54 protein-coding genes and 3 tRNA genes (2 of these 57 only partly in view) are annotated in these 55,796 nt (G+C 70.9%); 18 read left to right on the top strand and 39 right to left on the bottom strand.

Annotated elements, in window-relative coordinates:
• Positions 1-1,058: the 3' portion of a translational GTPase TypA gene (gene typA, locus E1295_RS02990; protein ID WP_132628081.1), read on the top strand. 793 nt of this gene lie to the left of the window's left edge; only the last 1,058 of its 1,851 coding nucleotides appear in the window; its start codon lies beyond the left edge, outside the window; the stop codon is at positions 1,056-1,058.
• A gap of 50 nt (positions 1,059-1,108) precedes the next feature.
• On the opposite strand, the gene E1295_RS02985 is transcribed toward typA, so the two are convergent.
• The 4 genes from E1295_RS02985 to E1295_RS02970 all read right to left on the bottom strand — a co-directional run bounded on the left by E1295_RS02985 (position 1,109) and on the right by E1295_RS02970 (position 3,572).
• Entirely contained in the window at positions 1,109-1,759 is a 651-nt protein-coding gene (locus E1295_RS02985) for a DUF2461 domain-containing protein (protein WP_132628080.1), read from the bottom strand.
• 36 nt (positions 1,760-1,795) lie between these two features.
• Entirely contained in the window at positions 1,796-2,578 is a 783-nt protein-coding gene (locus E1295_RS02980) for a polysaccharide deacetylase family protein (protein WP_132628079.1), read from the bottom strand.
• A gap of 30 nt (positions 2,579-2,608) precedes the next feature.
• A complete protein-coding gene (locus tag E1295_RS02975; protein ID WP_132628078.1) occupies positions 2,609-2,914 on the bottom strand; it encodes a hypothetical protein in 306 nt (101 codons plus the stop codon).
• Positions 2,915-2,996: 82 nt separating this feature from the next.
• Entirely contained in the window at positions 2,997-3,572 is a 576-nt protein-coding gene (locus tag E1295_RS02970) for a helix-turn-helix domain-containing protein (protein WP_132628077.1), read from the bottom strand.
• 90 nt (positions 3,573-3,662) lie between these two features.
• Here E1295_RS02970 and E1295_RS02965 point away from each other — a divergent pair, with 90 nt between their 5' ends.
• From E1295_RS02965 to E1295_RS02955, 3 genes are all read left to right on the top strand, one after another.
• Positions 3,663-4,502, top strand: a complete 840-nt coding sequence (locus E1295_RS02965; protein ID WP_132628076.1) for a DMT family transporter — start codon at positions 3,663-3,665, stop codon at positions 4,500-4,502.
• Positions 4,503-4,520: 18 nt separating this feature from the next.
• Entirely contained in the window at positions 4,521-5,465 is a 945-nt protein-coding gene (locus E1295_RS02960; RefSeq protein ID WP_132628075.1) for a sensor histidine kinase, read from the top strand.
• A 184-nt stretch (positions 5,466-5,649) separates the two neighbouring features.
• Entirely contained in the window at positions 5,650-6,837 is a 1,188-nt protein-coding gene (locus E1295_RS02955) for a serine hydrolase domain-containing protein (protein WP_132628074.1), read from the top strand.
• 27 nt (positions 6,838-6,864) lie between these two features.
• Here the strand turns inward: E1295_RS02955 and E1295_RS02950 are convergent, their stop codons facing one another.
• A complete protein-coding gene (locus tag E1295_RS02950) occupies positions 6,865-7,449 on the bottom strand; it encodes a sigma-70 family RNA polymerase sigma factor (RefSeq protein ID WP_132628073.1) in 585 nt (194 codons plus the stop codon).
• Positions 7,450-8,002: 553 nt separating this feature from the next.
• Positions 8,003-8,965 carry an ABC transporter substrate-binding protein gene (locus tag E1295_RS02940; RefSeq protein ID WP_132628072.1) on the bottom strand — a complete coding sequence of 321 codons (963 nt, stop codon included), beginning with the start codon at positions 8,963-8,965 and terminating at the stop codon, positions 8,003-8,005.
• A 100-nt stretch (positions 8,966-9,065) separates the two neighbouring features.
• Here E1295_RS02940 and E1295_RS02935 point away from each other — a divergent pair, with 100 nt between their 5' ends.
• The 3 genes from E1295_RS02935 to E1295_RS02925 are packed head-to-tail and all read left to right on the top strand — an operon-like array spanning position 9,066 to position 11,940.
• Positions 9,066-10,100, top strand: a complete 1,035-nt coding sequence (locus E1295_RS02935) for a FecCD family ABC transporter permease (RefSeq protein WP_132628071.1) — start codon at positions 9,066-9,068, stop codon at positions 10,098-10,100.
• Positions 10,097-11,140 carry a FecCD family ABC transporter permease gene (locus E1295_RS02930; RefSeq protein WP_246079798.1) on the top strand — a complete coding sequence of 348 codons (1,044 nt, stop codon included), beginning with the start codon at positions 10,097-10,099 and terminating at the stop codon, positions 11,138-11,140. Before E1295_RS02935 ends, E1295_RS02930 begins: the two co-directional genes overlap by 4 nt.
• Positions 11,137-11,940 (top strand): ABC transporter ATP-binding protein, encoded by an 804-nt coding sequence (locus tag E1295_RS02925; RefSeq protein WP_181957946.1) that lies wholly within the window; start codon positions 11,137-11,139, stop codon positions 11,938-11,940. The genes E1295_RS02930 and E1295_RS02925 overlap by 4 nt, the downstream gene beginning before the upstream one ends.
• Here E1295_RS02925 and E1295_RS02920 read toward each other — a convergent pair.
• The 7 genes from E1295_RS02920 to E1295_RS02890 form a co-directional block, all read right to left on the bottom strand.
• Positions 11,861-13,129, bottom strand: coding sequence for an MFS transporter (locus E1295_RS02920; protein WP_132628070.1), 1,269 nt, complete (start codon positions 13,127-13,129; stop codon positions 11,861-11,863). The two genes, E1295_RS02925 and E1295_RS02920, sit on opposite strands and share 80 nt — an antisense overlap.
• Before the next feature lie 4 nt (positions 13,130-13,133).
• Entirely contained in the window at positions 13,134-14,798 is a 1,665-nt protein-coding gene (locus E1295_RS02915) for a tetratricopeptide repeat protein (RefSeq protein WP_246079797.1), read from the bottom strand.
• A 288-nt stretch (positions 14,799-15,086) separates the two neighbouring features.
• Positions 15,087-16,259, bottom strand: coding sequence for a signal recognition particle-docking protein FtsY (gene ftsY, locus E1295_RS02910; RefSeq protein WP_132628068.1), 1,173 nt, complete (start codon positions 16,257-16,259; stop codon positions 15,087-15,089).
• Between the two features lie 53 nt (positions 16,260-16,312).
• Positions 16,313-19,993 (bottom strand): chromosome segregation protein SMC, encoded by a 3,681-nt coding sequence (gene smc / locus E1295_RS02905; RefSeq protein WP_132628067.1) that lies wholly within the window; start codon positions 19,991-19,993, stop codon positions 16,313-16,315.
• Between the two features lie 174 nt (positions 19,994-20,167).
• On the bottom strand, positions 20,168-20,362 hold the full coding sequence (locus E1295_RS02900) for a hypothetical protein (protein ID WP_090938435.1): 195 nt from the start codon (positions 20,360-20,362) through the stop codon (positions 20,168-20,170).
• Positions 20,363-20,552: 190 nt separating this feature from the next.
• On the bottom strand, positions 20,553-20,858 hold the full coding sequence (locus E1295_RS02895) for an acylphosphatase (protein ID WP_132628066.1): 306 nt from the start codon (positions 20,856-20,858) through the stop codon (positions 20,553-20,555).
• 17 nt (positions 20,859-20,875) lie between these two features.
• On the bottom strand, positions 20,876-21,778 hold the full coding sequence (locus tag E1295_RS02890; protein WP_132628065.1) for a LysR family transcriptional regulator: 903 nt from the start codon (positions 21,776-21,778) through the stop codon (positions 20,876-20,878).
• 90 nt (positions 21,779-21,868) lie between these two features.
• Here E1295_RS02890 and E1295_RS02885 point away from each other — a divergent pair, with 90 nt between their 5' ends.
• The gene (locus E1295_RS02885) at positions 21,869-23,149 is read left to right on the top strand and encodes an MFS transporter (protein WP_132628064.1); all 1,281 of its coding nucleotides are present in this window, start codon (positions 21,869-21,871) and stop codon (positions 23,147-23,149) included.
• Here E1295_RS02885 and mutM read toward each other — a convergent pair.
• The 8 genes from mutM to E1295_RS02845 all read right to left on the bottom strand — a co-directional run bounded on the left by mutM (position 23,058) and on the right by E1295_RS02845 (position 31,008).
• Positions 23,058-23,942: a bifunctional DNA-formamidopyrimidine glycosylase/DNA-(apurinic or apyrimidinic site) lyase gene (mutM, locus tag E1295_RS02880; protein ID WP_132628063.1), complete on the bottom strand. Its 885-nt coding sequence runs from the start codon at positions 23,940-23,942 to the stop codon at positions 23,058-23,060. The two genes, E1295_RS02885 and mutM, sit on opposite strands and share 92 nt — an antisense overlap.
• 60 nt (positions 23,943-24,002) lie before the next feature.
• The gene (rnc, locus tag E1295_RS02875) at positions 24,003-24,722 is read right to left on the bottom strand and encodes a ribonuclease III (RefSeq protein ID WP_132628102.1); all 720 of its coding nucleotides are present in this window, start codon (positions 24,720-24,722) and stop codon (positions 24,003-24,005) included.
• A gap of 204 nt (positions 24,723-24,926) precedes the next feature.
• Positions 24,927-25,106: a 50S ribosomal protein L32 gene (rpmF, locus tag E1295_RS02870; RefSeq protein WP_132628062.1), complete on the bottom strand. Its 180-nt coding sequence runs from the start codon at positions 25,104-25,106 to the stop codon at positions 24,927-24,929.
• A 1-nt stretch (position 25,107) separates the two neighbouring features.
• Complete coding sequence (locus E1295_RS02865; RefSeq protein WP_166427046.1) at positions 25,108-25,659, bottom strand: YceD family protein; 552 nt, start codon at positions 25,657-25,659, stop codon at positions 25,108-25,110.
• 121 nt (positions 25,660-25,780) lie between these two features.
• Positions 25,781-26,257 (bottom strand): pantetheine-phosphate adenylyltransferase, encoded by a 477-nt coding sequence (gene coaD, locus E1295_RS02860; protein ID WP_132628060.1) that lies wholly within the window; start codon positions 26,255-26,257, stop codon positions 25,781-25,783.
• A 14-nt stretch (positions 26,258-26,271) separates the two neighbouring features.
• Positions 26,272-26,838 carry a 16S rRNA (guanine(966)-N(2))-methyltransferase RsmD gene (gene rsmD / locus E1295_RS02855; RefSeq protein ID WP_132628059.1) on the bottom strand — a complete coding sequence of 189 codons (567 nt, stop codon included), beginning with the start codon at positions 26,836-26,838 and terminating at the stop codon, positions 26,272-26,274.
• A gap of 295 nt (positions 26,839-27,133) precedes the next feature.
• Positions 27,134-29,308 carry an ATP-dependent DNA helicase RecG gene (recG, locus tag E1295_RS02850; protein WP_132628058.1) on the bottom strand — a complete coding sequence of 725 codons (2,175 nt, stop codon included), beginning with the start codon at positions 29,306-29,308 and terminating at the stop codon, positions 27,134-27,136.
• 140 nt (positions 29,309-29,448) lie between these two features.
• The gene (locus E1295_RS02845; RefSeq protein ID WP_132628057.1) at positions 29,449-31,008 is read right to left on the bottom strand and encodes a DAK2 domain-containing protein; all 1,560 of its coding nucleotides are present in this window, start codon (positions 31,006-31,008) and stop codon (positions 29,449-29,451) included.
• 198 nt (positions 31,009-31,206) lie between these two features.
• On the opposite strand from E1295_RS02845, the gene rpmB reads away from it, so the two are divergent.
• Complete coding sequence (gene rpmB, locus E1295_RS02840) at positions 31,207-31,392, top strand: 50S ribosomal protein L28 (RefSeq protein WP_043618345.1); 186 nt, start codon at positions 31,207-31,209, stop codon at positions 31,390-31,392.
• Between the two features lie 405 nt (positions 31,393-31,797).
• On the opposite strand, the gene thiD is transcribed toward rpmB, so the two are convergent.
• The 3 genes from thiD to E1295_RS02825 form a co-directional block, all read right to left on the bottom strand.
• On the bottom strand, positions 31,798-32,625 hold the full coding sequence (thiD, locus tag E1295_RS02835) for a bifunctional hydroxymethylpyrimidine kinase/phosphomethylpyrimidine kinase (protein ID WP_132628056.1): 828 nt from the start codon (positions 32,623-32,625) through the stop codon (positions 31,798-31,800).
• A 17-nt stretch (positions 32,626-32,642) separates the two neighbouring features.
• The gene (locus E1295_RS02830) at positions 32,643-34,340 is read right to left on the bottom strand and encodes a hypothetical protein (RefSeq protein WP_132628055.1); all 1,698 of its coding nucleotides are present in this window, start codon (positions 34,338-34,340) and stop codon (positions 32,643-32,645) included.
• Positions 34,341-34,609: 269 nt separating this feature from the next.
• On the bottom strand, positions 34,610-35,557 hold the full coding sequence (locus E1295_RS02825; protein ID WP_132628101.1) for a thiamine-phosphate kinase: 948 nt from the start codon (positions 35,555-35,557) through the stop codon (positions 34,610-34,612).
• 68 nt (positions 35,558-35,625) lie between these two features.
• On the opposite strand from E1295_RS02825, the gene E1295_RS02820 reads away from it, so the two are divergent.
• Together E1295_RS02820 and E1295_RS02815 are read left to right on the top strand one after the other, a co-directional pair.
• A complete protein-coding gene (locus E1295_RS02820; protein WP_132334507.1) occupies positions 35,626-35,859 on the top strand; it encodes an Lrp/AsnC family transcriptional regulator in 234 nt (77 codons plus the stop codon).
• 13 nt (positions 35,860-35,872) lie between these two features.
• Positions 35,873-36,295 carry a DUF3515 family protein gene (locus tag E1295_RS02815; protein ID WP_132628054.1) on the top strand — a complete coding sequence of 141 codons (423 nt, stop codon included), beginning with the start codon at positions 35,873-35,875 and terminating at the stop codon, positions 36,293-36,295.
• A gap of 12 nt (positions 36,296-36,307) precedes the next feature.
• On the opposite strand, the gene E1295_RS02810 is transcribed toward E1295_RS02815, so the two are convergent.
• From E1295_RS02810 to E1295_RS02800, 3 genes are all read right to left on the bottom strand, one after another.
• On the bottom strand, positions 36,308-37,402 hold the full coding sequence (locus E1295_RS02810; RefSeq protein ID WP_132628053.1) for a D-alanine--D-alanine ligase family protein: 1,095 nt from the start codon (positions 37,400-37,402) through the stop codon (positions 36,308-36,310).
• Between the two features lie 66 nt (positions 37,403-37,468).
• Positions 37,469-38,479 (bottom strand): NAD(P)H-dependent glycerol-3-phosphate dehydrogenase, encoded by a 1,011-nt coding sequence (locus E1295_RS02805; protein ID WP_132628052.1) that lies wholly within the window; start codon positions 38,477-38,479, stop codon positions 37,469-37,471.
• A gap of 4 nt (positions 38,480-38,483) precedes the next feature.
• Complete coding sequence (locus E1295_RS02800; RefSeq protein WP_132628051.1) at positions 38,484-39,194, bottom strand: lysophospholipid acyltransferase family protein; 711 nt, start codon at positions 39,192-39,194, stop codon at positions 38,484-38,486.
• A gap of 291 nt (positions 39,195-39,485) precedes the next feature.
• On the opposite strand from E1295_RS02800, the gene cofC reads away from it, so the two are divergent.
• Positions 39,486-40,121, top strand: a complete 636-nt coding sequence (gene cofC, locus E1295_RS02795; protein WP_132628050.1) for a 2-phospho-L-lactate guanylyltransferase — start codon at positions 39,486-39,488, stop codon at positions 40,119-40,121.
• Between the two features lie 62 nt (positions 40,122-40,183).
• Entirely contained in the window at positions 40,184-40,390 is a 207-nt protein-coding gene (locus tag E1295_RS02790; RefSeq protein ID WP_132628049.1) for a hypothetical protein, read from the top strand.
• 45 nt (positions 40,391-40,435) lie between these two features.
• Here E1295_RS02790 and E1295_RS02785 read toward each other — a convergent pair whose 3' ends face one another.
• The 4 genes from E1295_RS02785 to leuC all read right to left on the bottom strand — a co-directional run bounded on the left by E1295_RS02785 (position 40,436) and on the right by leuC (position 43,076).
• Positions 40,436-40,735, bottom strand: a complete 300-nt coding sequence (locus tag E1295_RS02785) for an HU family DNA-binding protein (RefSeq protein WP_132334500.1) — start codon at positions 40,733-40,735, stop codon at positions 40,436-40,438.
• Positions 40,736-40,834: 99 nt separating this feature from the next.
• Positions 40,835-41,074: an SCO5555 family protein gene (locus E1295_RS02780; protein WP_132628048.1), complete on the bottom strand. Its 240-nt coding sequence runs from the start codon at positions 41,072-41,074 to the stop codon at positions 40,835-40,837.
• The gene (leuD, locus tag E1295_RS02775) at positions 41,053-41,640 is read right to left on the bottom strand and encodes a 3-isopropylmalate dehydratase small subunit (RefSeq protein ID WP_132628047.1); all 588 of its coding nucleotides are present in this window, start codon (positions 41,638-41,640) and stop codon (positions 41,053-41,055) included. Before leuD ends, E1295_RS02780 begins: the two co-directional genes overlap by 22 nt.
• Positions 41,641-41,690: 50 nt before the next feature.
• The gene (leuC, locus tag E1295_RS02770) at positions 41,691-43,076 is read right to left on the bottom strand and encodes a 3-isopropylmalate dehydratase large subunit (RefSeq protein ID WP_132628046.1); all 1,386 of its coding nucleotides are present in this window, start codon (positions 43,074-43,076) and stop codon (positions 41,691-41,693) included.
• A gap of 180 nt (positions 43,077-43,256) precedes the next feature.
• Here leuC and E1295_RS02765 point away from each other — a divergent pair, with 180 nt between their 5' ends.
• Both E1295_RS02765 and E1295_RS02760 read left to right on the top strand, forming a co-directional pair.
• Entirely contained in the window at positions 43,257-43,973 is a 717-nt protein-coding gene (locus E1295_RS02765) for an IclR family transcriptional regulator (protein WP_020543978.1), read from the top strand.
• Between the two features lie 58 nt (positions 43,974-44,031).
• Entirely contained in the window at positions 44,032-45,732 is a 1,701-nt protein-coding gene (locus E1295_RS02760; RefSeq protein ID WP_132628045.1) for a hypothetical protein, read from the top strand.
• A gap of 321 nt (positions 45,733-46,053) precedes the next feature.
• Here the strand turns inward: E1295_RS02760 and E1295_RS02755 are convergent.
• A tRNA-Glu gene (locus E1295_RS02755) sits at positions 46,054-46,126 on the bottom strand.
• 18 nt (positions 46,127-46,144) lie between these two features.
• Positions 46,145-46,220: transfer RNA gene (locus E1295_RS02750), tRNA-Glu, on the bottom strand.
• A 272-nt stretch (positions 46,221-46,492) separates the two neighbouring features.
• On the opposite strand from E1295_RS02750, the gene E1295_RS02745 reads away from it, so the two are divergent.
• Positions 46,493-47,677, top strand: coding sequence for an RNA-guided endonuclease InsQ/TnpB family protein (locus tag E1295_RS02745; RefSeq protein ID WP_132628044.1), 1,185 nt, complete (start codon positions 46,493-46,495; stop codon positions 47,675-47,677).
• 16 nt (positions 47,678-47,693) lie between these two features.
• On the opposite strand, the gene E1295_RS02740 is transcribed toward E1295_RS02745, so the two are convergent.
• From E1295_RS02740 to E1295_RS02730, 3 genes are all read right to left on the bottom strand, one after another.
• Positions 47,694-48,284, bottom strand: coding sequence for a hypothetical protein (locus tag E1295_RS02740; protein ID WP_132628043.1), 591 nt, complete (start codon positions 48,282-48,284; stop codon positions 47,694-47,696).
• A 164-nt stretch (positions 48,285-48,448) separates the two neighbouring features.
• Entirely contained in the window at positions 48,449-49,063 is a 615-nt protein-coding gene (locus E1295_RS02735) for a response regulator (RefSeq protein ID WP_132628042.1), read from the bottom strand.
• A 32-nt stretch (positions 49,064-49,095) separates the two neighbouring features.
• Positions 49,096-50,286: a sensor histidine kinase gene (locus E1295_RS02730; protein WP_132628041.1), complete on the bottom strand. Its 1,191-nt coding sequence runs from the start codon at positions 50,284-50,286 to the stop codon at positions 49,096-49,098.
• A gap of 109 nt (positions 50,287-50,395) precedes the next feature.
• Between E1295_RS02730 and E1295_RS02725 the strand changes: the two genes are divergently transcribed.
• Positions 50,396-51,334 carry an alpha/beta fold hydrolase gene (locus tag E1295_RS02725; RefSeq protein WP_246079795.1) on the top strand — a complete coding sequence of 313 codons (939 nt, stop codon included), beginning with the start codon at positions 50,396-50,398 and terminating at the stop codon, positions 51,332-51,334.
• A 33-nt stretch (positions 51,335-51,367) separates the two neighbouring features.
• Here E1295_RS02725 and E1295_RS02720 read toward each other — a convergent pair.
• Positions 51,368-51,439: transfer RNA gene (locus E1295_RS02720), tRNA-Gln, on the bottom strand.
• A 163-nt stretch (positions 51,440-51,602) separates the two neighbouring features.
• Here E1295_RS02720 and E1295_RS02715 point away from each other — a divergent pair.
• Positions 51,603-53,573, top strand: coding sequence for a M3 family metallopeptidase (locus E1295_RS02715; protein ID WP_132628040.1), 1,971 nt, complete (start codon positions 51,603-51,605; stop codon positions 53,571-53,573).
• A gap of 141 nt (positions 53,574-53,714) precedes the next feature.
• Here the strand turns inward: E1295_RS02715 and gltX are convergent, their stop codons facing one another.
• Together gltX and E1295_RS02705 are read right to left on the bottom strand one after the other, a co-directional pair.
• Positions 53,715-55,046, bottom strand: a complete 1,332-nt coding sequence (gltX, locus tag E1295_RS02710) for a glutamate--tRNA ligase (RefSeq protein ID WP_246079801.1) — start codon at positions 55,044-55,046, stop codon at positions 53,715-53,717.
• 34 nt (positions 55,047-55,080) lie between these two features.
• Positions 55,081-55,796, bottom strand: the 3' portion of a protein-coding gene (locus tag E1295_RS02705) for a fumarylacetoacetate hydrolase family protein (protein WP_132628038.1). The gene runs 61 nt beyond the window's last position; only the last 716 of its 777 coding nucleotides appear in the window; the start codon falls outside the window, past its right edge; the stop codon is at positions 55,081-55,083.

Raw genomic sequence — 55,796 nt, 5'->3', positions numbered from 1 at the left:
TGACCGAGGCCCTGGAGCGCAAGCCCGCCGAGGAGGCGGGCCCCGGCGACATCATCGCCATCGCCGGCATCCCCGAGATCATGATCGGCGAGACCCTGGCCGACCCCGACGACCCGCGCCCGCTGCCGCTCATCACGGTCGACGAGCCGGCCATCTCGATGACCATCGGCACCAACACCTCGCCCCTCGTGGGCAAGGTCAAAGGCTCCAAGGTCACCGCGCGCATGGTGAAGGACCGCCTCGACAAAGAGCTGGTCGGCAACGTGTCGCTGCGCGTGCTGCCCACCGAGCGGCCCGACGCCTGGGAGGTGCAGGGCCGCGGCGAGCTGGCGCTGGCCATCCTGGTCGAGCAGATGCGCCGCGAGGGCTACGAGCTCACCGTGGGCAAGCCGCAGGTGGTCACCAAGACGATCGACGGCAAGGTGCACGAGCCCGTCGAGCGCCTCACGGTCGACTGCCCGGAAGAATACCTCGGCGCGGTGACCCAGCTCCTGGCGGTGCGCAAGGGCCGCATGGAGCACATGACCAACCACGGCACCGGCTGGATCCGCATGGAGTTCGTGGTGCCGGCGCGCGGCCTGATCGGCTTCCGCACGGAGTTCCTCACCGAGACCCGCGGCACGGGCCTGGTCCACCACGTCTTCGACTCCTACGAGCCCTGGTTCGGCGAGCTGCGCACCCGCAACAACGGCTCGCTGGTGGCCGACAGGTCCGGGCCGGTGACCGCGTTCGCGATGCTCAACCTGCAGGAGCGCGGCACGCTGTTCGTCTCGCCGACGACGGAGGTCTACGAAGGCATGATCATCGGCGAGAACTCCCGGTCGGACGACATGGACGTGAACATCACCAAGGAGAAGAAGCTCACCAACATGCGCTCCTCCACCAGCGAGGAGACGGAGAAGCTGATCCCGCCGCGCGTGCTCTCCCTGGAGCAGGCGCTGGAGTTCATCCGCGAGGACGAGTGCGTGGAGATCACTCCCGACGCCGTGCGCATCCGCAAGGTCGTGCTCGACGGCGCCACCCGCGGCCGCGCGGCGGCCCGTGCCAAGCGCGCCTGACCCGCCGCACCTGACCCGCCGCGCTCCACCCGGCGGTCGGCGGGCCGGGATCAGCGGGGCGGCAGCTCGCTGCCTCTCACGTGGGTGCAGAGCCACTCGACCAGGGGCCCGAAGTCGCGCCACGTGCGGGCCACCCGCTCGCGCACCTGCGGCGTGTGCACCCACGGCTCCGGCTCGAAGCGCATCCCCGCGTGCAGCGACCTGTGCCGCAGCAGCTCGATGCGGGGATGGCCGGCGTCGAACCCGCGCGGCCTGGTCTTGAGCCGCTCGCCGTGCAGCGTGTAACCGGCCGCCTCCAGCGAGGCGGTGATCGCCTCCAGCGGCTTGCCCGACAGGTCTTCGTCGACGGCCGCGCGGTAGCGGGCGACCTGGTCGGGGGCCTTGGTGTAGACGCCGCCCGCGGTGAACAGCCCGGCCGCGCTCAGCTCCACGTAGAGCCCGATGCCCGGCATCAGGTCCACGAACGCGCCCTGATGCGTCTTGTACGGCGACTTGTCCTTGGCGAAGCGCACGTCACGGTGGGGCCGGAAGAGCTGCGCCGGCCCGAACTCCGCGGCCAGCTCGTCGGCGAGCGCGAGCATCGGCTCTCGTACGGCCTCCTCGTAGAGCTGTTTGTGCCGGCCGAAGTAGGTCTTCGAGTTGTCCGCCTCCAGCCCCTCGTAGAACAGGAACGCCTCGTCGGGAAAGCCGCTGAACCCCATGTGGACAAGCCTGCCACGCCGAGCGGGCGCTCCGGGTCACCGCCTCGTGTACTTCCTGCCCGGCCGCGGGCTCCGGTCGCCGTACAGGTCGGAGACCGTGACGAACGTGAATCCCTTCCGCTCCAGCGCGTCGAGCAGGGCGGGCACGGCTTTCACGGTGGTGCGGTGGATGTCGTGCATCAGGATGATCGAGCCGGGCCTGGCCCGCCCGGCCCGCCTGGCCACGATCTTGGGTTGCCGGTCCCGCCAGTCGAACGTGTCGACGTTCCACAGGATCTGAGCCATGCCCGCGCGGCGTGCCTCGGCCGCCACGTGCTTGTCCGTCAGCCCGTACGGCGGCCGCATCACCCGCATCGTGACCCCGGTGAGCCGGTGCACGAGACGGCCGGTGTGCCGCAGCTCCCGGTGGAGCTCCTTGCGCGTCAGCTCCGACAGTGCCGGATGGCTCCACGAGTGGTTGCCGAGCTCGTGCCCGTCGGCCACGATGCGCTGCACGGTCCGCCCGCCGTCCGCGGCCACCATCTCCCCGACCACGAAGAACGTCGCCTTCGCGTCCCGCTGTCTCAGCAGGTCGAGCAGCCGTCCGGTGCGCTTGCCCGGCCCGTCGTCGAAGGTCAGGGCCACGCACTTGGCCCGCCCGCAGTCGACGTGGCGCGGCCAGCCGGGCTGCAGCCGGGCCAGCCGCTCGGCCAGGACGTCGGGATCGACCGGCGGCGGCCGCAGGGGCACGGTCGGGAGCTCAGGAAGTTCGGTGCGGACCACCTGGGTGGCGAAGCTCACCAGAGCCAGCAGGGCCAGCGGCAGAGCCCACCCGCGCATGCGTCCCCCCGAAACACCGCATACGGGGGGCTACGGATAGTCCTGGGCTGGTTTCCCCCGCAGTTCCCTGACCAGGTCGTCCCACCAGGGTGGGATATCGGCCTGCAGTTCCTTGAAGCGACGCGCCACGCGCATGGCACATCCGGCCGGATCCGTACCCGGATGCCGACGTTTCGCCGACCCTTCCTGCCAACGGTAAAAGCCATCCCTATAGCGCACGACCAGGCCTATCCACACCGAGATGGTCGCATCGTCACCTACGTCGTACGCGCTGGTGATGCCCAGACCGTGGAGCTCCGCCTGGAGTTTCTCCGTCGCCGCTCGGGCCTCACTCACCCGCCACCCCCTGCCGACGTTCCATACACATCAGTGATGTACCCAGACAACGGGTGTCAGCCGCTCATAAGGGATATCTCCGTCATTGATCAGGGGTCTCGCGGGGTTCGGCGACCACCATGACGAACCTGAGCCGTTCCTTGCCGTTGTTCGCGTAGCGGTGGGGGCGGTCGGCGGTGAAGAGCACCGCGTCGTCCTTGCCGATGGTGTGGCTCCTGCCGTAGACGGTGATCGTCAGCTCGCCGTCGAGCACGGTGAGCATCTCGCGGGTGCCGGGCGGATGGGCGTCGCCGTCGTGGTGCTCGCCCGGGGCCAGCCGCCAGTCCCACAACTCCAGGATCATCGGCACGTCCGCGCCCACGAGCAGGCGGGCCTCCACGTCGCCCTGCCGGAACGTGACGACGTCGGCCTTGTCGACGACGCGCACCATGGGCACGTCGGCGACCTCGACGAGTCTGGCCACGGTGACGCCCAGGGCCGAGGCGATCCTGGTGAGCGTGGAGACGCTCGGGTTGGTCCGGCCCTGCTCCACCTGGACGAGCATCCCCCTGCTCACTCCCGACCTGGCGGCCAGCGCGTCGAGCGTCAGCCCGCGGTGGGAGCGCTGGGCCCGGACGTTGTTGGCGATGGCCTGGGTGATCAGCTCGGGGTCCTCCATGAAGTGCAGTGTAGTGAAAACTTATTGCACTGTGTTGCACCTAATATGTTGTACTAAGAGTTCAGCGTGTTGGACTGAACGGAGTGCGCCATGACGGTGATCCTGGCGGCCGCCTGCGCGGTGGTCTACGGCACGGCCGACTTCTTCGGCGGCCTGGCCACCAAACGCACCCAGGTGCTCGCGGTCGTCGTGCTGTCGCAGATCGCCGGCCTGGCGCTGATCCTGGCCCTGCTGCCGCTGCTGCCCGGCGCGTTCAGCGACACGGCCCTGGCATGGGGGCTGGCCGCGGGCACGTCGGGGGCGGCCGGGATGGTGCTGTTCTACCGGGCGCTGGCCACGGGCGTCATGTCGGTGGTCGCGCCGACGACCGCGGTCACCTCGGCCGCGCTGCCCGTGGTGTTCGGGCTGGCGACCGGCGAGCGGCCGGCGTTCTGGGCGCTGGCCGGGATCGCACTGGCGCTGGGTTCGGTCCTGCTGGTCAGCCAGGACAGTTCAAAGGGCGGGCACGGATCCCTCGCCTCGGTCGCGGCGGCGCTGGCCGCGGGCGCCGGATTCGGCGGCTTCTTCATCCTGCTCTCCATGGCCTCCCACGAGTCCGGCCTGTGGCCGCTGGTCGGCGCCAGGCTCTCGTCGGTGACCATGGTCGCCCTGCTCGCCCTGGTCACCCGGCGGACGCTCACACCGCGGCCGGGGTCGCTGCACATCATCGTCGCCGCGGGCGTGCTCGATATGACGGCGAACGTGCTTTTCCTGCTGGCCCAGCAGGACGGCCTGCTCAGCCTCGTCGCCGTGCTCGTCTCGCTCTACCCCGCCAGCACCCTTCTGCTGGCCCGCCACGTGCTCGGCGAGCGGCTGCGGCCCGTCCAGCTGACCGGCGTGGCCTGCGCGCTCGGGGCGGTGGCGCTGATAGCCGTTGCACAGCATCCCTAGCCTTGCTACGTTTCGCCCGTGCGCCCTGATCGGGCACGTCCCGGTGATGAGTCGTTGAGGCACGTCGCGGTGCCGTACGGCTCGGACGAGGCGTTCGTGAGCCTCACCGTCCCCCGCGTGCGCGCGGCGCTGGACGAAGGCAGGCGGGTCCTGGTGGTCACCGGGCCGGCCAAGCTCCGTCTGCTGGCCGAGGCCCTGGGCCGCGACGCGGAGCGTGTCGACATCCGCGACTCCGTGTCCTGGTACGTTCACCCCTACCGGACCCTGGCCGCCCTGCACGACTACACGCGCGGCCACCGTACGTTCGTCGTGGGCGAGCCCGTCTGGGAGGGCAGGAGCGAGCGCGGGGTCAGGGAGCTCATCCGCTACGAGTCCGTGGTCAACGCCGCGCTTCGCGCGCGGCCGGCGATCCTGTGGTGCCCGTACGACGTCCGCCACGTGCCCGCGAGCGTGCTCGACCACACCCACCTCACCCATCCATTTCGGCTCGGCCCCGGCGGCGAGGCGCCCGGCGCGCGGTTCGTCGAGCCGTCCGACCTGGTGCTCGACTCCGATCGTGCACCCTTGCCCGAACCGGGCGGCGACGCCAAGACGTTCGAGTTCACCGCGCGCGAGCTGAAGCGGCTGCGCCGCAGCGTCGGCGAGTACGCCAAGGCTGCCGGCATGGACGGCGACCTCGTCACGTCACTCGTGCTCAGCGCGTCGGAGATCGCGGCCAACAGCATCGAGCACGGCGCCGGCCACGGCACGATCACGATGTGGGTGGAGGACGAGGAGCTGGTCTGCGAGATCGCCGACCCCGGGGGCGCGCTCCACGACCCGCTGCCCGGCTACATACCACCGGAGCTCGGATCCCCCAGGGGATACGGGCTCTGGATCAGCCGCCAGCTGTGCGATCTCGTCGAGCTACGCGCCGAGGACGGCCTGTTGCGCGTCCGCCTCCATCTCGCCATGGGGCCGTAGGCGCAGGGTGCGGTGGTGGTGGTCGCCGGGCATCTGCCGACCGGGGACCGGCGTCATTCGGCCGGGCGAGGAACTCCCTCTTGGGAGTGAGCCGGAAGATCCCCGGTGACGGCGATCCGGGCGGCCCATCGTGATCGACAGGATGGGGGCGTCCCACAGATCCCCACCACCTGGAGGCACCGCCGTGAAACGCGCCCATGTCGCCGCCGCTCTCACCCTCGCCACCCTCTTCTCCGCCGTCGTACCGGCGTCCGCGACCGCCGGTACGACACCGTCCACCGTCGCGCCGCAGGTCGAGCCAGCGGCCATCGACCGGACGGCCCTGAAGCGGAGCATCGCCGGGCTGCCCGCCACCGACGCCACCGCGGCCGAGGTCAGGGTGGGCGGCGCCAAGGGCTCGTGGCGCGGGGTCACGGGCGTGACCGACCTGCGTACCGACCGCCCGGCGAAAGAGGGCGCCCGCTTCAGGGCGGGCAGCGTGACCAAGGTCTTCACGGTCGCCGTCGTCCTGCAACTCGTCGCCGAGGGCAAGCTCTCGCTGAACGACACGGTCCAGCAGCGACTGCCCGGCCTGCTGCCGCGCGATTTCCCGGCCGTCAAGATCGGGCAGTTGCTCAACCACACCAGCGGACTGCCCTCTCCCAAGATCAGCCCCGACTTCAAGCAGGTCTACGCCACCCGGTTCAAGAAGTGGACACCGCGGGGGTACGTCCGCCAGGCCGTGAAGAACCCGATAGAGTTCACCCCCGGCACGCAGCAGCACTACGTCGACATGAACACGTTCGTCGCGGGCCTGCTCATCGAGAAGGTGACCGGCCGGTCCTACGAGCGCGAGGTGGCCAACCGGATCTTCCGCCCCCTCGGCATGCGGAACAGCTATCTGCCGGGCGACTCCGTCCGCATCCGGGGACGGCACAACCACGGCTACCAGCTCGTCCCGGAGAACTTCAAGGACGCCATGAAGTACGGCCGCCACCACGTCGTGGACATGACCGTGAGCAGTTCCACCTCCACCTGGGCCTCAGGCGACCTGATCTCCACCACGGCCGATCTGGAGAAGTTCGTCAAGGCCCTGTTCGGCGGCAAGGTGGTGCCGGCCGCGCAGCTTGAGCACATGTTCACGGTGCCGCAGGTGCCCACGTACGGCACCGGCGAGCCCGCCCTGCACACCTCGGGCATGTCCAGGCTGGAACTGCCCGGCGGCCTCGTGGTCTACGGCAAGACCGGCGCCCGCTACGGCAGCGCGGCCGGCATCGGCGCCACCCGCGACCTGAGCCGGACGGTCGTGTACGCGGTCAACTCCACCGACGCCAAGGCCGTGGCTCAGAACGAGCGCAGCATGGGCATCGTCCTCGCGGCCTTCGCCACGTGAGCAGGAGGGCAACGCCGTGACGCTGTGCTAGGCGGCGGTCTGGGCGGGGATGCGTACGGCGCCCTCTTCGCGGGCGTACTCCTCCAGCATTCCGCGCAGCTGGCGGCGGCCGCGGTGGAGGCGCGACATCACGGTGCCGATCGGCGTGCCCATGCGCTCAGCGATCTCCTTGTAGGCGAAGCCCTCGACGTCGGCCAGGTAGACGGCCACACGGAAGTCCTCGGGAAGGCTGCGCAGGGCGTTCATCACGATGTTGTCGGGGAGCCGGTCGAGCGCCTCGGTCTCGGCGGAGCGCAGCCCGGTCGAGGAGTGGGACTCGGCGGCGTGCAGCTGCCAGTCCTCGATGTCCTCGGCCGCGGACAGCTTGGGCGAGCGCTGCTTCTTGCGGTAGTCGTTGATGAAGTTGTTGGTCAGGATGCGGTGCAACCACGCCTTGAGGTTGGTGCCCTCACGGAACTGGTGGTAGGACGTGTACGCCTTCGCCACCGTCTCCTGGACCAGGTCCTCCGCGTCGGCGGTGTTGCGAGTCAGGCGCATGGCGGAGGCGAACAGCTGCGACGTCACGGGCACGACGTCCCGTTCGAACCAGTCCTGACGCTGCTCATCGGTCATAGTGATCAAATCAATCCCCCTTGCGCTATCCCCCGTTTCGGCACAAGCCGCCTGACAGCGGTTCCATCATCGCAAGCACCAGGTAAGGGGCGCGTTAGTGCGGTTCCGCCTTGGTCAGAAGGGGTCTTCGTCCATCTGCTCGCGGCGTGCGTGGTCACGTCCACGGCGGGACAAGTCTCATTATCATAACACTATCCACCCAATTTCCCAATAAGAGTGGCAAGAGTCACAGGGGATAGCGTATGGACATGAGTCTCGTCAACCGTCATGACCCTGGTGCCCGCCGCTGAGCGGCTGAGGCCGTTGTCCGGGTCGATGCCGACCGTTGTCGCCACACACATCTGCACGTCTTTCCGCTGCCCTCGGGCCGGGGTGTAAACCTCTCCTTGAAAGACGAGCCGATGCGCGTACTAGTTCACTCGGACATCGAGGTTTCTCCGTCCACGGGCCGCGCCGACGGCCGGAAGGCCAGCACGCGAACCCCGCACAACACCGGTGACCGTCCCGCTATTCCCGGACGCCCATTCCCGGACGCGGCGTCAGGCCTCGCGCGTCAGGAGGCGGGCCTCGCGGGGTCGACGGCGAAGAACTTCGCCACGTCGTCCAGCATCGCGTGCGCCCCCTGGATGCCCACGGCGCTCATCCAGGTCAGGTCGCTGACCTCGTGTTTGTCGCCCTTGAGCCTGCCCCACAGCGGGTTGTTCACGAACTTCTCCTTGGGCCCGTCGGACGACGGGTCCGGATAGGTGGCGACGAAGATCCGGTCGGCGTCCAGCTCGGCGATCCGCTCCTGGCTGACATCCACGGCGATGGCGTCCTGCGCGTCCGGCTGGCCCTGCGGCCGGGGGAACCCGACGTCCTTCATGACCACGCCGGAGTAGGAGTTCTCCACGTAGAGCCGGGTCGTCGGCTCGCCGGCGAAGCGCACGATCGAGATCGTCGGCAGCTCGCCCTCCTTCTCCTTGATCGAGGCGCCGATCGTGGCCGCGCGCTGCTCGTACTCCTTGATCCTGGTGTCGGCGAGCGTCTCCTTGCCCAGGGCCCGGCCCATGAGCCGGAGGTTGTCCTTCCAGATGGCCCCGGTGGTCTCACTGAAGACGGTGGGCGCGATCTTCGAGAGTTTGTCGTACAGGGCCTCGTGGCGGACCTTGGCCGAGACGATCAGGTCGGGCTTGAGCGCGATGATCTTCTCCAGGCTCGGCTGCTCCAGCGTCCCGACCGGGGCGGACTCCTTGCCGTACCGCTCGGCGACGGCCCCGAGATAGCCGGGCAGCTCGGTGTCGATCGAGCGGTAGGTGGTGTAGCCCACCACCGGCGTCCCCAGGGTGAGCACCGCGTCGACGAAGCTCTGGTCAAGCGCCACGACCCGCTTCGGCGGCTCCGGGATCACCGTCGTGCCCATGACGTGCTCGACGGTCCTGAAGGGGGCGTTCGGCGAGGCGGCGGGCTCGGCCGAACCGCAGGCGGCCAGCCCCATGGCGAGGACAGCACAGACCAGCACGCGCAACGGTCTCATGGGCACCCTTTCTGTAATGGTAAGGCAAACCTAATTAAGGTTAGCCCAGCCTAAGCTGGCATACTGCACCGGGATCCGGCGAACATCGAGGAGGGCACGGGTGAGCGCAACGGCCGTCGCCCCCCGGATCCGTGGGGTCCGTCACCGGCGGCTCACGGTCCTGGTCGCGCTGCTCGCCGCCGTGCTCGTGGCCGTGGTGCTGAGCGTCACCATCGGCTCCAAGCCCGTGCCGCTCACCGACGCCTGGCACGCGCTCACCGCGCCCACCGGCACCGAGAACGACATCGTCATCCGCGCGCTGCGTGTCCCCAGGACGGTCCTCGGCGTGCTCGCGGGGGTCGCGCTCGGCGTGGCCGGCGCGCTCATGCAGGGCCACACGCGCAACCCCCTCGCCGACCCCGGCCTGCTCGGGGTCACGCAAGGAGCGGCGTTCGCGATGGTGTCCTCGATCATCCTGCTCGGGGTCTCCAGCCTGCTCGGTTACATCTGGTTCGGCCTGGCAGGAGCGCTGGTGGCGAGCGTCGCGGTGTTCGCGCTCGGCATGACGGGCGGCAAGGGCAGCCCGACCCCGGTCACGCTGGCGCTCGCCGGCACCGCCGTGAGCGCCTTCCTGTACGCGCTGACCTCGGCCATCGTGCTGCTCGACGAGCAGGCGATGGACGTCTTCCGCTTCTGGCAGGCGGGCTCGATCGCGGCAAGGGGCGCCGACGTCGTCTGGCAGGTGCTGCCGTTCATCCTGGCGGGCCTCGTGCTGGCCGCGGTCAACGCCCCCGGGCTCAACGCCCTCTCGCTCGGCGAGGACGTCGCGAGGAGCCTCGGCCAGAACATCCCCGTGACCCGCGCCGTCGGCGTCGCCGCCGTCACCCTGCTGTCGGGCGCGTCCGTGGCCGCCTGCGGCTCTCTGGCGTTCGTCGGGCTCATCGTCCCCCACATGACGCGCCCGCTGTCGGGCACCGACCACCGGTGGCTGCTGCCCTATTCCGGCCTCGTCGGCGCGGCGCTGCTGCTGCTCGCCGACGTGGTCGGCCGCGTGGTGGCGCCGCCGGGAGAGCTGGAGGTCGGCGTGGTCCTCGCGCTGCTGGGGGCGCCGTTCTTCGTCGCCCTCGTACGCCGCAGGAAGCCGGTGCGTCTGTGACCACGCTCCCCCTCCGCGTCGGCGGCCTGTCCTGGCAGGTACGCCCGCGCGCCGTCGTGCTCACCCTGACGGGGCTGGTGCTGCTCGTCCTGCTCATGGCGCTCAACATGCGCATCGGCGACCTCGAGATGAGCCTCGCCGACGTGGTCACCGGCACGTTCGACGCCGGCAGCCCCGGCCACTTCGTCATCATGGAGCTGCGCCTGCCGCGCGCGCTGACCGGGGCTCTCGTCGGCGCCGCGCTCGCGCTGTCCGGGGCGATCATCCAGTCCATCGCCCGCAACCCGCTGGCCAGCCCCGAGATCCTCGGCGTCACCACCGGCGCCTCCGTGACGGTCGTGGCCGGCGTGGTGGCCAGCGGCAGCGTCTACGGCGGCGTCAGCGGCCTGCTGTCCACCCTCGGCATCCCCGCGCTCGCCCTGCTCGGTGGTCTGCTCGGCGCCGCCGTCGTCTACGGCCTGGCGTGGCGGCGCGGCCTCGACGGCTACCGCCTGGTGCTGGTCGGCATCGGCGTGGCCGCGGTGTTCACCAACGTCAAGTTCTGGCTGCTCACGGTCGGCGACGTCAACGACACCAGCCGCGCCATGATCTGGATCAGCGGCTCGCTCAACGGCCGCGGCTGGGAGCACGTGACGCCCACGGCGCTGGCCCTGGCCGTGCTGGTGCCGCTGACCCTGCTCGGCACCCGCTTACTCGACGCCCTGCGCTTCGGCGACGACACGGTCACCGCCCTCGGCGTGCGCATGAACCCGGCCCGCGCCCTGCTGATCCTCGCGGCCGTGCTGCTGGCCGCCGTGGCCACCGCGTCGGCCGGCCCGATCGCGTTCGTGGCGCTCGCCTCGCCCCAGATCGCGCTCAGGCTCGTCCGGGCGGGCCGGCCGCCGCTGGTGTGCTCGGCGGTGATCGGCGGCGTGCTCACCACGGGCGCCGACCTGATCGCCCGCACCGCGTTCTCCCCGCTCGAACTGCCCGTCGGCATCGTCACCGCCGTCCTGGGCGCGCCCTACCTGATCCACCTGATCTGGAGGTCACGCAAGTGAGACTGCAGGCCGCCGGCGTCAAGCTCGGGTACGGCGAGCGCGTCGTCGTCGACGGGCTCGACCTCGGCATCGAGGCGGGCACCGCGACCACCATCATCGGCCCGAACGGCTGCGGCAAGTCCACCCTGCTGCGCGCGCTCGGCCGCCTGCTCAAGCCGCAGGGCGGCGAGGTGCTGCTCGACGGCAAACGCATCGACAAGATCCCCACGCGCGAGGTCGCCAAGATCCTCGGCGTGCTGCCGCAGGCGCCCGTCGCCCCCGAGGGGCTGACCGTGGCCGACCTGGTGGCGAGGGGCCGGCATCCCCACCAGACGTGGTACCGCCAGTGGTCCTCCGACGACGAGGGCGCGGTCACCGAGGCCCTCGACATGACGGGCCTGGCCGACCTGGCCGAACGGCCGCTGGACGAGCTGTCGGGCGGGCAGCGGCAGCGGGCGTGGATCTCCATGGCCCTGGCCCAGGGCACCGACCTGCTGCTGCTCGACGAGCCCACGACCTTCCTCGACCTCGCCCACCAGGTCGAGGTCCTGGAGCTCGTACGCCGCCTCCACCGGCAGGCCGGGCGCACGGTCGTCATGGTCCTGCACGACCTCAACCTGGCCGCCCGCTACGCCGACCGGCTGGTGGCCATGCGCGCCGGGCGGGTGATCTCCTCGGGCACCCCGCACGAGGTGCTGACCGAGGAACTGCTGGGCGAGGTGTTCGAGCTGGACGCCAAGGTCATCGAGGATCCGGTGGCCGGCACTCCCCTGGTGGTTCCGATCGGCCCCCGTACGCCTCCCGCAGGGACGACAGCCTGAGCCGGCCGAGCGGCGTGTTCGCCATGACGGCGGCGATGACCAGCCAGCCGACCCCCGCGGCCACCATCAACGCGTACGCGTTGCGCACCTCCTGCTCGAACACGCCCGTGGCCAGCGACGCGAGCGGGATGGACAGGAAGGCGATCATCCTGGCCGTGCCGAGCACCCGTCCCAGCAGATGGTCGGGGATGAGCAGCTGGCGCACGGTCGCGACGGCCACGATCGACGTACCGGCGGCGGCGAACTGCCCCATCCAGGCGAGCCCGATCAGCACGGGGCCACGCGCCACGATCATGACCAGCATCGACAGGCCGCCCGCGACGACGGCCCAGCAGATCACCGGCCCCGGCGGATACCTGCGCAGCAACCGGCTGCCGAGCAGCGCCCCGAGCACCGCGCCCGCCCCCTGGAAGGCGTAGACGACGCCGATCTCCTCCGCGGTGAACCCGTGGTAGGAGCTGAGGTAGTAGACGAGCCCCGCCAGCAGCAGCCAGACCGCGAAGTTGCACGCCGCGGTCACGAGCGCGGTGGTCAGCACCACCTTGTCGCCGCGGAACAGGAAGCCGATGCCCTCCTGCATGTCCGCGAGCATCGAGCGGCCCATCAGGCCTGCGCGGCTCGTCACCACGCCCCGAGCCACCCTGACGGGCACGATCAGCAGCGCCGACAGCAGGAACGTGCCCGCGTCCACGTAGATGGCGGCCTGGTGGCCGAGGCCCACGACGAGCGCGCCGCCGGCCACGGGGCCGATCATGTTCACCGCGTGCTCGCCCATGTGGATCCGCGCGTTCGCCTGTGGCAGCCGCTCCACCGGGACCAGCGAGGGCACGATCGAGCGGAACGCGGGCTGGTAGAGGGGATCGACGCAGGCCAGCAGGAACGCCAGCGCGTAGATCGGCCAGAGCTGGCGTACGCCGGCCGTCACGATGACCGCGAGCAGCACGGTGGCCGACGCGGCGGCCAGGTCGCCGAGCACGAGCAGGCGCCGCCGGTCCACCCGGTCCGCGAGCACCCCGCCGAGCATGCCCAACGCGACGTAAGGGAGGTATTCCAGGGCGTACACGAGCCCGGTGCCGAGCGCGGAGCCCGTCAGGTCGTAGACCAGGAGCGGGAGGGCCAGCCGGTAGATCCAGGTGCCGAGCGAGGAGGCGAGGAAAGCGCTGAGCAGGAGCCAGTAGCGCCGTCCCATGGGATCACACCTCGGTGAGAGCCTGCCCGATGTCGCTGTCGCCGGGCGCCAGGACCGCGGCCCTGAGCAGGTCGTCGCGGGCGTTGTCCGGGCGTCCCGCGGCCCGGTGCACCACCGCCCTGTTGAACAGCAACTCGGCCGATTCCTCCCGCTTGAGCGCGCTGGTCAGGTCGGCGAGGGCCGCGCCGTGGTCGCCGAGGTCGAAGGCCAGCTCAGCCCGCCCGGCCCAGGCCGCCACCAGGTCGGGGTCGAGCTCCAGGGCCCGGTCGAAGGCGGCCCGCGCCTCCTCGTGACGCCTTTCCGCCAGCTCGACCTGGCCGAGCACGCACATCAGGTGCGGGTCCCCCGGCGCGAGCCGCAGCCCTCGCTCGACGTCCTGCCGCGCCTCGGCGTACGCGCCGGCCGCCGCGCTCAGCCCCGACCTGTTCACGTACGCGCGCGCGAACTCGGGGTCCAGCTCCAGCGTGTGGTCCAGGTCGGCGCGGGCGCCCGCGACGTCGCCCGCCGCGTAGCGCAGCTCGGAGCGGTTGTAGTAGGCCTCGGGGAAGGGCGGGCTGAGACGCATGACGGCCTCGTAGTCGGCCAGCGCCTCCTCGTCGCGGCCCAGCTTGTGCAGCAGGTTGCCCCGGTCGAGGTAGTAGTCGGGGTAGCCGGGGTCGGCCTCCACCGCGCGCGTGTAGTCGGCCAGCGCCTCCTCGGCGTGGCCCGTCATGGCGAGCAGCTGACCCCTGTTGGCGTGGAGCACGAGCTTGTGGATGGGGTGCTCGCCCGGCAGGTCGGCCTTGGCCAGGTCGATGGCCTGCTGCACCAGCTCCATCGCGGCGGCCGGCCGGCCCCTGCGCACCTCGACCAGGGCCTTGCCGTTGAGGTCGAACCCGAGGTGGAAGGCCCGCTCCCTGCGGTCGGGCAGCAGGGACGTGATCGTGATCGCCTCGTTGATCCAGGCCAGCGCCTGCTCGGGGTCGCGCCGCGCGGGGTCGTGGTGGCGTACGAGGATCATGGCGGTGGCGTAGGCGATGGTGGCGCGGTGTTTGGGGTCGGTGCTCTCGCGCCTGGCGCGGTCGTAGAGCTCGCGGGCCTCGTCCTCGCGCTCGATGGCCTCCAGCGAGGCGGCGACGCGCTGCACGAGTTGCCGCCACCGCTCCGGGCCGGCGTCGTACGCCATGCCGCGCAGCGCCTCCAGGCCCGACTCGGCCATCGCATGGTGGAAACCCTCGTCGCGGTACCGGTCGAAGTCGGCCGGCAGCGCCCCGGCCGACGGTGCCCGCGGGCCTTCCTCGATCCGCAGCAGGGCGGGGTCGACGCGGCGCCGCAGCACGGCGAGGAGCTCGGCGTCGGTGTGGTCGGCGGCGTCGAGGTTGGCCACGGCCACGGTGAGCGGGCGCGTCCGGTCGAGGTGGTCGCGGACGAACTCGGCCACCCCGTTGGCGATCCTGAGGCTGCGCCGGGCGGCGGGGATGAGGATGCGCTGCGCCCGGGGCAGGTCGTCGGCCAGCGAGCGCCTGCGCGCGGGGACGACGTCGCGGAGTTTCGGCGCGGCCGTGCGGATCTCGATGTCGTGGGCGGCGACCAGCTCGGGGTGCCGTTCCCGTGCGGCCGGGACGAGACGGCCGAGCAGCCCTGCGGCGAACGTGTAGGGGCCGCCGATGCGGCGGTCCGCGTTCAGCATGATCGTGTCCACACGACCCCTTCCGTGGTCAGGCAGGGGGCCGGCGCCCATCGTCGAGCGCCGGCCGAGTACGTCAGGTGCCGTGCCTCGGCGCCGCCGCGGCGGTCGGCTTCACGGTGCCTGGCCGGTGAACAACGATCTTTTTCATGGCTGCCCTTTCGTCGTCGAATGCAACCGAGCACTCAGGTTGGGTGACCGGTACATGTCAGCACATGGAAAAGACATCGATCAATGCTTATCTGGTAAGGCGTATTTCAGTAACAATTACGGCCATGCCGGAAATTGTCCTCAGTCGCCGAGAATCGCATCCACGAAAACCTCGGGATCGAACGGCGCCAGATCGTCGGCCCCCTCGCCCAGCCCCACGAGCTTGACCGGCACCCCCAGCTCCCGCTGCACCGAGATCACGATGCCGCCCTTGGCGGTGCCGTCGAGCTTGGTCAGCGCGATGCCGGTGATGTTGACCACCTCGGCGAACACCTGCGCCTGGCGCATGCCGTTCTGGCCGGTGGTGGCGTCGAGCACGAGCAGCACCTCGTCGACCGTGGCCTTCTTCTCGACGACCCGCTTGACCTTGCCCAGCTCGTCCATGAGGCCGGTCTTGGTGTGCAGACGGCCCGCGGTGTCGACGATCACGACGTCGACCTTCTCCTCCATGCCCTTGGCGACCGCGTCGAAGGCCACGGAGGCCGGGTCACCGCCCTCCGGGCCGCGCACCGTGTCGGCGCCGACCCGCTCGCCCCAGGTCTGGAGCTGATCGGCGGCGGCCGCGCGGAAGGTGTCGGCCGCGCCGAGCACCACCTTCTTGCCGTCGCCGACGAGGGAGCGCGCGAGCTTGCCCGTGGTGGTGGTCTTGCCGGTGCCGTTGACGCCCACGACCAGCACCACGGCGGGCCGCTCGCCGTGCTTGCGCACGTGCAGCGTGCGGTCCAGATCGGGGCCGACCTGCGCGAGCAACTGCTCGCGCAGCAGGCCGCGCACCTCGTCGGGCGTGCGGCTGCCGAGCACCTTGACCTTGGTGCGCAGCTCCTCGACCATGACCTGGGTGGGCGCGACGCCCACGTCGGCGGTGATCAGGCTCTCCTCGATCTCGTCCCAGACCTCGTCGTCGAGCCGGTCACGCGAGAGCAGCTCCAGCAGCCCGCGGCCGAGGGTGCTCTGCGAACGCGCGAGCCGCGACCGCAGCCGCACCATCCGGCCCGCGGACGGCGGCGGCACCTCCACCTCGGGCTCCACCACGACCGGCTCGGCCGGCTTGGCCGGAGGCGGCAGCGTGGTGGTCGCACCCTCGTCCTCCTCGCCCGTTCCCGCCGGCCGCTTCTCCTCGGGAAGCACCGGGGTCTCGGGTGGCTGGACCGGCGGCGGCGCTTTTCGGCCCGGCCGGAAGAGCAGGAACAGGCCGCCGGCCGCCAGCAGGGCGACGACGGCCACGATCACAATGACGCCGAGGTAACCATCCACAAGATGTCAGTTTTGCAGATCGACCGCCATGGTCATGCCCAAGGCCACACCTATCAGGCAGACTCGCGTTCTCTGAGCCGCTGACTGACCACCTGGGTGACGCCGTCGCCGCGCATCGACACGCCGTAGAGGGCGTCGGCGATCTCCATCGTGCGCTTGTTGTGCGTGATCACGATCAGCTGCGAGCTCTGCCGCAACTCCTCGAACAACGTCAGCAGGCGCTGCGTGTTGGTGTCGTCGAGCGCGGCCTCGACCTCGTCCATCACGTAGAACGGCGACGGCCGCGCCTTGAAGATGGAGATCAGGAACGCCACCGCCGTCAGCGAGCGCTCCCCGCCCGACAACAACGACAGCCGCTTGACCTTCTTGCCCGGCGGCCTCGCCTCGACCTCGATGCCGGTGGTCAGCATGTCGGCCGGTTCGGTGAGCACCAGCCGGCCCTCGCCCCCGGGGAAGACCCTGGTGAAGATCTGCTCGAACTCCCTGGCCACGTCGTCGTAGGCCGAGGCGAACATCTGCTCGACCCGGTCGTCGACCTCCTTGACCACGGTCAGCAGGTCGCGCCGGGTCTTCTTGAGGTCTTCGAGCTGCGAGGTGAGGAAGGCGTGCCGTTCCTCCAGGGCCGCGAACTCCTCCAGCGCCAGCGGGTTGACCTTGCCGAGCTGGTTCATCTGCCGCTCGGCCGCCCTGGCTCGCTTCTCCTGCTCCTCGCGGACGTACGGCACGGGCGGGTCGCCGGGCACCGGGGCGTCGGGGCCGTACTCGGAGATCAGGGACTCGATCTCGACGCCGTACTCCTCCAGCGCCCGCTGCTCCATCTGCTCCAGCCGCAGGCGCTGCTCGGTGCGGGCCACCTCGCTGCCGTGCACCCGGTTGACCAGTTTGTCCAGCTCCTGGCCGAGCTCGCGTACGCGCAGGCGCACCTGCTTGAGCTCGGCGTCGACGGCGGCCCTGGTGAGGTCGGCCTCGTCGCGTTCCTTGGCGGCGAGCTGGATGGAGGTCGTCAGCGTCCCGAGCACCCGCTTGGCGCCCTTGCTGACGGCCTCGGCCACGGCGGCCTGCCGCCTGCGCCTGGCGCGCTGGGCGGCGGCCTGGGCACGCTCCTGGCGCTCGCGCTGGGCGGCCCGCAGCAGCCCGTCGGCGCGGCCCTCGATGCCCTTGACGCGCTCCTCGGCGGTGCGCACCTGCAGGCGGGTGTCCATCTCGCGCTGCCTGGCGACCTCGCAGGCGCTCGCCAGCTCGTCGCGGCCGTCGGTGGTGGGCTCCGACTCCAGCTCCTGGGCGTATTCGGCCTCGGCCAGCCGGATCTCCAGCTCGGCCAGCTCCTCCAGGCCCTCCGCGCGGGCCTCCTCCGCCTTGGTGACGCTCCTCGCCAGGCGCTCGGCCTCGGCGCGGGCCGCACCGGCGGCGGCCTCCAGCTGGGCCAGCTGCCTGGCGGCCGCGGCGTTGCGCTGGTCGGCCTCCCGCTGGCGGCTCCGCACCTGGTCGAGCGTGGCCTGCGCGGCGCTCACACCCGCCTGGGCGGTGGTGACGGCGGTCTGCGCTTCGCTGACGCGGGCCTGCGCGGCCTCCAGCTCCGTCTGGGCGGCCTGTTCCTGGGCGATCGCCTCGTCGAGGGCGCGGGTGCTCTCCTCCGCCCTGCCTTCCGCCTCCTCCAGGTCGGCGACCGCCTCATCGAGGGCCGCGCGCACCTGGAGCACGGAGGTGCCGCCGTCGGACCCGCCGTCCGCGACGTACGGGCCGACCAGGTCGCCGTCCGTGGTGACGGCCCGCAGGCCGGGATGGCGTTCGACCAGCTCGCGCGCGGCTTTGAGGGTGTCGACGACCGCCACGCCGGCCAGCACGTGGTCGAGGGCGGGACGGAGATGGCCGGGCACGGTGACGAGGCCGGCCGCCCAGCGGCTGCCGTCGGGAGCGCTCCCCCGCTCCCGCGGCGGCGCTTCCACCTGCTCGGCGACGAGAAGGGTGGCCTGGCCCATGGCCTGGGCGCGGAGCAGGTCGATGGCCTCGACGGCCGTGTCGAGGGACCTCACGGTGATCGCCTCGGCGATGGGACCGAGCACGGCAGCCACGGCCGGCTCCGCCCCCGGAGTGACCTGCATGGCGGCGGCCAGCGGGCCGAGCACCCCTTCCAGGCCGGCGTCCAGCAGGGCCGGGCCGCCGTCGCCCCTGGCCAGCCCCAGCTCCAGAGCTTCACGGCGGGCGGCCAGCGCGGCCACCGCGCGCTGGGCCTCCTGGTCGGCGGCGCGCGCCGCGGTCATCGCCGTCTTCGCCGCCTGGAGGGCGGCCCGCGGCGCGTCGAGGCAGGACTTGGCCTCCTCCGCGGCCGAGCGCGCCTCGTCGGCGACCACCGCGGCCTCCTCGACCATGGCCTGCGCCGTGGCCAGTTCCTCGGCCAGCGCGGGGTCGGCGGCGGGCTCCTCCAGCCGCCGCTCCTCCAGATCCGCCACGGCCTGGCGTTCGCGCTCGCTCGCGTCGGACACCGCCGCCTGGAGCCTGCCGATCTCCTCCTCGGCGGCCCTGGACCTGCTGCGTACGGAGTCGACCTGGCCGCGCAGCCTGGCCAGCCCCTCGCGGCGGTCGGCGGCGGCCCTGGCGGCCATCGCGAGCCGCTGCTCCTCGGCGTTCAGCTCGGCCTCGGCCTCGGAGCGCCGCTGGACGGCCTCCTCCAGGAGCTCGTGCGCGTGGTCGAGCTCGGCCTTGAGTATCAGCTCCCGCTCGCGGACCTCGGCCGCCTCGCGCTCCAGCTCCTCGGGGTCGCGACCCCTGCGCTCGATGGCGGCGGCGTCGAGCGCGTGCCGGTGGCGTTCGGCGGCCAGTTGTTCGAGGCCCGTCACGCGCTCGCGCAGTGACGAGAGCCTGAAGTAGGTCTCCTGGGCGGCGGCCAGCCTGGGCTGGGCCTCGGTTTCGGCGGTCTCCAGCGCGGACTCGCGCTGCTGGCCCTCCGCCAGCTCGGCCTCGACCTGGTTGCGCCTGGCCGTGATCGCGGCCTCGTCGGCGGCCTCGCGCTCCAGGGTGGCGCGCAGCGTGGCCACGTCGTCGGCCAGCAGCCTGAGCCTGGCGTCACGCAGGTCGGCCTGGATGACGGCGGCCTTGCGGGCGATCTCGGCCTGGCGGCCCAGCGGTTTGAGCTGGCGGCGCAGCTCCGTGGTGAGGTCCTGGACGCGGGTCAGGTTGGCCTGCATGGCGTCGAGCTTGCGGAGCGCCTTCTCCTTGCGCTTGCGGTGCTTGAGCACGCCCGCGGCCTCTTCGATGAACGCCCGCCGATCCTCGGGCCCGGCGTGCAGCACGGCGTCGAGCTGGCCCTGCCCGACGATGACGTGCATCTCGCGGCCGATGCCCGAGTCGGACAGCAGCTCCTGGATGTCGAGCAGGCGGCAGGTGTCGCCGTTGATCGCGTATTCGCTCTGCCCCGACCTGAACATCAGCCGGCTGATCGTGACCTCGGTGTAGTCGATCGGCAGCGCGCCGTCGCTGTTGTCGATGGTCAGGGTCACCTCGGCGCGCCCGAGCGGGGGCCTGGAGGAGGTGCCGGCGAAGATGACGTCCTCCATCTTGCCGCCGCGCAGCGACTTGGCGCTGTGCTCGCCCATGACCCAGGCCAGGGCGTCGACGACGTTGGACTTGCCCGAGCCGTTGGGGCCGACGACGCAGGTGATGCCGGGCTCGAACCGCAGGGCGGTCGCGGAGGCGAAGGACTTGAAACCGCGCAGGGTGAGGGTCTTCAAATACAAGCGCGACCCCCTTCTCCCTTGGCGACTGCGGAAAAGACTACTGGTCCCTGATGCCCCTCGCGGGCGCATGCCGTCGGAACCGGCGCGACCTGGGCAAAGGAAGCTTTCCGCGCAGGAGAAAATAACAAGGGACGCCTCTTCGAGACGTCCCTGGGTCTTGCGCTCCGATCACTCTCAGGTGAGTGCCGGCTCGCGCTCTTGCATGCGACTTAGCGCCTCGTCGCGGGTTTGCGCCGCAAGAGCGTCATTCGTGGCCTGAAGTCGGATGAGTTCTGCCTCCAGATCCCGGATACGCTGCTGCAGGCGGCGCATTTCCGAGACCATTCGAGGGTCAGGACCGCCGACGTGGCCGAGTAGAGCCTTCGCCATGGTAAAGGGTCCTCCACGCTGAGTGACCAGACTGGTTCGCGCACTTCTATTCCGCGGGAGGGGTGCGCGTGGTACTTAACAAGAGTCGCACCGGCAGTGTGGGCGGTCAAGTCGATCGAACCGCTGAGCCCTACTGATGGGCACTCCCGACATACAACTATACCCCATTTGGGGGGTTTAACGGAAGTCGCTATCGCTCCACAAAACCGCCCAAACTACCTCGTGGTTCGCTCCAGCGTTCCACTACTCCATCGACCCTGCCCGGCGTGTCGCAACCTCTGAGCAGCTCCAGCAGCTTGACGCACGCCGGCCGTGGCCCCTCGGCGACCACCTCCACCCGGCCGTCCTCGGTGTTGCGCGCCCATCCCGCCAGTCCGAGCTCGAGCGCCCTGGCCCGGGTCCACCAGCGGAAGCCCACACCCTGGACCCTCCCCCGGACCCAGGCCGTCATCCGGACGTCCTCCGAACTTTCCGTATTTTTCGTGTTCTGCGGCATTTGTTCTCCCGTGGGTGTCACGCCACCATGGCCTCCGACCCGAGCGCGTGCCGGGCCGCCGCCTCGCCGAACGCCCGGATCGCCGCCGTCTCGGCCGCGCGCACCCAGGCCAGCCCGAGGATCGAAGGAGGCAGACCGGTGACGGGGACGAAGCTCACGTCGGAACGCCTGTGGTGGGCCGCCGTGGGGGCGCAGAACAACATGCCGCCCCGGCCGAGCGCCACCTGGGTCAGGCCCTCCTGGCTCGTGGTCACCGTACCCGCCAGGGGGATCGGGCGTCCCGAAGGGGTCACGGACGGCGCCACACGTTCCCGCCAGGCTCGGGGCGCGCTGCCGTCCAGGCCGATCAGGGGCAGGCCCGCCAGTTCCTCCGCGCCGATGCCCGCCCGGCCTGCCAGGGGATGCCGGGTGGAGACGCCCAGCTCGTACGACACCCGGTTCAGGCCCTCGCCCGTCGCCAGGTCGGGCTCGTCCACTGGCAGCAGCGTGAACGCGATGTCCACCTGTCCGGCCCGGAGCCTGCCGAACGGGTCGGACATCGGGATCTCCACCAGCTCGACCTCACACCCGGGGTAGCGGCTCTCGAAGGCGCGTACGCTCCCCGTGACGACGTCCGTGGGCGTGGCCAGGAACCCCACCCTGAGCACGCCCGTCACCTCGCGCGCCGCCGCCTTCGCCCGGCCCACGGCCGCCCCCAGCCCTTCGTACGCCGGCCTCAGGTCGGCCAGGAACCGTTCGCCGAGCGGCGTCAGGCGCACCCGCCTGCTGGTCCGGTCGAAGAGCCGGCCCCCGATCCTGGTCTCCAGCGAGCGCATGAGCTGGCTCACCCGGCCCGGCGACAGGTAGAGGCGCTCGGCCGTACGCGCGAAGTGCAGCTCCTCACTGAGCACCACGAAGCACTCCAGCTCCCTGAAGTCCATCCCCACCTCCGCGAAACGCTTAGCCTGCCTAAACCAAGCTTTCGGCCTTCGCCATTGTTCCCGCCCACGGGCGTGAGAAGGCTGAAGGCCATGACCTTGACCGATGTACGCGCCGCCACCCGGGCGCGCTGGCCTGCCGTGATCTCGGTCGCGGTCGGCACCTTCACCATTGTGACCAGCGAGATGCTGCCCGTCGGGCTGCTGACCTCGATCTCCTCCGACCTGCGTGTCTCCGACGGCACCGCCGGGCTGATGATGACGGCGCCGGGGCTCGTCGCGGCGGTCTCCGCGCCGCTGATGGCGGTGGCCACCCGCCGCGTCGACCGGCGGTTCACGTTGCTGGGGCTGATGGCGTTGCTGGCGGTGGCCAACCTGGCGGGCGCGCTCGCCCAGAGCCATCTCGTCATGATGGCCGCACGGGTGCTGACCGGGGTGAGCATCGGCGGCTTCTGGGCGTTCGCGGCCGGGCTGGCGCCGCGGCTGGTGCCCGGCCGGTCGGTCGGGCGCGCCACGTCGATCATCCTGTCCGGCGTGTCGGTGGCGTCGGTGCTGGGGGTGCCCGCGGCCACGTTCGTGGCGTCGTTCGCGGGGTGGCGCAGCGCGTTCCTCGCCATGGGGGCGCTGGCGCTCGTGCTGCTCGCCGTACTGGCCGCCACTCTGCCGCCGCTCCCTGGGCCGCCGCTTCCCGGCGACCCGCCGCCCGCCCGGCCCCGCCACAGGAGCGCCCAGGATGCTCCCACAGGCGCGCGGAGCCTTCCCGGCGCCCAGGAGGCCGTCACGCCGGAGCGGGACGCGGCGGGCGGCCCTGAGGCCGCCAGGAGGCCGCCGTGGCTCTCAGGGCCTCTCACGCTCACCCTCGTGCTGACCGTCCTCATCGTGTCCGGCCACTTTGCGGCCTACACCTACCTGAGGCCGTTCATGGAACAGGTCGCGCACGCCGGTCCCGCCCTCATCAGCACCGCGCTCCTCGTGTACGGCGCCGCGGGCGTGGCGGGCAACTTCGTCTCGGGCGCGCTGGCCGCGAGGAACCCCAGGGCGGTGCTGATGACGCTGGCCGCGCTCATCTCCCTGGCCACGGCGGCGCTGCCGGTGACCGGCCTGCCCCTGGTCGTGCTCGTGGTGTGGGGCATCGGCTACGGCGGCGTGGGCGTCGCGCTCCAGCTGTGGATCATGCGGGAGGGCGGCGGCGAACTCGGCACGGCGCTGTTCGTCAGCGCCTTCAACGTCTCCATCGCGCTCGGCGCGTTCGCCGGCGGCCGGGTGGCCGACGGCCTCTCGATCACTGCGGTGATGTGGCCGGCGGCGGTCCTGGCCGCGTTGAGCGCGCTCGTCGCTGGCATCTGGGGCAGAAGTAGGACGAGCGGTTCATGAACGCCTCACGCCTGATCGGGGTGCCGCAGCGGGAGCACGGAAGGTCGCGCCGGCCGTAGACCTCCAGGGAACGCTCGAAGTAGCCGCTGTCGCCGTTGACGTCGACGTACAGGCTGTCGAACGACGTGCCGCCCTGCTGGAGGGCTGCCGCCATGACCGTGCGTACGGCGGCCAGCAGCTCGGCGATCTTGGGCCGGGTGAGCGTCTGCGTGGGACGGGCCCAGTGGAGCCTGGCCATCCACAGGGCCTCGTCGGCGTAGATGTTGCCGACGCCGCTGATCAGCGACTGGTCGAGCAGCGCCCGCTTGACCTCGGTGCGCCTGGCCCTGAGCCTGCGGCTGAACTCGTCGTCGTCGAACGCCGCCTCGAACGGGTCGGGCGCGATGTGGGCGATCGGCTCGGGCACGCCGCCGGCCAGGGCGGTGAGCATGACGTGGCCGAACGTACGCTGATCGACGAAGCGCAGGTCGGGGCCACCGTCCTCGAAGCGGAGGCGTACGCGCAGATGTTTCTCCGGCGGCGCGTCACCGTCGACCACCAGCAGCTGGCCGCTCATCCCCAGGTGGGCCAAGAGCGCCTCCTCGGCGCCCGACAGCGGCAACCACAGATATTTGCCGCGGCGCTCGGCCGACAGCAGCGCGCGGCCCTTCAGCCGCGCGGTGAACTCGTCGGGGCCGGGCATGTGACGCCGGATCGCGCGGGGGTGCAGCACCTCCGCGGAGGCGATCTCACGGCCGATGACCCATTGCGCGAGGCCGCGCCTGACGACCTCCACCTCGGGCAACTCGGGCATCACGCACCTCGCCCTCTGGACGTTGAACTATCACCTTGGGGCAACCCTCCGGGCGCCGGGTCAGCTCGCGGGCTGGCTCTCGCGCTGCTCCCTGCGGGCCCTGATGCGGGTCCACGCCGCCTCGGCCGCCTGCTGCTCGGCCTCTTTCTTGCTGCGGCCGGTGCCCGAGCCGTAGGACTCGCCGCCGACCCGCACCATCGCCGTGAACGACTTGGCGTGGTCGGGGCCGCTCTCCTCGACATGGTATTCGGGCACGCCCAGCGCCTCGGAGGCGGTCAGCTCCTGCAGCGAGGTCTTCCAGTCGAGCCCCGCGCCCAGCGACGCCGAACGCACGATCAGCGGGTCGAACAGCAGGTGCACCACCCGGAACGCCTCGTCGAGGCCCTTGTCGACGTAGACCGCGCCGATCAGCGCCTCCAGGGTGTCGGCCAGGATCGACGACTTGTCGCGACCGCCGGTGCCCTCCTCGCCCCTGCCGAGCCGCAGGAAGCGGCCCAGCCCGAGACCACGGGCCACGTCGGCCAGCGCCCGCATGTTGACCACCGCGGCGCGCAGCTTCGCCAGCTGGCCCTCGGGCAGGTCGGGATGGTTGCGGTAGAGGGTGTCGGTGACCACCAGGCCCAGCACCGAGTCACCCAGGAACTCCAGGCGCTCGTTGGTGGGCAGGCCACCGTTCTCGTACGCGTAGGAGCGGTGCGTCAGCGCCCGCTCCAGAATGGCGGGGTCAAGGGCGACCGCCAGGACCCGCTCCAGCTCGTCTCTGGCGACCTCCACGGCCACCGGCTTAGGACCTGCGCCCACGTGCTTCCTCCTCGGACATCTTCACATGGCGCGCCGGCTGCGGAAGATGCCCGAAAACGTGGTGGGCGTCGGGGTAACGCGTAGCCCCGGCGTCCACCACGGCCGCGGGCGAACCGCCGCCAGACGCATCTGAGACGGTAACGCCGACCGAGGCACAATGGCACCCGGTCGGCATCACGTCAATCAGGCGGACGGCTCGATGACCTGACGACGGTTGTAGGTGCCGCAGGTGGGGCAGGCGATGTGCGGCTGCCTCGGCGAACGGCACTGCGGGCAGCTCACCAGGGCGACAGCAGTCGTCTTCCACTGGGAGCGACGGGCGCGGGTGTTGCTCCGCGACATCTTTCGCTTCGGGACGGCCACGTCACTTCTCCTGATCGTTATCGTTCTCGGAAATCAGACCTTGCAACGACGCCCAGCGGGCGTCGATCTTCTCGTGCCGGTGATCCGCGCCGGCCTCGGCCAGCTTGATCCCGCACTCCGCGCAGAGCCCTTCGCAGTCGTCCCTGCACACCGGGCTCAACGGCAGTGCGAGCACCACCGCGTCGCGGAACGTCGGCTCGAGGTCGAGCAGCTCCCCGTCGAGCAGCGAATCCTCCTCCGAGGCGTCCTCGTCGGAGTAGAAGAACAGCTCCTGCAAGTTGACCTCGACGTCCGAGGTGACAGGGTCGAGGCACCGCGCGCACTCCCCGGCGAGCGGGGCATGCGCCGTGCCGGTGACGAGCACGCCTTCCATCACTGCTTCGAGCCTGAGATCCAGCTCGACTTCGGCGTCTTTGGGGACACCGATCATGTCGACGCCGAGATCTGCCGGTGCCGGGAGTGACAGGGTCGTCTGCCTCATCGTGCCCGGCCGCTTTCCCAGGTCGTGAGTGGAGATCACCCAAGGGGAGCGGGGGTCGAGGTGCTGAGTCATCCTGCTCTCGCTAGGCATGGCGAAAACCGTCGCCGTCGTACAAGGCCGAAAAGAAAGAATACCAGCCCCTGCGGGGGGCACGCTCCCACCGGCCTCCGGGGGCGCCGCAGGGGCTTCGGCCCTAGCCTCTCAGGCGCTCGATGAGAAGTTTGTGCACCAGATCAGGCACGAGGCCCGACACGTCTCCGCCGTAGCGGGCGATCTCCTTCACCCTGCTGGAGGAGAGGAACGAGTATTCGGGGTTGGTGGGCATGAACAGCGTCTCCACCCCCGACAGGCGGTAGTTGAGCTGCGCCATCTGCAGCTCGTAGTCGAAGTCGCTGACCACCCTGATGCCCTTGACGATGGCGGGGATGTCGTGCTGCCTGCAGAAGTCGACCAGCAGGCCGTGGAACTTCTCGACTTTGACGTTCGGATAGTCCTTGGTCACGGTCTGCAGGACGTCGATCCGTTCGTCGACCGTGAACAGGCTGCTTTTCTCGACGTTGATCAGGACGGCCACGGTCACCTCGTCGTACAGCCGCGCGGACCGGCAGATGATGTCGAGGTGGCCATTGGTGATGGGGTCGAACGACCCCGGGCAGACTACGCGGCGCAAGACGCCTCCCAGGTCTACGGGTTCCCGGCGGCGCGACCGTACCAAACGGACGCTTCACCATATCGACGGACCCTCTCCTCAACGTAGCCTTCCGGCCACATAAGGGCCTTTCCCCTGCTTTCCCGCTCGAACGCCACCAACGCCCCGTCAACCAGCCAGCCGTTGTCGCGCAGCAGTTCCAGGACCCGCTCCACCTCGCCGTCGGACGTGGCATAGGGCGGGTCGGCGAACACGATGTCGTACGGCTCGTCAGGCGCCTTCCCGAGGACCCGCGCCACCTTGTCGGCCACCACGCGGGCGCCGTCGAGGCCGAGCGACTCGACGTTGGCCCTGATCGTCCGCACGGCCCTGGGATCGGACTCGACGAGCAGGGCCGCCGCCGCCCCCCTGGACAGCGCCTCCAGCCCGACCGCCCCCGAACCGGCGTACAGGTCGGCCACCCGGGCGTCGCGGATGCCGTGAAGTGAGTCGAGCGTCAAGAGGATCCCTTCTCGCGCCCTGTCGCTGGTCGGCCTCGTCCCGCGCCCCGGCGGCACGGCCAAACGCCTGCCACCCGCGCTGCCTGCGATGATCCGCGTCATGTCGCCCATTGTTCCGTATGTTCGCGCAGGTCAAGAGTGCACAAGTGTCTGCCTCGAGTACGCAAGGGTGATTCACATCGGGGGGATCGGCCCGCATGATGAGTTCTGCGGCCTTCAAGGTGACCCACATGAAGGCCGACCGGCGTGGTCGTGAGCCCTTCCGCACGCCGGTTCCCTCGGCACCTGACCCGAGGGTGGGCCCAGCCGGGGACGGCATTCGGGGGGAGGCCGTCCCCGCGGCTGGGTCTTTTTCTTGATCATTTAGCGCCGTGAAGCCCGCCGCGCCGGGGGCCTGTCAGGTCTTCTCCAGGTATTCCGCCCGCTCGTCGGCCAGCAGCCGCTCGATCTCCGCGCGCAGCCCCTCGTGGGAGGCCAGCTCGGGGTCGCCGGCCAGCAGCGCCCCGGCCTCCTCCCTGGCCGTGGCGATCACGTCCTCGTCGCGCAGCAGTTGCAGCAACTTCAGCGAGGAGCGTTTGCCCGACTGCGCCGCGCCCAGCACGTCGCCCTCCCGCCGCTGCTCCAGGTCGACCCGTGACAGCTCGAACCCGTCGAGCGTCGCGGCCACCGCGTCGAGGCGGGCGCGGGCCGGGGTGCCCTCGGCGAAGTCGGAGACCAGCAGGCACAGGCCGGGCAGGCCGCCCCGGCCGACCCGGCCGCGCAACTGGTGCAGCTGGGAGACGCCGAAGCGGTCGGCGTCCATGATGATCATGACGGAGGAGTTGGGCACGTCGACCCCGACCTCGATGACCGTGGTCGCCACCAGCACGTCGAGCTCACCCCGCGTGAAGGCGCGCATGAGGGCGTCCTTCTCCTCCGGCGGCAGCTTGCCGTGCAGCGTACCGACCCGCAGGTCGTGGAAGGGCCCCTCCGACAGGAGCTTGGCCACGTCGAGCACCGCGAGCGGCGGGCGGCGCTCCTCGTCGGCCGGGGTCGCGAGGTCGCCCTCGTCGCCCTCCAGGTCGCCGATGCGGGGGCACACGATGTAGGCCTGCCGCCCCAGCGCCACCTCCTCCCTGACCCGCTGCCAGGTGCGTTCGAGGTAGTGAGGCTTCTCGGCGGCCGGGACGACGTGGGTGGTGATGGGCGCACGCCCCGACGGGAGCTGCGACAACGTCGAGACCTCCAGGTCGCCGAAGACCGTCATCGCGACCGTGCGCGGGATCGGCGTGGCCGTCATCACCAGGACGTGCGGCCGCGCTCCACCCGCCTTCTCGCGCAGCGCGTCGCGCTGCTCCACCCCGAACCGGTGCTGCTCGTCGACCACGACCAGCCCGAGGTCGGCGAACTGGACGTGCTCCTGCAGCAGCGCGTGCGTGCCGACGACGATGCCGGCCGTGCCGGAGGCGGCGTCGAGCAGCGCCGAACGGCGGGCGGCGGCGCCCATCGAGCCGGTCAGCAGGGTGACGGCCGTCCCGCCGAACATGCCTCCCTGCGCCAGATCGCCCAGCATGGTGGTGATCGAGCGGTGGTGCTGCTGGGCGAGCACCTCGGTGGGCGCCAGCAGCGCCGCCTGGCCGCCTGCGTCGACCACCTGCAACATCGCGCGCAGCGCCACCACCGTCTTGCCCGCGCCGACCTCTCCCTGCAGCAGCCGGTGCATCGGATGCTCCAGCGCGAGATCGGCCGCGATCTCCTCGCCGACCTCCGCCTGCCCCTCCGTCAACGAGAACGGCAACCGCGCGTCGAAGTCGGCCAGCATGCCGCCGGACCGCCTCGGCCTGGGCCTCGCCGGCCAGGCGGTGGCCGCCTGCCGCCTCTGGAGCAGCACCGCCTGCAGCACGAACGCCTCGTCGAACTTCAGCCGCTTGCGCGCCCTGCCGACGTCGGCGAAGTCCTTCGGCCGGTGGATGGCCACGAGCGCCTCGCCGAGATCCTGCAGACCGTGGCGGGCCCGCAACCCGGCGGGCAGCGGATCCTCCAGCGGGCCCAGCGTGTCGAGCACGACGCCGACCGCGCGCCTGATCGCCCACGGCGTCAGATCTTTGCCGGCCGGATAGATCGGCACCGGCGCCGCCGCGAACTCCTCCGCGTTGGCCTCGCCCTCCTCGAACAGCTCGAACTCCGGATGAGCCAGCTGCCAGCGCGGCTTGGCCCGCGCGCCGAACAACCCCACCTTCCCGGCGAACATCCCGCGCCGGCCCGGCTTCAGCCGCGACTCGGCCGCGTGGGAGCCCTTGCCGAAGAACGACAGATAGAGCCTGTTGCCGTTGCCGTCGACGATCTCGACCTCCAGCCAGGTGCCGCCCCGGTTGCGCATGGGCTTGCGCATCAGCCTGGTCACCTCGCCGACCACCGTCACGTGCTCGTCGACCTCCAGCGCGTCGAGCGAGGTCAGCTCGCCGCGCTCGGCATAGCGGCGCGGATAGTGGCGCAGCAGGTCACCGACCGTCTCCAGGCCGAGCACGCTGTGCAGCAGCTTGGCGGTCTTCGGGTCGAGGGCCTTCGTCAGAGGCTCGTCGAAACGGCTCACGGCATTTAGTTCTACCGCCTGAGGCCGACAGGAATCCCCTCCCCGGCCGCCCGCGCGCCGATCGCCGGGCCGCACCGGCCGTCACCACGCCGATCGGACCAGCTCCGGCCGCCGCCACGCCGATCGGCCCCCTCCGGCTGTCACTCCACGCCGATGAGGAGCGGGTAGCCGCCCTGCTCGCCGTCGTACACGACGAGGTCGACGTCGGGGCGCGTACGCCTGAGATGGTCCTCGACCCGGTCGGCGAGCCCGGTGGGCGCCTGCGCGCCCGTGACCAGGGTCACCAGCTCGCCGCCGCCCGCCACCATCCGGTCGACGACGGTGGCGGCCACGTGGTCGACCGTGTCGCCGATCACGGCGACGTCTCCGTCGATCAGGCCGAGCACGTCACCGGGGCGGCACACCCCCGCGCTCGTGAACGCCTCCCTGTCGGCCACCATCACGTGCCCGCGCCGCGTGTGCCCGGCGGCGTCGGTCATCGCGACCACGTCGTCGTCGAAGCGGCGCAGCGGATCGTGTACGGCCAGCGCGGCCAGTCCCTGCACGGTGGCCTCCGTGGGCAGCACGCTCACCGTGGCGCCGTCCTCGCGGGCGATCTGCGCGGCCGCGGCGGCGACCGCCCTGACGCCCTCGTCGTTCGGGAGCACGGCCACCTCGCCGCCCGCCTGCCTGATCGCCGCGAGCATGGCGGGCAGTGTCGGCCTGGCGCCGGGTGCGCGCCGCACCACGACCGCGCCGCACTCCTCGAACAGCGCCGCGATCCCGGCACCCGCCGCCACCGCGACCACGCCCCTTCCCGCGGCGCCACGGGAAGGGGCGCGGTGAGTGGATTCGGCGAGGTACGTGATCCTGATGCGGTGCGGCCTGCCCGCCCGCACCCCCGCCTCGACGGCCGGGCCCGCCTCGGCCACGTGGACGTGCACGTTCCACAGTCCTTCTCCGCCCACCACGACCAGCGAGTCGCCCATGGCGTCGAGCTCCTCGCGCAGCGCGCGCACCGCGCGGTCGTCGGCGTCCAGCAGGTACATCACCTCGTATCCCGCTCCCACCTCCGCCATCGGCGTCACCCGCGCGATCGGTGCGGGAACGTCGTAGTGGCCGGTGGAGGAGCCGCTGATCACGGAGGCGAGCGTCTCGAGCACGATCGCCGCACCGGCCCCGCCCGCGTCCACGACGCCGCTGCGGGCCAGCACGTCCAGCTGGCCCGTCGTCCTGCGCAGCGCGGCCCTGGCCTCCTCGGCCGCGCGCAGCGCCACCGCGCGCAGGTCGTCGGCGTCGGCGTCCTGGACGGCTCCCGCGGCGGACTCCAGCACGCTCAGCACCGTGCCCTCGACCGGCCTGGCCACCGCCTCCCTGGCCAGGGTGGCGGCCCTGCGCAACCCGGCGCGCAGGTCGGATCCCTCCTTCAGGACCTCGGCCAGACCGCGCAGCGCCTGGCTGACGATCACGCCGGAGTTGCCGCGCGCCCCGACGAGGGCGCCGTACGAGAGCGTCTGCCACACCACGGCGGCGTCCACGTCGTCGGGCAGGGACTCGACGGCCTCGGCCGCCGACAGCATGGTCAGGTGCAGGTTGGTGCCGGTGTCGCCGTCGGCCACGGGGAACACGTTGAGCGCGTCGATCTCCGTCCTGGCCCGGCCGAGCGCGTCGGCGGCCAGGCGGGCCCAGCGGCGCACGGCCGGCGGGTCGAGGATCTCCATGTGGGCCCTCCGACCTCCCTGATGCGCTACGGTTGTGCGAGGAGAATATCGCCGCATCGGACCCGGTCCAGTGCTCTGGTTCGCGCCCATCGGGGTGGATCGGATATTCTCGTCTGGCTGGCCGGTTGTCCCGGCGTGCCCTCCGCCCGGAACTCATCCGCGGACAGGGCTACATCGACTGTTTTAAGGAGCGATACCGTGGCTTCCGTCTGCGATGTCTGCCGCAAGGGGCCGACGTTCGGCAACAACGTGTCCCACTCCCACCGCCGCACGCGCCGTCGTTGGAACCCCAACATCCAGACGGTCCGCGCGGTCGTCGGCGGCACGCCGAAGAAGCTGAACGTGTGCACCTCGTGCATCAAGGCGGGCAAGGTCACCCGCTAGTCCGCACGGTCGCGAAGCCCGTCCGGTTCTGAGGGATCCGGCGGGCTTTCGTCATGCCCGCCCTCTGACGGGTTCACCCCATTCCACATGCCCGCGTTCTGACGGGTTCACCCCATTCCGCTTGCGGGCCTCGCTCCCTGCACTCCCTTGACCCGCTTTCTCCCAGCGCCCACGCTCTTCCCTGTCTCGGGCTCCCGCCGGTCCTGCGCCCCACACTCGAGCACGCCTTCGCGTCGCTGAGGAGCGGCTGGGCGGGTCGGGACCGTACGGCCACAGGACGGTGGCACGGCGCCTCCCCACGATCCACGTCGAACCGCTCGGCGCCTTCCGGGCGTTCTTCCCCTGACGGAAGACCGGCGCGGTCGTCGCGGTGGGACGACCGCCTCCGGGTGAGCTTGGGGGTGGTCAGCGCCAGCGCCAGGCGTGGTCGACCGGGCCGATGCCGTCGCCGAGGGGGAAACCCCTGGCGATCGCCCCCGTCACGTACTCCTTCGCCGCGCCCACCGCCGACGGCACGTCATCGCCCATCGCGAGGCGGGAGGCGATGGCCGAGGCGAGCGTGCAGCCCGTGCCGTGGGTGTGGCGGTTGTCGAGGCGTTCGGCGGCGAAGCGGAACTCCTGGGTGCCGTCGGTGAGCAGGTCGACCGGCGCGCCGGGCAGGTGACCGCCCTTGATCAGCGCCCACGTGGGCCCCAGCTCCAGGATCGCGTCGGCGGCCCCGCGCAGGCCGTCCTCGTCCTCGACCTTGACCGAGGTGAGCTGCTCCACCTCCCACAGGTTCGGCGTCACCACGGTGGCCACGGGCAGCAGGCGGGTCCGCAGCGTTTCGACGGCCTCGGGCGCGAGCAGCGAGTTGCCGTGCTTCGACACCCCGACGGGGTCCACGACCAGCGGCGCGTCGTACCGCCCGAGTGCGTCGGCCACCATCTCGACCAGCACCGGCGAGGCGAGCATGCCGGTCTTCACGGCCTGCGCGCCGATGTCGCCGAGCACGGAGTCGAGCTGCGCGCGTACGGCCTCGGGCGGCAGCTCCCAGTAGCCCTGGACACCCAGCGAGTTCTGGGCGGTCACGGCGGCGATGACGCTCATTCCGTGGACACCCAGGGCCATCATGGTCTTCAGGTCCGCCTGGATGCCGGCGCCGCCCCCTGAGTCGGAGCCGGCGACGGTCAGTACGCGTGGCGGGGTGGTAACCGCGGCGGAAGGGGCGCTTTGCGGTGATCGCTCCGTCATGTCCCCTATCCAACCACTCAGCTGACGACGCACTCCCCCCGGACCATCCCGCAGTTGGCCGCCGGCGTGCCCCTGCCCGTCGCGGTGAACGAGACCTTGACCGTGTCACCCGTGGCGAGCTGCGCCGACACGTCAAGGATCAGCAGGTCACCGTCCTGCGTCCACTGGGCGCCCCGCACGTCCACGACCGTGCCGTCGACCGGGACGGTGATCGTGGGGTTCTGCAGCGTCGCCGACGAGGTGTTGGAGAGCCGCAGATCGGCCGCGTACGTCGTCATCCGTTGCCGGATGGTCTGCTGGACGTTCACCGACCCGTTGCCGGACGGCGAGCCGAAGGATCCGGTGTCGTCCGTGGGCTCGGGAACGCTGGTGGTGGTCGGCGCGGCGCCGGTGTCGGCGTCCACGGAGGACGGCTCCTCCAGCGGCGTGTCCTGGGGCAGGCTCACGTCGTCCGGCTCGTTCACCGGCTCCTGCGCGGGTTCCTGCGCCGGCTCCTTCGACTTCTTCACCTTGGTCTTGGTGGGCGTCGGCTTGGCGGCCGGCTCCGTGTGGCGCGGGCGGGCGTTGTACGTGACGGTGGGCGTCGGGGTCTCGGCCGGCCCGGTGTCCTTTACCGGCTCGTCCGACGGTTCCTCCTCCACCGGCTCCGTCTCCTCCACGGGCGGCTGGGAGACCTCCGGTCCCGGCCGGTTGGTGGCGCCCTGCACGGCCGCGCAGGTGGTGTCCGCGCACTTGTCCGGACCACCCGCGGTGCTCATGAACTTGACGCCCGCCACGGTGCCGCCGAGCACGACGGCCACGGCGGCGACGGACAGCAGGGCCACCTTGCCCTTGCCGCCCCCCGACGAGGCGCCGGAGATCAGCTCGTCGTCGCGGCGCGCCTTGCGTCGGCCGCGGCGGTCGCGGGGCGGTTCCTCAGGGCCGCCGGGGCCCGAGTCGGACGACCAGCCGGAGCCCAGGAACCCGGTCTCCGCGTTGGCCCAGGCCGGCGCCTGCGCGGCGATCGGCGAGCCGGCCACCTTGACGTCGCCGGGCTCGGGCGGGCCGCTGCTGGGCACGGGGGGCGGGTCGAATCTGGCGGTACGGTCATCGGACTCGTCGAAGAAACCGGAACGATCCGGGGTGCCGTCGAAGAACGCGGTCCGCTCGTCGGGACCGCCGAACGGCCCCGATCTGTCGTCGGGACCACGGAACGGCCCGGACCCGTCGTCGGGACCACCGAACGGGCCGGACCTGTCATCCGGACCACCGAACGGCCCGGACCTGTCGTCCTGGGCGAACGGGTCAGCGGGTCCCCCGGCGTACGGGCCGGGCTGGTCGGCGGGGCCGGTGTACGGCCGGCCGGCCGGTTCGCCGAACCGGCCGTCGTCCGCGGGACGGCTGAAAGCGCTTGCGTGGCCCGACCCCGGCGTTCCGGGGGCCGGCATGCCGCCGGGAGCGCCGAACACGGCCGTCTGGTCGGCAGGGCCTTCTGGCCCGTTGAAGGAGCGGTCGGCGGGTGGGCCCCACTCGGGCGGGCGGGCGAACGCGCCCGTCGTCTCCATCGGCCCGGCCTCGTCACCCCTCTGGCCCTGAGGCGGCTGGAACGGGCTCCTGGGGTCGTTGGCCGGTGAGAATCCGCTGGCGGCGTCGGCGGGCAGCGCGAAGGCTCCGGTGGTCTCGAACGGCTCGGACTGCGGCGCGCGCGGCGGCGGCGCGTCCGTACGCCGTGGCATGGGAGCCCACTGGCCCGTCACCTCGGGCTGGTCCGGCAGGGAAGGCCAGCCGGGCTGGTCGGCCTCCTCGTCAGGACCCCAGAATGCGCTGCCGTTCCCCCGTTCATCCCCGTCTTCGGATCCACCTGTGCCGTGGCGGCCCATGGCTGCCCTTTCTCCCGGTTACAGTGGCCGCCAATCTTCATAACACCTTCGCTACGCCGCTGTCACAACAATCCCGCTAGTCACGCCTCAAATCCGGAAAATTTCACGTAAATCGGGACAAGAAGTCACTCAAAGTGATCCCAGCCGCGCCGCCCGACCTCACGGCCGCGCACCACGACACCGGCGCCCTCGACCACGTGGCCCACGACCTGCCACGATGCCGGCAGGCTTACCTCTGAGGGGAACACCGCCGCGAGCGCGTGATCCTCACCACCCGTGAGCACCCACTCCAGCGGATCGGCCCCCACCTCCTTCGCCGCGACAGCGACCGGCTCCGCCACGGCGAACGCCTCGGGATCCAGCTCGATCCGGACCCCGCTGGCCTCGGCGACGTGCCCGAGATCCTGCAGCAGCCCGTCGCTGACGTCGAGCATCGCGCCGGCGCCCAGTTCGGCCGCCTGCGGCCCCATCGAGTACGGCGGCGACGGCCTGCGATGTGCGGCCACGACCTCCTCCAAGGCCGGGGAGCCGACCGCCAGGCCCTCCTCCAGCACCGCCCATCCGGCGGCGGCGTACCCGAGCCGGCCCGTCACCGCGACCACGTGCCCCGGCCTGGCACCGGAGCGCAGCACGGGAGCGCGTCCCTTCAGGTCGCCCAGCGCGCTCACCCCGATGACCACCTGGTCGCACCGGGTGACGTCGCCCCCGGCCACACTGGCGCCGACCACGGCGCACTCGTCGCGAAACCCGTCGGTCAGCTCGTCGAGCCAGGTCAGGGGCAGGTCGGCGGGGATGCCGAGCCCCACCACGATCGAGGTGGGCACGGCGCCCATGGCGGCCACGTCGGCGAGGTTCTGGGCCGCGGCCTTTCGGCCCACGTCATAGCCGCCCGACCAGTCACGGCGGAAGTGCCGGCCCTCCAGCAGCAGATCGGTCGAAACCACGACACGCCCGTCGGGCGCGGCCACCACGGCCGCGTCGTCACCCGGCCCGAGCATTACGGCAGCGCCCTGGGGGAGGCGTCCGGTAATGCGATTTACCACACCGAATTCGCCGAGATCTCCGACTGTGATGACGCACCTCCTGACGCACACAGGGTACGGTTACCCATCGGCGTGATCCAATCGCCCAGGAGGACGTAATGGTGCAGGCCTACATCCTTATTCAGACCGAAGTGGGCAAGGCCGCCGCCGTGGCCCGCGAGATCTCCGGCATCCCGGGGGTCACCCAGGCGGAGGACGTGACGGGGCCCTACGACGTGATCGTGCGCGCGGAGGCCCACAACGTCGACGAGCTCGGCAAGCTCGTCGTCGCCCAGATTCAGGCGGTGGAGGGGATCACGCGTACTCTGACGTGTCCGATCGTCCACATCTGAAGGTAGTCGTCGCATGCGTGCCGTCACCGTCCTGCTGGTTCTGCTGACCCTCGCCGGGTGCGGCACGGTGCAGGTCGATCCGCCCACGCCGCAGGGCGAGGCGGTGGCCGCGTGCGACAAGCTGGCCGGGCTGCTGCCCGAGACCCTCGACGGTGCCGAGCGCGGCACGTCCACGCCCGAATCGCCGTACGTCGCCGTCTGGGGCGAGGGAACCATCGCGCTGCGCTGCGGAGTGGACCGGCCGTCCAGGATGGCGCCCACCGACCAGCTGCGGGAGATCGGCGGCGTGGGCTGGTTCGCCGATCCCGACAGGCCCACGTTGTTCACCGCGGTGACCGATACCGCGTACGTCGAGGTCACCGTCGGAGGCGAGCACGTGGCCGGCGAGGTGCTTGCGGACCTGTCGGGACCGATCGCCCGGCTGGCGGGCCGCTGACCGGGCGATCGTTCAGCGCAACCCCGCCGACCGGGTCAGCGCGAGCTGGATGAGCCGGTCGACCAGCGCCGGATAGGGCAGGCCCGAGGCGGCCCAGAGCTGCGGCGCGACCGACAACGACGTGAACCCGGGCATGGTGTTGATCTCGTTGAGGACGAGCGCGCCCTCAGGCGTGTAGAAGAAGTCGACCCGCGCGAGCCCTTCGCAGTCGAGCGCCTCGAACGCGCGCACCGCCATCGCCCGGAGCTCCTCGGCCGTCTCGGCCGGGATGTCGGCGGGCACGGTGAGCGACATCTGGTCGGGGTAGTACTTCGCCTCGAAGTCGAAGAACTCCTGCCCGCCCTCGACCCTGACCTCGCCGGGGATCGACGCGGCGGCCGGCTCGTCGCCCGGCGACTGCAGCACCGCGCACTCGATCTCGCGGCCCGCGATGGCGGCCTCGATGAGCACCTTGGGGTCGTGCTGTCTGGCGGCCTGCACCGCCGCCTCCAGCTGGGACCGGTCGCACGCCTTGGAGATGCCCTGCGAGGAGCCGGCCCTCGCGGGCTTGACGAACACCGGGAAGCCGAGCTCCTCTGCCTCCTTGAGCACCCGCTCGCGGTCGAGCCGCCAGTCGCGGTCGCGTACGACGACGTAACGGCCGATGGGCAGCCCCGCGGCGGCCATCACGGTTTTCATGTGGGACTTGTCCATGCCGACCGCGCTGGCCAGCACCCCCGAGCCGACGTAACGCACGCCGGCCATCTCCAGCAGGCCCTGGATCGTGCCGTCCTCGGCGAACGGCCCGTGCATCACGGGGAACACCACGTCGACCGTGCCCAGCTCCACGGGGATGCTGCCCGGGTCGTACGCCACCAGCGCGTTGCCGCCCGACGGGAGCGCCAGCGCCGCGCCCTCCCCGTCGACGACCGGCAGCTCGCCCGACTCGATGGCGAACCGCTGCTCGGACGTGGCCAGCACCCATCTGCCGTCCTGGGCGATCCCGATGGGGATCACCTCATATTTGCTCCTGTCGATCGCTTCGAGAACGCTGCCCGCGCCCATGAGGGACACGGCGTGCTCCGAATTGCGACCCCCGAAAACGACGGCGACGCGTGGCTTGCTCATGGTGTCCGAATCTACCGGGGTGTCCCTGTCACAGCGAGCCGAGCACGCCGTAATCAGGTCTTTCACTTATACGCCGTAACGCTCGGGTTTGGGCGAGCGTGACATCAGCAACATGCCCGCCTCCGCCGGGGACATGCCGTCGTGCACCACTCCGACGACGACCTCGGTGATGGGCATCTCGACGTCGTGTTTCCTGGCCAGCTCCAGCACGGACTCGCAGGACTTGACGCCCTCCGCCGTCTGCTTGGTGGCCGCGACGGCCTCGTCCAGCGTCATGCCCCTGCCGAGGTTCTCGCCGAACGTACGGTTGCGCGACAGCGGCGACGTGCACGTGGCCACCAGGTCGCCCATGCCGGCCAGCCCCGCGAACGTGTGCGCGTCGGCGCCGAGCGCCGCGCCCAGCCGGGAGATCTCGGCCAGCCCCCTGGTGATGAGCATGGCACTGACGTTGTCGCCCATGCCCATGCCCGCGGAGACGCCGACGGCCAGCGCGATCACGTTCTTCACCGCGCCGCCCAGCTCCACGCCGACGACGTCGGGGTTGGTGTACGGGCGGAACCACGGCGGCAGGTGACAGGCCGACTGGAGGCGCGCGGCGACGGACTCGTCGGCGCAGGCGACGACGGTGGCGGCGGGCTGGCGCAGGGCGATCTCCTTGGCCAGGTTGGGCCCGGAGACGACGGCGACACGTTCCTCCGGCACCTCGGCGACCTCGCGGATCACCTCGCTCATCCGCTTGGTCGTGCCCAGCTCGATGCCCTTCATCAGGCTGACCAGCACCGCGCGGGACGGCAGGTGCTCGCGCCAGCGGGCCAGGTTGTCCCGCAGCCGCTGCGCCGGCACGGCCAGCACCACGAAGTCGGCGCCGTCGAGCGCCCGCGCGGGGTCGGTCGTGGCGCGCAGCGAGGCCGGCAGCTCGATGCCCGGCAGGTAGTCGGGGTTGGCGTGCTCACGGTCGATCGCCTCGACCAGCTCCGGCCTGCGCCCCCACAGCGTGACCTCGTTGCCGGCCTCCGCCAGGATCATGGCGAACGTCGTGCCCCACGAGCCCGTGCCGAGAACGGCCACCTTCGTCATGCCATCACCGTCCGGCGGGGTCGTAGGGAGTTTCCGGCGCCTTCTCCCCGCGCAGCTCGGCGAGCTGCGCGGTGATCGCGGCCATGATGTCGGCCGTCGCCTCGCGCAGCACGGCCGCCTGCGGCGGTCGGTCCGCGTATTTTGACAGGTCGACAGGCGGCCCCACGCTGACGCGGAACGTCTTGCGCGGGAACAGCCTGGGCTTCTTCTCCCCGTAGGGGAGCAGCTCATGCGCACCCCAGTGGGCGACCGGGATGACCGGCGCGCCGCTCTGCAACGCCAGCCGGGCCGCGCCCGTCTTGCCCACCATGGGCCACAGGCCGGGGTCACGGGTGCAGGTGCCCTCCGGGTAGAACAAGATCGCACAACCGGCGTCGAGCCGTTCTGCCGAGATCTGCAGTGACAGGGCCGCCTCGCTGCTGCCGCGGGCGACCGGGATGGCCAGCAGCGCCGTCACGGCCCGGCCGAGGAGCGGCACTTTGAAAAGCGCGGACTTGGCGAGGATTACCGGCCAGCGCCCGTTGTTGTAGAGGAAGTGCGACAGCAGAACAGGGTCGGCCCAGGAGAGATGGTTGGTCGCGATGATCACGCCGCCGGTGCGGGGGATGCGCTCCCCTCCGCGCCAGTCCCTTTTGACCAGGAACCGGGACAGCGGTTTCACCACGACTACTGCCAGGGTTTCCCAGAAACGCGACGGTCGCGTGGGGCGGCTCATGATCTCCTCCAACACCTGCGGGATGCGCCCCAAGTCTCCCGGTTGGCCGCTCGGGATGTCGAGGCGCGTGATGCTTGAGCGTTCGGCTTGGTCCCCGCGCCCGCGGGCGGGGGCTTTCCATCTTCACAGGTCGAAGTCGCCGCGCCGCAGCCGCCTGGGCGCCCGCGGAGGTGACGTCGTTCACGGTACGCCCCGCCGCCAGGATGTTCTTCGGGGCGTCGAGCCGTCGCCCGCCCGCACGACGAGGGTTTCCCTGGCTGGAGCCCGCGCTCTTCAGCGAAGGAGAAACCGATGAGCAACCGGTGGTCACTGGTGGTGCCGGTCAAGACGCTGGTCGCGGCGAAGACCCGGCTCGCCGCTGCGACCGGGCCCCACCGCACCAGGCTGGCCGTCGCGGTGGCCTGCGACACCGTGGCGGCGGCGCTGTCGTGCCCGGTGGTGGCGCGAGTGATCGTGGTGACCGCCGACCCGGCCGCGGCGGGCCCCCTCGCCGGGCTCGGGGCCGAGGTGGTGCACGACCCCGACCGCGGGCTGAACACCGCGCTCCGCACGGGGGCCGCCCATGCCGTACGCGTCGCGCCCGGCGACGCGGTGGGCGCGCTCCAGGCCGACCTGCCCGCCCTGCGGCCGGCCGAGCTGGGCCTGGCACTGGAGGCGGCGGCCGAGTTCGACCAGGCGTTCGTGCCCGACGCGCTGGACGTGGGGACGACCTTTTACGGCGTGGGGCCCGGGACGCCGTTCACGCCCAGGTTCGGCGGGGAGTCGCGGGCCAAGCACCTGGCCGCCGGGGCCAAGGAACTGGCCGTGCCGGGGATCGACTCCGTACGCCGCGACGTCGACACCCCCGACGACCTGCGCGCAGCCGTCGCGCTCGGGCTCGGCAGGCACACGGCGGCGGTGGTGGGTGAGTTGTGGCCGGACACATGACCGGGGCGGCGGTCAGGAAGCATCATTGGACCGCCCGGCGCGGCCGCCTTACGCTGGTCCTCGTGCAGGCGACGGTGCGCAGTTTCGACGAGGCCACTCGCTCGGGCACGGTGTTCCTCGACGACGGGACCGTGCTGGAGTTCGGCGCGCCCGCCTTCGACGCGGGGCCGCTCCGATTGCTGCGCACCGGGCAGCGGGTCAATCTCGCGATGTCCGGCGGCGCGATCACTTACATCACGCTCTCCACTTTCCCGGTGCCCGGCGCATGAAATGCGGACGCCCGGGCCGGACGGCCCGGGCGTGGTCCGCCGAGTTTACTTTTTCTTGCCGATTTTCTTGCCGCCCTCGTTCACCAGCTCTTTGAAATCGGAGCCGGGACGGAACTTCGGTGCCCAGCTCTCCGCGACGTTGATTTCCGCCCCGGTCGACGGATTGCGCGCCGTGCGGGCGGGCTTGTTCACCATCTCGAACGCGCCGAAGCCCGTGATCGAGACCTTGTCGCCGCTGGCCACGGCCTTCTGGATGGCGTCGACGACCGCGTTCACGGCCTCGGTGGCCGTCTTCCTGTCGCCCACCCGATCCGCGATGGCCTCGACGAGTTCACGCTTGTTCATGAAAGTCCTGCTCCCCCAGTTACGGCTCGGGGCTCCAGTTTACGTGTTTGACGGAGAAACCCCTTACGGGCTCGAAAGTAGGCGGGATCGCAGGGGAACTCAATCACCGGGCGTGTTTTCCGCACTTCGTGGCGTGTCGGGGGGCTCGTCAAGGGAGGCCAGAAACGTGTCGAGGCGGAGCGCGGCCCTTTTCGGGTCCCGCTTCGCGAGCTCGCAGATCGACAGATAGCGGCGCGCTATCCGTTCCTTGTCGGCTGCGGGGAGCATGCGGACGCGGCGGTGCGCCTCGCGCAACCGCCGCGCCAGTTCGTCGTCTTCTAGACGGTCGTCGGCAGCCATGGCTGCCGACCATTCTCGTATGCCGCCACCTCGTCGGCGTGACGCAGGGTCAGCCCGATGTCGTCGAGGCCTTCCATGAGCCGCCAGCGGGTGTAGTCGTCGATCTCGAAGCCGAGGACCTCATCCGCCCAGCGAACCTGGCGTTCCCGCAGGTCAACGGTGATTTCGAGCTTGGGGTCTGCCTCGACGGCCGACTGCAGGGCCGCCACCTTGTCGCCGGGCAGGACGACCGGCAGCAGGCCCATCTTCGTGGAGTTGTTGCGGAAGATGTCGCCGAACCTGGCGGCGATGACGACGCGGAACCCGTACTGCTGGAGCGCCCAGACCGCGTGTTCGCGCGAGGAGCCGGTGCCGAAGTCGGGACCGGCGACCAGGATCGAGGCGCCGTCGTAGGCGGCGTCGTTGAGGACGAACTCCGGGTCCTCGCGCCAGGCGGCGAACAGGCCCCTCTCGAAGCCGGTGCGGCTGACCTGCTTGAGCCAGACGGCCGGGATGATCTGGTCGGTGTCGACGTTGCTGCGGCGCAGCGGCACCGCCGTACCGGTGTGGGTGGTGAAGGCTTCCATCGATTGTCCTTACGGGTCTACAGGGCTGAAGGTCTGCGGGACGCCCGGCGTCAGAGGTCGGCCGGAGCGGTGAGGCGGCCGGTCACCGCGGTCGCGGCGGCGACCTGCGGCGACACCAGATGGGTGCGGCCGCCCTTGCCCTGGCGACCCTCGAAGTTGCGGTTGGAGGTCGAGGCGCTGCGCTCGCCCGGCTTGAGCGTGTCGGGGTTCATGCCGAGGCACATCGAGCAGCCGGCCTCGCGCCACTCGGCGCCCGCGGCCTTGAACACCTCGTGCAGGCCCTCCTCCTCGGCCTGCACCTTGACCTGCATCGAGCCGGGGACGATGAGCGTGCGGGTCCTCACCTGGCGGCCGCGCAGGATCTCGGCGGCCGAGCGCAGGTCCTCGATGCGGCCGTTGGTGCACGAGCCGACGAACACGGTGTCGACCTCGATCTCGCGCAGCGGCGTGCCCGCGCGCAGGCCCATGTAGTCGAGCGCGCGTTCGGCGGCCGAGCGGGCGACCGGGTCGCCGAAGGAGTCGGGGCTCGGCACGGACTCGGCGAGCGGCAGCCCCTGGCCGGGGTTGGTGCCCCACGTGACGTAGGGGGTCAGCGTCGAGGCGTCGATCTCCACGACCTTGTCGAACACGGCGTCGTCGTCGGTGCGCAGCGACTTCCAGTAGTCGACGGCCTGGTCCCACGCCTCGCCCTGCGGCGCGTGCGGGCGCCCCTTGAGGTAGGCGAACGTGGTCTCGTCCGGCGCGATCATGCCGGCGCGGGCGCCCGCCTCGATGGACATGTTGCACACCGTCATGCGGCCCTCCATGGAGAGCTTGCGCACCGCCTCGCCGCGGTATTCGACGATGTAGCCCTGGCCGCCGCCGGTGCCGATATTGGAGATGATGGCCAGGATCAGGTCCTTGGCGGTGACGCCGGGGGGCAGTTCGCCCGAGACCTCGATGGCCATCGTCTTCGGCCGGTAGGCGGGCAGCGTCTGGGTGGCCAGCACGTGCTCGACCTCGGAGGTGCCGATGCCGAACGCGATGCCGCCGAACGCGCCGTGCGTCGAGGTGTGGGAGTCGCCGCAGACGATCGTCATGCCCGGCTGCGTCAGGCCGAACTGCGGGCCGATGATGTGCACCACGCCCTGACCGGCGTCACCCATCGGGTGGAGCCTGATGCCGAACTCCGCGGCGTTCTTGCGCAGCGTCTCGACCTGCTTCTTGGACACCGGGTCGGCGATCGGGCCGAGCACGGTCGGCACGTTGTGGTCCTCGGTGGCGATCGTGAGATCGGGACGCCGCACCTTCCGGCCGGCGAGACGGAGCCCGTCGAACGCCTGCGGGCTGGTCACCTCGTGGATGAGGTGCAGGTCGATGTAGAGCAGGTCGGGCTCGCCGTCGGCGCGCCTGACGACGTGCTGCTCCCAGACCTTCTCGGCCAGTGTGCGGCCCATGTGATCTTCCTCCTGCTTAGAGCGATGCGGCGCATCGCGGCTCAGTCGCTCGGACCCGGTCTCTTCCCTCGTCGCTCCGGTCGCCCCGCTCCCTGCGCTCTCGGTTCAGAGATCGGCGATCCCTCGCGGGAGAACCTTTGTGACTTGCCTTCTCATATGTCGAGACGGCAGTATCGTCCTATGGACAACTCTAGCGGAGTCGGAGTACTCGACAAGGCAGTTCTTGTACTCAATGCCCTCGAAGCGGGACCCGCTTCACTGGCGCAGCTCGTCCAGGCCACCGGTCTGGCCCGCCCCACGGCCCATCGGCTGGCCGTCGCACTGGAGCACCACCGCATCGTGAGCCGCGACACGCAGGGCCGTTTCGTCCTGGGTCCACGGCTGTCCGAGTTGTCCACCGCGGCCGGCGAGGACCGGCTGCTGGCGGTGGCCTCCCCCGTACTGATGCAGCTCAGAGACCTGACCGGGGAGAGCGCGCAACTTTATCGCCGCCAAGGGGACGAACGCGTCTGCGTGGCGGCGGCGGAGCGGGCCAGCGGCCTGCGCGACACGGTTCCCGTGGGTTCGGCGCTGCCCATGACGGCAGGTTCGGCGGCGCAGATCCTGCTCGCCTGGGAGGAGCCCGACCGGCTGCACCGCGGGCTGCGCGGCGCCAAGTTCACCGCCGCCACGCTCGCGTCCGTACGCCGCAGGGGCTGGGCCCACAGCGTCGGCGAGCGGGAGCAGGGAGTGGCCAGCGTCTCCGCCCCCATAAGGGGCAGCGGAGGCAAGGTGATCGCGGCCGTGTCGGTCTCCGGGCCCATCGAGCGGCTCACGCGAGCCCCCGGCCGGTTGCACGCGGTGCCCGTCATGGCGGCGGCCGAACGCATCACCGAGGCGATGCGCCGCACGTCATGATCGGCGAAACCAGGTATTTCCGGGGCCGACAGCCTCGTGAGCACACTAGCCTGAGTGCGTGACAGATCGCATCGAGGTAGCCGCCACTGAGCTGCGACCCCTGCTCGAAGAGTTCATCATGTGGGCGCGTGCGAACGCGCCCGGAAGCGACCCCGAGCTCGTGGGGCCTGCCGCACTCTGGCACCGTCTCGCCTTCTCGCAGGACCTCGGCACGTGGAAGCGTGCCGACCTGCGTAACCTGCTGCTCGATCGCATGCCCAAGGTCGTTGAGGATCCCGACGCCGCCGCCGACGGGATGCTCTCCGCCGTGGACGCGTACCTCACGTTCCTCTCCCAGACCGGCAGGCTCGCCGAGGGCTCCGACTCCCTCACCGATCTGCAGGCCGAACTCGACGACGTCGAAGACGAGTTCGTCGACCTGATGGAGGAGCTGATCGACGGCGTGGACGACGAGGAGGAGGCCGGCGACCTCGGCGACTTCGAGACATACGCCGACGAGCTGGCCGAACTCGACACGATCAGGCTGCGGCCCGACTCCGAGCTGGCCGCGGCCGCCCGCGAGGCGCCGCTCATCGCCAAGGCGCGCGACCTGGCCGTGTGGGTGGGCTCGGGCCGCCGGGTGGGCGAGGACACCCTGCTCAGCGACGCCGAGGTGGAGGAGGCGCTGGCGGCCGTCGGGCTGCCCAGGCCGGAAACCGAAGGCCCGGTCTCCGAGGCCGTCCCCTATCTGTGGAACATCTGGAACCTGGCCGTCGATCTGGAGTTCCTCGAACCGGGCGAAGGCAACACGGTGACGGTCCAGGACGACACGTCGGAGTGGCCGTTCGACGATGACGACGACGTGCTCGACGCCTGGATGCTCGGGCTGCACTCGGTCGACTACGGCGACCCCGAGCTCGACGACTACGCTCTCACGATGGCGCTGGCGGGCCTGACCCGCGGCCTCCTGGTCAGGCTGCTGCTGGCCGGCGGCTCACGTGACCGCGACGACCTGAGCCACGACCTGGCCGAGACCGTCGCCGACCTCGATGAGCTCGGGTCGGACGCGTGGGAGGCGGCGGGCGACCCGCTGGCACCCGCGATCGACTGGCTGATCGGCTACGGCATGGTCGAGGTCGACGGCAAGATCCTAAGGCTCACGCCGCTCGGCACCGAAGGGATCGTCCACCTGGTCGACGACGCCGGAATCGAGGTCGACGCCCGGCCGGCGATCGAAGCCATGAGCGCCCACGAACTGCTCGCGCTCAGCTCCGAACTGCCCGAAGAAGAGGCCGACGCCGAGTTCGCCGCCTGGATGCGGCTGCGCGAACCCGCCAAAGCGGCCGAAGAGCTGCTGGAGGCGGCGGGCGAGGACGAAAGCGACGCCCTGATCAGGGTGCAGGCCGCCAGCGTGGTCGGCACCCTCGGGGAGGCGGCCGTCCCGGCCTGGCAGGAGGCGCTCAAGCAGCCCACCCTGCGGCCGTACGCGGCCACCCACCTCAGCCAGCTCGAAGTCGAGGGGGCGCCCGAACCGACACAGGACGACACGCACTGGCTCATCCTCGACATGTGGACGATCTCCGCCGGGCTGGGGCGGTCGGAGTTCGTGAGCAGCCTGCAGGACATCGGGCCCGACATGGTCAGCAACCTGCTGGAGGTGATCTGGAAGATTCCGCACGCGCATGTGGAGGAACTGCTGGATCTCATCTCCCAGGTGCATCCCGACAAACAGGTCGCCAAGACCGCCCGGCGCGCCCTGTTCAAAGCCCGCTCCCTGTAACCGCCCGCTGATCGGCACGTTGTGAGTCGCTTGGTGTGATCCGCTCGGCCGCGGCGCCGCACGTGGCTGGGCGATTTCCAGCCTTACGCTGGCGGCGGGCGTCCCCACCCGCCGCACGTGGCCGGCCCCCGTCCAGGGAAACGCTCCTGGGGTTCACGGGGCCGGGTGCCGTGACGTGCGCGCTGTGGGCCGATCGCGTGGAAGTCGCCACCGAAGAGGACACACCGCAGCGGGCAAGTCGGTGACCCGACAACCGGAGGGGGACAGCCGTGGAAATGAGAAACTCCGGGCGGTGGGGCGCCGGAGTTGGTGAGGTAGACGTAGTCCCGACCGGATTCGAACCGGCGCTACCGCCTTGAGAGGGCGGCGTCCTGGGCCACTAGACGACGGGACCTTCGTGCGCTTGTGACAGTGGTAGTCCCGACCGGATTCGAACCGGCGCTACCGCCTTGAGAGGGCGGCGTCCTGGGCCACTAGACGACGGGACCCTGTTCACAAGCTGATGCGCCGGGCTTCCCCGGCGACGCGCGTAACTCTACCGCACCCCGGAGACCACAACCAAACCACTTACGACCCATCAGCCCCTCCCGAGGGGACCGTCGCCTTGAGGCGACGGGTGAATCGGGAGCGGGAGGGCCGTCAAGGCCCGATCGTGCCCTGACCTGTCACATCTGCGCATCACGGATGTCCTTCCCGAGTTTGTCGGCGCGCCAGCCGATATCGTGGTGATGTCGTTACCGAACGTGATGGGGGGTGGGGTGTGCGCAGGTCGTTCACATTCCTGCTGCGCCCCACGGCCCGGCAGGCGGCGGCGCTGGCGGCGTGCCTGGAGGACCACCGCCAGCTCTACAACGTCGCTCTGGAACACCGGCGCACCGCCTACGCCAGGGCGGGGGTGAGTGTCCGGTACGGCGAGCAGTCGGCCGAGCTGAAACACATCCGCGCCGACGACCTGGAGGGTCAGGGGCGTTGGTCGTTCTCCTCCCAGCAGGCCACCCTGCGACGGCTCGACAAGGCGTTCGCCGCGTTCTTCAAGCGGGTCCGCGCGGGTCGCGCGCCGGGTTTCCCGCGGTTCAAGGGGCGTGGCCGGTTCGACACGGTCGAGTGGCCGAAGGACGGTGACGGCTGCCGGTGGGACTCCCAGCCCGAGCACCCGACCGCCACCTACGTGCGGCTCCAGGGGGTCGGGCACGTCCGCGTCCACCGGCACCGGCCCGTGCGCGGCCAGGTGAAGACGATCAGCGTCACGCGCGAGGGCTCCCGCTGGTTCGTGGTCCTGTCGTGCGACGACGTGCCCGCCGAGCCGCTGCCCGCCACGGGGGTGGTGGCCGGGATCGACATGGGTGTGGCCTCGCTCGTCACGACCAGCGACGGACAGCATCTGACCAACCCCCGCCACCTGGCCGCCTCCGCCGGCCGGCTGGCGGACGCGCAGCAGGTGCTGGCCCGCAAGCAACGGGGCTCCAAGCGGCGGCGCAAGGCGGTGGCCCGCGTCACCGCGCTGCACGCCAGGGTGCGCAGGCAACGTCTGGACGGCGCGCACAAGGCCGCGCGCGCCCTGGTGGCCGCCTATGACGTGATCGTGCACGAGGACCTGCGGATCGCGAACATGACCCGCTCGGCGTCCGGCACGATCGAAGCTCCCGGCCGCAACGTCGCTGCCAAGTCCGGCCTCAACCGGAGCATCCTGGACGCGGGCTGGGGGGTGTTCCTGACGATCCTCGCGTACAAGGCTGAAAGCGCCGGTCGCAAGCTGGTCGCGGTGAACCCCGCCGGCACCTCCCGCACCTGCGCCCGATGCGGGCACTGTGCGAAGGAGAACCGCGTCACCCAGGCCGGGTTCGCCTGTACGGCGTGCGGTCATACCGCGCACGCCGACGTCAACGCGGCCAAGAACATTCTCAGGGCAGGGCTTGCCCTTCGCGAACCCGCGGAAGCGGCTTAGCGAGAAGCCGCCTCCTTCAGGGGGGCGGAGGAGTCACCAGATCGGGTCTGTGGTGGCGGACCCAGTCGCCCATCCGGCCGCGCTGCCACTGCGGGTCGAACTCGCCGAGCGGGATGGTCACCTCGGGGCGGCCGGTCGCCGGGTCGACGGGGACGCGGGCCAGCCGGTCGCGCATCCAGCCGGGAATGCGGGGCGGCACCGTACGCAGGCCCCAGCCGATGAGCCCCACCGAGCGCAGCGCCTGGACGCGCACCCGCACCCCACCCGGCCTGCCGGCCCGCCGCGGATTGGCGAGTTGGGTGTCGACGACGTCGATCCTCGTGATGTCGGGCCAGCGGAGGTGCACGCGGAAGCCGAGGGTGTCGGTCAGTTCGACGCCTTCGTCGGTGAAGCGGACGACGGTGCCGGAGCTCATGCGGCGGTGTTTGGCGGCGAGGACGGCGAGCAGCGCGCCGGTGGCGAGCAGGCCGATGGCGGCGCCGAGCGGGGTGCTGCCGGTGAAGATCGCGCCGAGCAGCAGGATGACGACGAAGAAGAGGACGAGGGGCGCGACGAACGGGGCGACGAAGCGGGGGAAACTGCCCGCCTTAATCCGAAATTCCTCCATAAGTCGGACGACGTTACCAAGGCGTGTTGGTCGATTCCTGGTCCGGTCTCATCACGGCCGGCCTGGCTGTCGCGTCCGCGGGTCAACGACTGAGCGACGCGCGGGCCGGGCAGGGGATCCGCCGTCGCGCGCATCTCCCCACCGTGACGTCGCTCGTCGACGGGTCAGTCGTTGAGAAGGCCGCGGCGGTAGGCCTCGGCGACGGCGGAGGCGCGGTCGCGGACGTCAAGTTTGGCGTAGACGTGCAGCAGATGGGTCTTGACGCTGGCCTCGCTGATGAACAGGGCGGCCGCCGCCCCCTTGTTCGTCGCTCCCCCGGCCACCAGCCGCAGCACCTCGAGTTCGCGTTTGCTCAGTTTGCCCCGGGTGGGCCTGCGCAGGTCGCTGGCCAGGCGTCCGGCCGCGGAGGGCGAGATCACGGTCTCGCCCGCGTGGGTGGCGCGGACGGCTCGCGCCAGTTCCTCGGGCGGGGCGTCCTTGAGCAGGTAGCCGCTGGCCCCGGCCTCCATGGCGGGCAGGACGTCGGTGTCGAACGTGGTGAGCACCAGCACCCGCGGCCCGGTGCCGGAGAGCTCGCGGATGGCGCTGACGCCGTCCATGCCGGGCATGCGCAGGTCCATGAGGACGACGTCCGGCCGTAGTTCGGCGGCCAGGCGCACGGCCTGTGCCCCGTCGGACGCCTCGCCGACGACCTCCATGTCGGGCTCGCCCCCGAGGGCCGCGCGCAGGCCGTCGCGCACGATGGGATGGTCGTCGGCTATCAGCAGCCTCAGGAGCATCGTGTTCCCTTTCGGGAGGTGGTCGTCCGCCGTCAACGTGGATCATCCTGCCCCGCGGGAGGGATGGCGGGCACGGAGACGGCGACGGCCGTGCCCTGGCCGGGTTCGGACTCGACGGCCAGGGTGCCGCCCACGCCTCGCACCCGCTGGCGCATGCCGTCCAGCCCGAACCCTTCAGCGGGTTTCTCCGGGTCGAAGCCGGCTCCGTCGTCCCGGACGTCGAGAAGCACGGATTCGTCGGCGTAGGAGAGCGTGAGGGCCGTTCTGGTGGCGCGTGCGTGCTTGGCGACGTTGGCCAGCGCCTCCTGGGCGACGCGGAACAGCGCCGCCTCCACGTCACCGGCCAGGGCGACCGGGGTGCCGGTGACCTCCAGGGCGAGGTCGACGCCGGACGACTCGGACCACGATCGGGCCATGCGGTCGACCGCCTCCGGCAGCCGGGCGTCCTCCAGCGGCTCGGGCCGCAGCGCGCGTACGGACCTGCGGGCCTCGGACAGGCTGCGGCGGGCCAGTTCGGCGGCCTGGTCGAGGTGGTGGCGGGCCGGGCCCTCGGAGACGCGGGCGGCGGTGTGGAGCCGGCCGATCAGCACGACGAGGTCCTGGGCGACCGTGTCGTGGATCTCGCCGGCCATGCGGTGCCGCTCGTCCAGCACGCCCGCGCTCCTGGCCTGGTCGAGCAGGCGGGCGTTCAGTTCGGCGTTCTCCTCCATGGCGGCGCGCAGTCGTTCGACCAGGCGGCGGCGTTTGTCGTGCTCGGCGGAGACGTACCAGCCGGCGATGGCCAGGGGCAGGGCCACGGCGGCGATCACGCTCAGCGAGGAACCGCGGGCGCCGGGACTCGACTGTGCGGCCACGCTGACCACGGCGGTCACCGTCACGCCCAGCATGACCAGCCGCGCGGGCAACATCCCGATGGCGAGCGGATAGCCGACCGAGGCGAACACCATGAACGCCGTGTGCTCGGCGGTCAGCGCCCCGGCGAGGGCGATGAGCACCAGGTAGTGGCCCACGACGAGCGCGCGGTGCGTGTCGCGGCGGGAGTGGAGCCAGGCGATCGGCGCCAGCCACACGGCGGCGGCCGGCACGAGCGCGGGCCATCCGGGCAACCACGCCGGGGCGGGGCCGCCGCCGCCCATGACGGCGGCCGCGATCGCGGAGATCGCGAGCAGTGCGTAGGCGAGCGCCAGATACACCCAGCGTTCGTGCCCGTCGAGCCGGCTCATGGGTCAAGCCTGGCATGGCATCCACCGATCGGTGGATGCCGGGCGTCGACCGCACGTCGAGCCTGGCGGGCGATGCGCGGGCCCGGCACTCTCCGGAAGCATCGTCTCCATGAACAGACCGAGCAGACGAAAGATGTTCCAGTACGCCGCGGTCACGGGCGCGAGTGCCGCCGCCGCGACGGCCTCCGCCTCGATCGCGCCCAAGCGCAAGGAGGTGACCACGTTCGTCTTCGTGACCGGCGCGAACGGCACGGCCACGGCCGATGCCGAGCTGACGATGCGCGGTCACCGTTCCGTGGGCGTGGCCCTGCCCGGCCACGGCCCCGCCGAGCAGTTCACCCGCGCCTACCAGGCGCCGCAGGACCTGAACAAGCTGGCCACGATGCCGTCGCCGGTCGCGGACGTGACGCTGGACGACTACGTCGAGGCGACGGTGAACACGGTCCGCAGGGTCTCCCGGTACGGTCCCGTGATCCTGGTCGGCGGCAGCCTGGGCGGCGCGGCGATCACGAAGGCCGCCGACGAGGTGCCCGACCTGATCGACCGGCTGGTCTACGACACGGCCTACTGCTGCACCGCTCTGAAGTCGCCGGCGGAGTATCTGGAGACTCCGGAGGGCAAGCCGAGCCTGGCGGGCAACCTGGCTGCGGGCGTGATCGCCGACCCCCGGGTGATCAAGGCGATCCGCGTCAACTGGCGCTCGAACGACAAGAAGTTCCTGGACGGCGTCAAGGCGGCCTACATGGCCGACGGGAGCGAGGGTGAGTTTCTCGCCCTGCTCAACTCGCTGCTGCCCGACGAGTCGATGCAGGTGTCGTACGCCGACGCGCGGGGGCGCGAGGACAGGTGGGGGCGGGTGCCGCGGGTGTACATCAGGCACACGCGGGACCGCGTGATCCCGATCGCGCTGCAGGACCGCATGATCAGGGAGGCGGACGCCGCGACGCCGAAGAACAGGTTCAAGGTGTTCACGGTCGACAGCTCGCACGCGCCGACCCCGAAGGCGTATCAGCGGATCACGGAAATTCTGCACCGGCTGGCGAAATAAAAAGGACGCCTCACCGGAGGCGTCCATCAAATGCTGGGGTACCAGGACTCGAACCTAGACTAACTGAACCAGAATCAGTCGTGCTGCCAATTACACCATACCCCACCGGGCGGACCCTCGCGGGCTCGCTTCGGCGATGTCCGAAAGAATAGCCCAGGCAGAGGGGTAAGACCAAAACGAATGGCCAACCCGCCCTCCGCCGCCTGCGCCGCCCGCCCGGTCATGCCAAGCTGAAGGGGACAAAACACCACGTGGAGGAGCCCGAGCGTTGGCCGAGAATCCGTTCTTCGCCCCTAGTGATCTGCCCTACCAACTGCCGCCGTTCGCGGACATCCGCGAGGAGCACTACGTGCCCGCTTTCGAGCGCGGCATGGCCGAGCAGCTGGCCGAGGTCGACGCGATAGCCGACAACCCAGAGCCGCCCACCTTCGACAACACCATCGCCGCACTCGAACGGTCGGGTCAGATCCTCACCCGTGCGGCCACGGCCTTCTCCAGCATCGCGTCCTCCAACTCGACCGACGCCATCATGGAGATCGAGAAGCAGATCTCCCCTCAGCTGACCAGGCACGGCGACGCCATCCGGCTCAACCGGGCGTTGTGGGCGCGCGTCAAGCAGGTCTCGACGGACGACCCGGAGGAGTCCTGGCTGCTGGAGAAGTACCGCGACGACTTCATCAGGGCAGGCGCCGACCTGTCGGAGAGCCAGCAGGACCGGCTGCGCGAGCTCAACGAGGAGCTGTCGAAGCTCAGCACCGAGTTCGCGCAGAGCCTGATGAAGGCGACGACCGAGTCGGCACTGGTCGTGACGGACCGCAAGGAGCTCGACGGCCTCGACGAGGCCAAGATCGAGTCGCTGCGCAAGGACGACGGCACCTACGCCCTGCCGCTGCTGAACTTCACCAACCAGCCGGGCCTCGCCCAGCTCACCAACCGTGACGTACGCCGCAGGCTCTACGAGCTGAGCGTGAACCGGGCGCCGGGCAACTTCGACCGGGCCGCCAGGATGGCGGCGCTGCGCGCCGAGCGGGCGGCGCTGCTGGGTTTCCCCGACCACGCCTCCTACACCGTGGCCGACCAGACCGCCAAGACCGTCGAGGCGGTCGAGGAGATGCTCGGCCAACTCGTCGGCCCCGCCGTGCGCAACGCGCGCAAGGAGGCGGAGGCGCTGGCCGAGCAGGCCGGGTTCCCGATCGAGCCGTGGGACTGGTCCTACTACGCGGAGAAGGTCCGCCAGGCCCGCTACGACTTCGACGGCGCCGCGATGCGGCCCTACTTCGAGCTCGACCGGGTCTACCGCGACGGCATCTTCTTCGCCGCGGGCAAGCTGTACGGGATCACCCTCACCGAGCGGCCCGACCTGAGCGGATACCACCCCGACGTAACCGTCTTCGAGGTGTTCGACGAGGACCGGAGCCGGCTGGGGTTGTTCCTGCTCGACCCGTACGCGAGGGCGGGCAAGCGCGGCGGGGCGTGGATGAACAACCTGGTCGACCAGTCGTTCCTGTTCGGGCAGCTGCCCGTGGTGATGAACAACCTCAACGTCACCAAGCCCTCCTCCGGGCCGACGCTGCTGACGTACGACGAGGTCAACACGGCCTTCCACGAGTTCGGCCACGCGCTGCACGGACTGTTCTCGCAGGTGCGCTTCCCGCGAGTGTCCGGCACGAGTGTGCCCCGCGACTTCGTGGAATATCCGTCGCAGGTCAACGAGATGTGGGTGACCTGGCCGGAGATACTGGCCAACTACGCCAAGCATCACGAGACGGGCGAGCCGATGCCCGCGGAGCTGGTGGAGAAGCTGACCGCCGCGTCCACGTTCAACCAGGGCTTCAAGACCGTCGAATACCTGGCCGCCACGCTGCTCGACTGGGCGTGGCACAAGCTGGCGCCGGGAGAGACGGTCGACGACCCCGAGGCGTTCGAGGCGGCCGCCCTGGAGGCCGCCCGGATCGCCATGCCGCAGATCAGGCCGCGTTACCGTACGAACTACTTCGCGCACATCTTCGCCGGCGGCTACAGCGCCGGCTACTACTCCTACATCTGGAGCGAGGTGCTCGACGCGGAGAGCGTCGAGTGGTTCAAGGAGAACGGCGGGCTCACCAGGACGAACGGCGACCACTTCCGCCGTGAGCTGCTCTCCAGGGGCGGGAGCATCGACCCGCTGACCGCGTTCGGCAACTTCCGGGGCCGCGAGCCGAGCATCCAGCCGCTGCTCGTCCGCCGCGGGCTGGCCTAGAGGCGAGGCGAGGAGCGCAGTGGGCCCGGCCGTCTCCGCGGCCCACTGCGCGCTTGCCCGGCTGCGGCGTCGCGGCCGGTCCGGCCGGTCCGGCCAGTCCGGCCAGTCCGGGCCCTTCGGTCAGGGCCCGACGCCGGGTGATCAGCCGCGCAGGCGGGCCAGCGCCTCGCGCAGACGCTCCTGGGTGCGCTCGCGGCCGAGCACCTCGATCGACTCGAACAGCGGCAGGCCCACGGTGCGGCCCGTGACCGCGACGCGGACGGGGGCCTGGGCCTTGCCCAGCTTGAGCCCCTGGGCCGCGCCCACCTCCTCCAGCGCCTGCTTCAGCGACTCGGGGTCCCAGTTGACCGACTGGAGGCGGTCGAGGTAGCCGGTGAGGATCTCCAGCGGGGAGTTCTTCATCGCCTTGTCCCAGGACGCCTGGTCGAAGACCGGCTCCTCGAGGAAGAGGAAGTCGACGTTCTGCCCGATCTCCGACAACACGGCGATGCGGGTCTGCGCCAGCGCGGCGACCTTGCTGAACAGCTCGCGGTCCCACGACGGGTCGAGGAAGGGCGCGCAGCGCTCCTCGAAGACCTCCAGCGGCAGCGCACGGATGTATTCGCCGTTGAACGCCCGCAACTTCTTCTCGTCGAAGAACGCGTTGGACGGGTTGACGTCCTCCAGCCGGAACAGCTGCACCATCTCCGGCCACGGCATGATCTCCCGGTCGTCCCCCGGGCCCCAGCCGAGCAGCATGAGGTAGTTGACCATGGCCTCGGCGAGGTAGCCCTCACGTCGGTAGTCCTCAAGGGCCACCTTGTCGCGGCGCTTGGAGAGCTTCTTGCGCTGCTCGTTGACGATGACCGGCAGGTGCGCCCAGACCGGCGGGGTCGCGCCGAGCGCGGGCCACAGCAGCTCCTGCCTCGCCGCGTTGGGCAGGTGCTCCTCGCCGCGGGCGACATGGGTGATGGCCTGCGTGATGTCGTCGACGGCGTTGGCCAGCACGTAGAGGGGCGAGCCGTCGCTGCGCGCGATCACGAAGTCTTCCTGGGCCTTGTTGGGGAACTCGACCCTGCCCCTGACGAGGTCGTCGACGACCGTGACGCCCTCGTCGGGGGTGCGGAAGCGCACCGCGCCGGCGGTGAGCCCACGCTCGCGGCAGTGGCCGTCATAGCCCTTGTCCTTGGAGCCCGTGCGCTCCTGGACCTGCTCACGGGTGCAGTCGCAGTGGTAGGCCTTGCCATCGGCCAGCAGCTTGGCCACCGCCTCGCGGTGCTGCGGCTCGTTGGCCGACTGGAAGTAGGGGCCCTCGAACACCGGGTTGGTGCCGTTGATGCCGATCCAGTCGAGCGCCGCGATGATGCCCTCGGTCCACTCGGGCCGGTTGCGGGAGGCGTCGGTGTCCTCGATGCGCAGGACGAACCGCCCCTGGGCGCGTTCGGCGACCGCCCAGTTGAACAGCGCGGCCCGGGCGCTGCCCACATGGAACATGCCGGTAGGGGAAGGAGCGAACCGCACCCGTACGTCAGTCACGGGAGACCACCTTGTTCGTGAGTGTGCCGATGCCTTCGATGCCGACGCTGACCTCGTCGCCGATCTCGAGCGGGCCGACACCCGCCGGGGTGCCGGTCAGGATGATGTCGCCGGGGATCAGGGTCATGACCGCGCTGACGTAGGCCACCAGCGCGGGGATGTCGTGGATGAGCTGGCTGGTGCGCCCGCTCTGCCGGATCTCGCCGTTGACCGTGGTCGTCAGCGCGAGGTCGGCCGCGTCGAGGTCGGTCTGGATCCACGGCCCGAGCGGGCAGAACGTGTCGAAGCTCTTGGCCCTGGTGAACTGCACGTCCTTCTTCTGCAGGTCGCGGGCGGTGACGTCGTTGGCGCACGTGTAGCCGAAGACGACGTCCTTGACCCGCTCGACCGGGACCTCGCGGCAGAGCCTGCCGATCACCACGGCCAGCTCGCCTTCGTAGTCGACGCGGTCGGACAGCGTCGTCGGATAGGCGATGTCCTCGCCGTGGCCGATCACGGAGGTGGACGGCTTCATGAAGATGAGCGGCTCGTCGGGCACCTGGTTGCCCAGCTCAGCCGCGTGCTCGGCGTAGTTTCTGCCGATGGCGACCACCTTGCTCGGCAGCATCGGGGACAGCAGCTTCACCTGGGACAGGGGGAACCGCTCACCGGTGAACTGCACCTGGCCGAACGGGTGACCGGCGACCATGGAGACGAACTCCTCGCCCG

It is taken from the genome of Nonomuraea mesophila (assembly GCF_004352805.1).
Classification (GTDB): Bacteria; Actinomycetota; Actinomycetes; order Streptosporangiales; family Streptosporangiaceae; genus Nonomuraea; species Nonomuraea longispora.
This window is presented reverse-complemented; position numbering and strand designations above follow the sequence as displayed.

Coding starts and splice junctions, on each gene's coding strand:
- E1295_RS02735 (WP_132628042.1), bottom strand. CDS start 49,063: ATGCTCCTGAGGCTGCTGATAGCCGACGACCATCCCATCGTGCGCGAC.
- E1295_RS02785 (WP_132334500.1), bottom strand. CDS start 40,735: ATGAACAAGCGTGAACTCGTCGAGGCCATCGCGGATCGGGTGGGCGAC.
- thiD (WP_132628056.1), bottom strand. CDS start 32,625: ATGACGGAGCGATCACCGCAAAGCGCCCCTTCCGCCGCGGTTACCACC.
- E1295_RS02950 (WP_132628073.1), bottom strand. CDS start 7,449: ATGACCGATGAGCAGCGTCAGGACTGGTTCGAACGGGACGTCGTGCCC.
- mutM (WP_132628063.1), bottom strand. CDS start 23,942: ATGCCCGAGTTGCCCGAGGTGGAGGTCGTCAGGCGCGGCCTCGCGCAA.
- rsmD (WP_132628059.1), bottom strand. CDS start 26,838: ATGACGCGGATCATCGCAGGCAGCGCGGGTGGCAGGCGTTTGGCCGTG.
- E1295_RS02800 (WP_132628051.1), bottom strand. CDS start 39,194: ATGAGCCGCCCCACGCGACCGTCGCGTTTCTGGGAAACCCTGGCAGTA.
- leuC (WP_132628046.1), bottom strand. CDS start 43,076: ATGGGCCGCACACTGGCCGAGAAGGTCTGGGAGCAGCACGTCGTCAGG.
- E1295_RS02965 (WP_132628076.1), top strand. CDS start 3,663: ATGACGGTGATCCTGGCGGCCGCCTGCGCGGTGGTCTACGGCACGGCC.
- E1295_RS02765 (WP_020543978.1), top strand. CDS start 43,257: ATGGACAACTCTAGCGGAGTCGGAGTACTCGACAAGGCAGTTCTTGTA.
- E1295_RS02895 (WP_132628066.1), bottom strand. CDS start 20,858: ATGCCGCAGAACACGAAAAATACGGAAAGTTCGGAGGACGTCCGGATG.
- E1295_RS02940 (WP_132628072.1), bottom strand. CDS start 8,965: ATGAGACCGTTGCGCGTGCTGGTCTGTGCTGTCCTCGCCATGGGGCTG.
- E1295_RS02865 (WP_166427046.1), bottom strand. CDS start 25,659: ATGACTCAGCACCTCGACCCCCGCTCCCCTTGGGTGATCTCCACTCAC.
- E1295_RS02920 (WP_132628070.1), bottom strand. CDS start 13,129: ATGGGACGGCGCTACTGGCTCCTGCTCAGCGCTTTCCTCGCCTCCTCG.
- E1295_RS02730 (WP_132628041.1), bottom strand. CDS start 50,286: ATGAGCCGGCTCGACGGGCACGAACGCTGGGTGTATCTGGCGCTCGCC.
- E1295_RS02985 (WP_132628080.1), bottom strand. CDS start 1,759: ATGGGGTTCAGCGGCTTTCCCGACGAGGCGTTCCTGTTCTACGAGGGG.
- cofC (WP_132628050.1), top strand. CDS start 39,486: ATGAGCAACCGGTGGTCACTGGTGGTGCCGGTCAAGACGCTGGTCGCG.
- E1295_RS02980 (WP_132628079.1), bottom strand. CDS start 2,578: ATGCGCGGGTGGGCTCTGCCGCTGGCCCTGCTGGCTCTGGTGAGCTTC.
- E1295_RS02810 (WP_132628053.1), bottom strand. CDS start 37,402: ATGAGCAAGCCACGCGTCGCCGTCGTTTTCGGGGGTCGCAATTCGGAG.
- E1295_RS02970 (WP_132628077.1), bottom strand. CDS start 3,572: ATGGAGGACCCCGAGCTGATCACCCAGGCCATCGCCAACAACGTCCGG.
- E1295_RS02820 (WP_132334507.1), top strand. CDS start 35,626: ATGGTGCAGGCCTACATCCTTATTCAGACCGAAGTGGGCAAGGCCGCC.
- E1295_RS02830 (WP_132628055.1), bottom strand. CDS start 34,340: ATGCCACGGCGTACGGACGCGCCGCCGCCGCGCGCGCCGCAGTCCGAG.
- gltX (WP_246079801.1), bottom strand. CDS start 55,046: ATGTTCCATGTGGGCAGCGCCCGGGCCGCGCTGTTCAACTGGGCGGTC.
- E1295_RS02780 (WP_132628048.1), bottom strand. CDS start 41,074: ATGGCTGCCGACGACCGTCTAGAAGACGACGAACTGGCGCGGCGGTTG.
- E1295_RS02890 (WP_132628065.1), bottom strand. CDS start 21,778: ATGGACTTCAGGGAGCTGGAGTGCTTCGTGGTGCTCAGTGAGGAGCTG.
- E1295_RS02845 (WP_132628057.1), bottom strand. CDS start 31,008: ATGGAGATCCTCGACCCGCCGGCCGTGCGCCGCTGGGCCCGCCTGGCC.
- E1295_RS02915 (WP_246079797.1), bottom strand. CDS start 14,798: ATGCTGAACGCGGACCGCCGCATCGGCGGCCCCTACACGTTCGCCGCA.
- E1295_RS02815 (WP_132628054.1), top strand. CDS start 35,873: ATGCGTGCCGTCACCGTCCTGCTGGTTCTGCTGACCCTCGCCGGGTGC.
- E1295_RS02740 (WP_132628043.1), bottom strand. CDS start 48,284: ATGGAGGAATTTCGGATTAAGGCGGGCAGTTTCCCCCGCTTCGTCGCC.
- E1295_RS02725 (WP_246079795.1), top strand. CDS start 50,396: ATGAACAGACCGAGCAGACGAAAGATGTTCCAGTACGCCGCGGTCACG.
- E1295_RS02885 (WP_132628064.1), top strand. CDS start 21,869: ATGACCTTGACCGATGTACGCGCCGCCACCCGGGCGCGCTGGCCTGCC.
- E1295_RS02805 (WP_132628052.1), bottom strand. CDS start 38,479: ATGACGAAGGTGGCCGTTCTCGGCACGGGCTCGTGGGGCACGACGTTC.
- E1295_RS02900 (WP_090938435.1), bottom strand. CDS start 20,362: ATGGCGAAGGCTCTACTCGGCCACGTCGGCGGTCCTGACCCTCGAATG.
- leuD (WP_132628047.1), bottom strand. CDS start 41,640: ATGGAAGCCTTCACCACCCACACCGGTACGGCGGTGCCGCTGCGCCGC.